Origin of the sequence: Candidatus Accumulibacter phosphatis, assembly GCF_000024165.1 — a bacterium.
Classification (GTDB): domain Bacteria; phylum Pseudomonadota; class Gammaproteobacteria; order Burkholderiales; family Rhodocyclaceae; genus Accumulibacter; species Accumulibacter phosphatis.
Window position 1 is genome coordinate 1 of the sequence record NC_013193.1, and the last position, 57,671, is coordinate 57,671.

The following is a 57,671-nucleotide window of genomic DNA, read 5'->3' on the forward strand; positions in this document are numbered from 1 at the left end:
CCCTTCCAGCCATTCCTTCCCGCCCTCTCCCAGATGAACCAAAAGCCACGAAAGAAAGCATACAAGGGTTGTCATGCTTTGGCGGTTATGGTTTTCGGCGATTCACTTGATCTGGAATTGTCCACCAGGCTGCTGCACTGTTGCGCGACGGTAGCTCGTTGGGCGGTACGCTCAGCCTTTCGGTGACTCATGCGGAAATCCCTACACCCCCAAAAGTCTGATGCTGACGACGATCGGATATGTATTCGGAATTGTACAGCGGGAAGATTCTCTGCAGACGATTTGTGGCTCGCCAGATCAAGCGCGTTTGCGGAGTCAAGCGTCAATCGACCCGGCACGCCTCCCAGGGTCGGCCCGCCGGCATGGAACGAAGCGCGAAGAACGGCTTCGCCATACATCGCGCCGAACCCACCGCTAGGGAATAGATGGGCCATCCTGGCCAGATCGGAGGCCGTGTCTACCAGACCAGAGAGGATTCGGCACCGGCAACGCCAGTGCTGCGCACTCTTGTCCAACCTGCGCAAATCTGCAATCGACCATGGAGCAAGAAAGGGCAGTAACGTGAGCAGGTTTCACGCGATCATCCTCAGGTCAGCGATGGCACGTTGCAGGCCTCGAACCACGTCAACCCACGCCTTGTCGTGGCTACTCCAAATGTTTCAAGAAAATGTATCTGATGACATTCCCACCTGACGGGTTCGCCCAAACCACCAAAGACTCCCTCAACTCGCACGATGCGCAATCGCTTCAAGAATTCTTAAAGCAGTCTGACGCCAGCCCGGTGTCGCGGGTACCACCGTCTCCGCCAGCCTGATCGCTTCCAGATCGTCAGGCACGTTCCATTCTCGGTTGTCCATTCGCAGAAGGATGCTCCGGGCGAGGCAGTCCACCAGAGAGTCTTGATTCAGTCAATTGGACCTCAATTTCAGATTCCGACTCAATTTCTTCCTGCGATCGTCCGTTAATCAATGCAAGACCTTCTGCTCTCTGGAGGAATAACGTGATCTACGCGTGCACCAACGATACTGATCTCGATGAACTCATCGGGACTCAATGCTGGGAAGGCCAGCGGCTGTCGTTCCATTACGGCCCGCTCGTTCAGGCCATGAAAGCGGGCGAAGAGTTGGTCCTGGAGAACAGTGCCGCGTTGTCGGCTTTCATGCTCGCGAAGGTTCGCCTGATGCTCGGCGCCATGACTATTGAGGACACCTCAGAAGAGATCTACCCGCACGATGGTTTTCGGCTGACGCTCGGGTAAGGTCGGCTGGATCTGCTGTTCGAGCAAGCCACCGGTCTCGAGAAGCGCTACTTGCAGGCGCTGGATGCCCGCGAGGATCCAGACGCCGAAAGAAGCCGGGAGCCTGCTCTCCGGTTACGGGTTTGCCGGTGCGGCGATGCAATTGTCCGCGATTGGTATGGTATCGACGGCACCGGCAACGGGTTAAACAGCGAGGAGTCGCCCCCACGGCAAGGATCCAGCGGTCGTGCCGACGCCGACGAGCTTGAATTGTCATGCTCCGTGGAAGACTTGCTCCAACACGCATCGGGACGGGACGACGCACTGGCAACCGAGGTTGAGAGCGAGATCAACCAGTATCGTCACCAGGCGCACTGCATCGCGGAGATGCTGGCGACGCTGGGGCGTCTGCAACGCCTTGTACACTCCCCGCGCCGGACAAGCGGTGGAGAGCAGCGTGCTTCCCGTCTCACCGCTTGCGAGGCCATCGGCGTCGCACCCGCTGCCGCGATCGCTTCACTGGAAGCAGCAGGAGCAAGGTCTTGACGTTTGGGTCCGCTTCCGACCCATAACAGCCGGTCAAGTTTTTTGCCCCAATGACAGCAACGCAGCGGTTGCGGTCGTTCAGCCAGGAGTGCGGCGCGCACAAGTGACGTATGAATTAGGTGCGGTGGGCGTAGGTCGTCCGCGCCGCAAGTTCATGAGCGGATGCGTTGCATCGGCGGCCAGACCGCCAAGCTGCGTGAGCAGTTGCGGCGCGAAGGGCGCGCGGCCCTCCCCTTTGCAAACCCCACCGGCAGCACAGCAGCACCGCAGCACACCAGCACATCAGCAGGGTGAGCACCGCAATGCTGCCGCAAGCAATTGATTATGAGCGAATATTTCTAGATTTGTCGCGAAATCTGGCGCAACTCCTAGGATGGAATTCCATGTTTTATGCGCAACCTGAGCCACCGACTGAATCGGATTCAGATACTTGAGTTGCACTGGATTGATGCAAATTGAATTGTTGCAATGGCTCGACGACAGAAGGATACTTCTGCCATCAGAAACGGAGTCCAGCATGGCCAACTCAAAGCAATCCCAGACCCGGCGCCTCAAGATGTCCGAGCGCGCGCAGCAGCAGCTCGCGCTGCATTTCCCGGACGTGCCCGAGACGCTGTTGTGGCGGCGCAAGAGCAACGACGGTTTCACTACGGTGCCGCGCCCCCTGCCCATCGCGATGCAGGCCATCGATGAGACCTCCAAAGGCGCGCCGGCCGGCCACGCCCTGTTCTGCTTGTGGGCGCGCGCCCCTGACAACCCGCTGGTGATCGTGGAGAACCCGGCGACCTTCGCCGCCGAGACCGGCTTCACCGGCGAACGCGCGACCGACACCTGGCGCAAGCGCATGCGTCGCCTGCGGGAACTCGGGTTCATCCGCACCAAGCCCGGCCCGTCGGGCGAGTTCCACTTCATCCTGCTGCTGAACCCTAACATCGCCGTGGAGATGATGCGTCGCAACGGCCAAATCCAAGACAGCCTATACGGGCGATTCATCGAGCGCGTTGCCGACGTGGGCGCGGCCGGGGACTGGGCCGCGCACCGGGAGGCTTTGGAAGCGGCCGAGAAAGCCGCCACCGCTAAGTCGGAAGCTTTGGACAAGGGGGCGAAGTGATACCGCGCGGCCGCAACCCTTATGAGTGCTTCAAAAACGATCGCCACCGCCTCTTCGCGTTGATGTCTCGCGACGTTCGCATCGTGCTGGTCGCGGCCCTCCTCGGCGGCGCCGGCCTCGCTGGAGCGCACCCTGCCCTGCGTTCCTTGATGGCGGGGTGGGTGAACTGACTCCTCTTCAGGAGGGTAGGTGACGAGCAAGGCAATCGTTTAGAGCCTCTTTGGAATTCATCAGGGACGGAAGCCCACATGCCACACGACAAAGGATTGCCGCAGACCGGCGACTCGCAAGAGATCGGACAAGACGCCTACGACTGTCTGCGCGCAAAGCGGCCCAAGGGCTGGCAGCTCACGGAGCTTGGTGGCGTCAACGACTTCGGCTTTGATCTACAAGTGCAAATCAGCGTGAAGCAGCAGGTCGTCCACCCCTTCCGCCTCCAGCTCAAGGGCACGCGCTCGCCGCTGCGCAGTGCAGACGGGAGCTTCCTCTCCATCAACCTTTCTACCACGACGCTTCGCTACTTCGACAACACGGACGAGCCCGTCCTTCTGGTTCTATGCGACCTGAGCGTTGATCCAGAGGAGCCCCGCGAGTGCCCGCTTCACTACGTCTGGATTCGCGAGGAGCTTGACCGTATTCAGATCGCTTCCGTCTCCTTGGAGCAGAAGGAGGCCGCGATTCGCGTGCCGACGGCCAACGTCTTGGATCGCACGACGGATCTGGTCGACGAGGTCCAGAAGCGACATCGCCTTTCTCGAGTGGGGCATGCGCTGGACACCAGCGTAGCCGGGATGGACCCGTCGCTCGGCTCGGAGGATCGAGTCGTCATGGTGGAGGCGATCACCAGAAACATTGGCACCCGCAGCATCGTCTTCGCCCAAGCCCTGGCGGAGCCCGCCACCGACGTTTGGATCAACCCACCGCGCGGCAGCTTGGCCTGGTTGCTCACGGAAGCGAAGTCCGCCGTGGCCTCAGGCGAGGTGGACAAGTGCGCGGACCTGCTCCGTCAGGCCTCAGAGCGTTTTGAGCCTGCGTCGGCGATGGAGAAAGCGGAATACTGGCACCTGACCGGCCGGCTCCGCCTCGTCCGAGGCGACGACGAAGGCGCGTCCCGCGCGTTCAAAAGTGCCGCCGAGACGCAACCGCAGGCCAAATACTGGGCAGCCTGGGCAGAGAGCGAGATGCGCCGGGGGTTCAGAAACGACCAAGGCCAGGACTATTCGGACGTGCTCGAGGCCCTGCCAGCGGACGCGGACCCGGCGCTGCTCGGCGTCAAGGCCCGCCTCCTCGCCGCCAGCCGCAAGCACGCCGAAGCCATCGCGCTTCTTGACACTTTCGAAGGCACTGAGAGCCTCGCGGCGCGGGCAGTGGTCGAGACCATGTTCTCGAATCCCGACCAGGCGCTGCAAGCGTGCATCGACGGCATCGACTTGGAAGAAAAACGGGAGTCGACAAGGCTGTTGTTCCTGATCTTGCGGGCGCGAGCGCGGTTCAACATCGCGTTGAGAAGCGCGCGTGTCGAGGAATCGAGCGGCGAGCACTCGGAGGACGAGGTCCTTCCTCCTTCGGGCCCCATCGGGGTCGACGCGGCCGCGCTACGCGAAGCGTGGGCCGACATCGAAGAGGCCGTCTCCGCCATGGAGGAGATCAGATGGGTGTCGAACGCCGAGTTCGTGATCGACCTCTGGATCGCCACCGCGAGCATGCTTGGCAAGCAGGAGCAGATTCTCGCCCGGGTGTTGGCCGCAGCGCGGCAGCGGCCGCAGCAAGCCGAGCTCCAGTCGGCAGCAGAGACCCTCGCGGCCCAGTGCGGCGATTTCCAGGCGGCCTTGGAAGCGAACAGCCGGCTGCCCGACGGCAACATGAAAGTCCTGCGCCGCGTCTCGTTTCTGCATGAGCTCGGCAAGCACCGCGACTGCGTCGAACTGATGGCGGCAAACATCGACACAGTCGGTCGCTCACACCAGCTATTCGGACACGTCTTGGTGCTGGCGGCCCTGTCGGCCGACGTGATGGCTAGGGATCCTCTGGTCGAGGCTTGGCTCGACATCTTGCGCTCTGGAGATGCGGAAAGCCAAGCGCATGCCGCGACCTTGGACCACTTGCTCGCACGGCGCAGGAACCAGCTGCAAAGCCGCGAGGCTTTGACTGATCTCGCCCGCGTCGACGAGCAGCTTGGGCACCCCAAACCGACCACGTTGCTCCTATTCGAAGAGCTGGACCCCGGTTCCGAGACGCAGGCCGAGCAGTTTCTCGCCGTCGCGACGCGCTTGCGCTCGATGATTCGGCTGTCCCCGATGATCGCTGTGAGGATTGGGGTCGCCTTGGCCACCGGGAAGCGGTGGAGCGATCTGCTCGCCTTGTGCGAGGAGGCCAGCCGAGAGTTTGACGTCACGGGTCGGATCAAAGCGTTCCAAGCGCTAGCGCTCGACCAGTTGGGCCGGTCCGACGAGGCGAGGTCCATCCTGGAGAGCATGCTCGAAGGCGGCATTGAGGACGGGCTCGCTTTGAACACGTACGTGAACATCATGGTTCGCTGGGGGTTCACTGAGAAGGCCAAAGCGGCAGCTGAGTTGATCTTGGAGCGCGCACAGTCGAAGGAACGGCGCGTCGAGTGCGTCCGGATGCTGTTCAACCTTGAGCAGCATGCGAACCCCACCAGCCCCCGGCTCGTCGACCTAGCTTTTCGCATGGGAGCGCTCGCGTCCAGCGACGACGAGGTGGAAGAAGGGGTGTTTCTTTGCATGGTCATCGCCGCAACAAGCTTCGAGACGGCGGTGTTGAGCGATGCGCGCAAGGAGGAGTTCCAAGCCCGCACGAACGCCTTCTTCGAACGGTTCCCCCAATCGAAGATTCTTCGCCGAGTCGAGCTCCCGGCTGAGGCTGGCGCGGAGGAGATGCTGCGCTCAATGAAGTCCGCCATTGGAGTATCGGAAGAGCGCGAGCAACAACGAGCGCGGCTCGAAGCTCAGCTTCAAAGCGGCGAGTTGCCATTGCCCTTCGCGTGGCGTCCACGCTTCGCGCTTGGCAGTGTGCAGGACGTGGCACATCTCTGGGATCTGGCGAAGCGGTCAACGGTCGACGAGAAGAAGTTCCACCTGAACATGATCGGCGAGCAGTGGGAGCAGCGGCCAGCCGATTCCTTTCGTTCGAGGACACCCCTGTTCGATCTGCTCACTCTGTTCGTGCTCGAAGACCTCGAACTGCTCGACAAGGTCTTCGACTTCTTCCCCAAGGTCGCAATCTCCCAGGAGACCTTGGGCGAGCTGATGAAAATGTCGCAGGCGTTCTCTGGAAGCATCTTCCGGCAGCGGTGCATCGATGTGCAGGATCGCCTCAGGCCACGCCTCGCGCAGATCCTGCAGCCCCACGGAGCGCCTTCGGACGACGAACTGCACCTGCCGAGCTCGTCGCGCGAACTTAAAAGCCTTGCCCGCACTGGCAACTACGTCGTCTACTCCGACGACGCCATGCTGCGAATGTGGATATTTGAGGACAAGTTCGCCGCTGACGGAATGTGCACCTTGGACCTGCTCTGCGGGTTGGAGGAGACCGGTCTGCTGACCACGGAAGAAGTGGCGACCAAACTCGCGCAACTCTGCGACTGGCACGTGGGCATACAAATCCAGCTGAGGCATCAGCTGGCTCTCATCCCGGAAACGGTTCGCCTCGCGCCCCGCGTCTTGGAGGCCGCTGCGATGCTTCGCGGTATCGCACCCTTCATGTCGCTCGCCCGAGGCATGTGGGGGCCGGGCACGGACTTCATGGGCGTCCTCAATCACGTCGGAGCTGTCGTCCGACTATTGGTTCAGGACCCCGCCGTGCCGGACATCGCCATCGGCGCCTTTGTCGCGGTATGGATCGACCACGCAACCGCGAGGGCCGACATGCCACTTCCCGCGCTGCAGCTGGCGGCGCACATCGCCGTGTATGCCGTGGCGGCTGGAAAGCTGCCAATCCAGGCGGCCCGCCGGCTTTGGAACGTCTACTTCGGCGTAGTCGAGGCGGTGCACGGTGCGCCGGACTCGAAGGCTTACGGTCTCGCGCTCGCCCGAGTCGCGCAAGAAGCGGGCGCTTTGGACAAGAGGATGACCAAGGAACGCGTCACTCCGCAAACGACCATCGGCGAGCGGCTTATGATGGGTCTCGACTTGATTTCCAATGCGTGGGAGGCCTTCTCCGCCGCTTACATCCCAGCGCGCAAATGAATGAAGACTCCGGCCCACTGCGGGAAGCGGCCGCCTGATCAGGCCTTTATTGGCATAGCGCGATAGCGCCGAATAGAGGATTGAACAGTCGCTGGCGACGCCCGTCGTTGAATGACCGGCGATGGCGGGTCTGCTGACGTTTGCTCCGCTGGTGCGAGTGACTGCCTCCAGTCTGGAGCGGCCCGACAGCTTCAGTGGTCGAATGACTCCTTCTGGCCGGGTGCTGCCTTCACGAAACTATACCCCGACGACCGCTCCAACCACAAAGCCGCCGTTGAGGTGGCGACGTCACCGACGCTACGCCAATGACGGCTTTCTGGAAATCGTTTCTGACGACCGATCGCTTTGGAGAAGAGGTAGCGACAGTCGGCTCCTGGCCGTGAGCGGACCAGAGATTTCCACTTGGCATCCAATACCGCCGCGGGGCTGTGGCACGGTCTTACCACGGCAGGATGTCGCCATTCTGGTGGAGGAATCGTCCGGTGGTCTCGATCTTCAGTTCGTCGATGCGCTGCAAGAGCCCGCGAACAGACTCGTCCGGATCGATCTGGCCGTGGCCGCGGGTCATCGCGGTGCGCACAAACCCTGGATGCAAGATGACCACAGCGACCCCTCGCGGCTTAAGGTCGTGGGCGAGGGAGACACCGGCCGCATTGAGCGCGGCCTTGCTCATTCGGTAGCCGTAGTAGCCCCCGGAGGTATTGTCGCCCATGGAGCCCATGCGACTGGTGATGAGCGCGACCTTCGAGCCCGGATGCAGGCGCGAGGCGAGGGCCCTCGTGAGAAAAAGTGGCGCTACGGCGTTCACTTCGAACTGCGCGCGCACCTCGTCAGGATCGACCTCTTCGAGAGAGTCGGCCATGAGCACGCCGGCGTTGTGGATCAGGAGGTCAATCTCGTCGTGCGCGAGCCGTTCGGCGATCTTGGACCATGCCAGACGCTCTGTCAGGTTGATCTGGCTTTCGACACGCACCCCGAGCGCGTCAAGCTCCGGCGAACCCTTGCGACATACCGCAACCACGCTCGCTCCACGTGCCTTGAGCTGTTGCGCGAGCTCAAGGCCGATTCCACGATTGGCACCTGTGACGACTGAAACACCCATACCGTCCCTCCTCTTCGATCCGGCTTGGATAGGCGTAAGGATTCCTTCGTAAGCCTGTCAGTCGCCGAACAGCGCGATGATGGTTTTCATCGACAGGTACAGGCGCGCGGGCCGCTGTTGCAGCGGCAGGAAGCTGAAATGGCGGTAGAAGGCTTCGGCTGCTTCGTCCTTGGCATCCACCAGGACAGCCATGGCCGCGATGTTCGCGGCAGCTTCCACGCTGCGGCGCAAGGCGTCCATGAGCAGGAATTCCCCCATGCCCATGCCCTTCATGCTTTGATCGACGGCCAGCCGACCAAGCAGCGTCACCGGGAGTTGCGGGTAGCGCGGCAGCTTTTTGGTCAAGGCATCGGGCAATTCGCTGGCGTCCACCGTCGAGGCGGACAGCGTGTAGTACCCGAGCACCTGCGCGGCGGGCGGCTCAATCAGAACGAAGGGCGCGGCGACGCGCTTGTCGGCGTCCTGGCGGGCTTGCTGGCGCAGGTAGCGATCCAGCGGCGCACTGCCGCAGCAAAAGCTGTCGCGGTCATGGCCCTTACCGAGGGGCTCGATGCGATGCGGGGTCGCCGGGGCCGACAATCACCGCCCCATTTGCTGGCGGTAGGCCGCTGCGGCCTGGCGCAGACGCTCATTCGGCGCGGGCGGGTCGAGCAAAGCGGTCACGAACGCGATCTGCTCGGCCCGGCTCAGGCGGATCGTTTCGTGTTCCCGAAGGATGCGCGCGGCAGCCTCCTGGGCGCTGGCGACGACGAATTCGCTCAGGGTGCGCCCGGATAGCGTGGCAGCCTGTTGTAGCACCGCTTTTTGTTCGACCGACAGGCGGGCTTCCAGGCGCGCCGCGCGCGTCTTGTCGTCGGTGACTGGATCGCTGGTCTGCATGGCCCTTCTCCCGTGTTTTTGCTTGCCGTCGCCCGTGCAAGCGAAAGCTCTCTTAATGTACGGCAAACGTACGGAACAAACAAGGCCTTTCTTGGGCGTCCCCGCTCGCGCTACGCGCCAGCGGGCCGGGCCTGAAGTCCCGGCCATCCGGTAACGATCCCTGACGCAAAAGCCAGTGAGCGGCGTCAGCTTCGCTCACGCCGGGTGACGGGGCACGGCTGCGCCCTGCCCCGCATCGACGACCGCCCAGCTTCATGGCTGCGCCATCAAGCGTGGCCCTTCTTTTGGACGCTGCTCCAGGCGCGGTGCAAGAGTAAAGCTCCGCCGGCCGGCGGGGTATCCCCGAGCTTCCGCCCCCCGCGGGGGTTGTGCAGGCCGGTTGATTCCCCTCCCCACCGGTCGCCCTTACGCCTACCCGTCCTTGACTTGGTCGAGAAGAATGCAGTTGTGGAACCAAGTTATTTGTGCAGCAGCTTGCTGCACAAATCCTTCTTCAGGCCAGGCCTCGGCGAACGCCCGCATGTACTTCATGTTGCGAGGGGAAAGCCCGCGCATGTCGGGGAACTCGACACGGAGGTCGCGAGCCAGCTGGTCAATGACCTTCGCCCCCCAGCCCTGGGCGGATTGCCGTTCGAGAATCTCCTTGCCGATGCGCCAATAGAGGAGGACCAGTTCCCGGTTAACGGCCAGACCAGCCTTGAGTCTCGCCGTGCGGATGGTGGTCTTCAACTCCGCAAGCCATGCGGCGTAGTCGGGAGGGATGAGCAACTGTGTTCCAAGTCAAGCGTTTTTAGGGGCGTTTGGGTGTTCTGGATTCCAGGGGATACCCGATTTGACGATCGCGTTCATAATCGTCAGCATCTTATGCATGCAAGCGACCAAGGCGACCTTTTTGAGCTTGCCTTTGGCGAGCAACCGTTCGTAGAAGATCTTGATCACCGGGTTGTACCGTATGGCGCTCAGGGCCGCCATGTATAAAGTGGTACGCACTGTCGCGCGACCCCCCCAGGTGATGCGCTTGCCCTTGTGGCGACCGCTGTCCGCGTTCAAGGGAGCCACGCCGACCAGCTTGCCAATTTGCGCATGGGTGAGTTGCCCCAACTCAGGCAAGGCGCCCATCAGAGCCGCTTGCATGCAGGGCCCGACTCCTTTGAAATCCTTGAACAACGCGAGCTTCTGAGCAAAATGTCCCTTCAACATGCCATCGATGTTCTTGTCAATCAGCGCAATCTGCCGATCGAGCATCTTGAGTACCAGCTTGATGCTTTTGTGCTGCGACGGATGGCTCGTGGCCAAGCGGTTTGCCTCCGCCACGCGCATGGCGACCAACTGGTTGTGGCGCACCAGCAAGGCTTCCAGTGCCTCCTGGTTGGCGTCGGGCAGTTTCATCAACAGCCGCTCCCGCTGCGCGGACTGGTGCAGCGTTCTCCCAAAGTGCGAGAGCACTCGCGCATCAATGGCGTCCGTCTTGGCGAGGTATCCCATTGATTTCGCGAAATCCCTCGCCTGCCGTGGATTCACCACCATCACCGGCAGACCGGCCGCACAGAGCGCCGCTGCCACTGGGCGCTCATAGCCACCCGTGGCCTCCAACAGGATCACGCCAATTCGCTCCGCAAGCAGCTTCAGCCGGTTCACCAAGGCTCCGATCTCCTTCCCGCTGTTGGCGATGCATTCGGTCTTGGACTGGTCGTCCAGAGCAAGTTCGAGCGTGTCTTTCGCAACATCAATGCCGGGGAAAATCAATTCCGGAACGTTCATCTATAGCCATCCTTGCAAATACGAGGTCACGCTCTTGCGACACGCGCCAACAAGCAACTGTTCGGTATCCAGACAAACGGCTGACCAAGCATGCCAAGTGCTCATCCACGGGCTTGAGGTCCCAGAGGGACATCGGGCTATGCCTGGCCTTCCGAACTCTCCTCGACAACATTCATGCGGCTCTCCGTCACCCACACCTTGGGGCTCTGCCCCAAACCCCGCACTCGCCGTGAGGCAGGGCTGGGGATGATACACCCCTCCCCAGCCCCTGCCTCCAGCGTACTTGGCTTACAGGGCGTCAAGAGACTTTCGCGGCATAAACGCGAGAGAAAAAACCTCTCTCGCATTTATTCCACGGTTCTCTTGACCCCCTTCCAGCCATTCCTTCCCGCCCTCTCCCAGATGAGCCAAAAGCCACGAAAGAAAGCATACAAGGGTTGTCATGCTTTGGCGGTTATGGTTTTCGGCAAGTCACTTGATCTGCAATTGTCCACCGGGCTGCTGCACTGTTGCGCGGCGGTAGCTCCGTCGGGCGGCGCATTCCGGGTTTCCGGCAGAGCCCTGGAAAATTCCCACGCCCCCAAAAGTCTGATGGCAAAGCCGGTTGAGTGTGGTTGGGGAGTGCTCGAAAACCGTTCTCGCTCGAAGCGGTGCAGAACGGCGAGTTTAGCGAAGGTCAGGCGGCTTCGAGTACCCGCATCTCGATGTGAAGTCCGGCAGCCGTCGCCATATTCACCAGTGCATCAAGGCCGAACAGGTTGATCTTGCCGCGCATCAGGTCAGAAACACGCGGTTGAGTCACGCCCAAGAGCTTGGCGGCTTGCGCCTGGCTCATTTCGGTGCGGGTAAGGTGGTTCTTCAGCGCCGTCATCAGAACGGAACGTAGCTTCATGTTTTCCGCTTCTTCCGGGGTGTCCTCGATGGCATCCCAGACGCTAGCAAATCGTTGGTTGCTCATTAGCCTAGCTCCTTCAACAAGTCGCGGTAACGTTTCGAGGCCAAATCCAAATCGGCTTTGCTGGTCTTCTCTGTCTTCTTCTGGAAGCAGTGAAGCACATAGACGGCATCAGCGAACTTGGCAACGTAGATGACCCGGAACGTCCCGGCTGCGTCACGAATCCGAATTTCCTTCGCACCTTGGCCGACGGTGTTCATGGGCTTCCAGTCGTCAGGCTCCTGGCCGTTCTGAACCTGATCGAGCTGATGACCAGCCTCGCGCCTGGCCGGAAGCGGAAAAGCGCGAAGCTCATCAAGGGAACTGCCCCGGAACTCGACAGGTCTGGGATCGGTCGTGCTCATACTATACAAAGTTTTGTATACCGCGGCAAGCGGGTATCAGGTCCAATGGAGCAGGCAACCGGCTTATCGTGCTTTACTTTCCGTTTTCTGAAGCGACCCCCAATAGGGCAGGACCAGTTCCAGGTTAACGGCGAGACCGGCCTTGAGCCTCTCCGTGCGGATGGTGGCCTTCAACTCCGCAAGCCATGCGACGTAGTCGGTAGGGATGAGGTTTGTCTTGCTTGGGGGGTCATGGTTTGCGGCGAGTCACTTGATCTGGAATTGTCCACCAGGCGGCCGCTCGGTTGAGCGACGGTAGCGCCGTCGGGCTGCGCATTCCGGGTTTACGGCAGCGCCCGGGGGAATTTTCCATACCCCAAAGATCGACCCGGCACGCCTCCCAAGGTCGGCCAGCCGGCATGGCACGAAGCGCGAAGAACGGCTTCGCCATACATCGCGCAGAGGCTGCTGCCGAGGATGGAGATCGGCGATCCGTGCGAAATAGAGTAAGGCAGAACAACAAGGCGCGCGCATCCGTTACGACCGTCCACCTCAAGACGGTTCTGACTTCCCACAAACGCAGAACCGACGCCGAGCTCGATCAGGAAGTCTCGCAGGCGCAGCACGAGTGCCTTTTCGATGGTGCGCTCGTTTGACGCGTCCGTGATCCCGAGGAAGTCGAAGGTGTACGAGTCCTTGAGGATGTCGCGTGCCAAGTCGGACTGTGGCGACGGCAGCGCACGATCGAAGTTGGTTTGCGCGGCGCCAACGCGCCGGTGCGCTGCAGTCTCGATCTGGAGTTCGAGCACCGACCGGCTCCAGCCGTTTTCGGTGGTCTTGCGGATGTACCACTCGCTTTCCGGCCAGGCCTCGGCGAACGCCGGCATGTACTTCATGTTGCGAGGGGAAAGCCCGCGCATATCGGGATCGACCCGGCACGCCTCCCCAAGGTCGGCCAGCCGGCATGATACGACGCGCGAAGAACGACTGCGCCGTACATCGCGCCAGTCTGCCGATGGAGACGGAGATCGGCTGTCCGGGTGAACTATAGATGCTTGGCCCCTGGCATCAGCGACCCGCCACACCGATCACCGGGCTTTCGCGTGCGGCTCGCTCCCAACCACTGGAACCTTGGATATTGTCCAATCGTGCTTGACACGACTAAGCAAGATCGATAGTTTAGGGCCATGCGAACGACCAAAACTCTCTCGATCACTCTGCCGCCGGAAATGCTCGCCCGAGCCGCGGAGATCGCCCGGCGCGAACACCGCACGATGAGCGAGCTGGTGCGCGAAGCCCTGCGTGACTATGAGCGCAAGAATTGGTGGTCTGAAATGAATGCCTTCGGCCAGGCGAAAGCTGCCGAACTTGGCCTGACCGAGGCCGATGTTGACCAGGCTGTGCACGAAGTGCGTCGCGAGCGCGCTGGCCGCGGTCCCGAGACCAAGGTGTGACGGTCGTCGTTGCCGATACGAGCGTCTATGTTTCGGCGCTCGTGTTCGGTGGTGTGCCGCAGGCCGCCCTCATTAAAGCGATCACCACCCCCTTCCGCGTCGCGATCTCCCACGCGCTGAAGGCCGAACTTGTCGAAACGCTTGAGCGCAAATTTGCCTGGCCTTCTTCTCGGGTGGCACATGCCTGCGCACACTTGTGGGGAGGGGCTATCTGGTGCGAGCCGGTTGCCGTTCAAGCCTCGCGCGACCCCGATGACGATCACGTGCTTGGCTGTGCGATCGCCGCTTCAGCCAACGTGTTGGTTACGGGCGACAAGGACCTCCTGTCGTTGCATCCGTTCAGGGGCATTGCCATCGTGACGCCGGCGACATTTCTGGCGATGCCGTGGACGGTCCACGGTGACGACCGAGCACCATTCGTTTGAGCTTGGCCAAGGCGGCGTATCGAACCCATGCAAAAGCTCTTTACTGAAAGGCATGGCTCGACCAAACCGTGCGTCGCCGAGAAGCGGGCGGCCATGAACACCGCGACGTTTTTCGCTGAGCGCCGGGGGGCGGATGACCAGATTTTTTGAAATGCGTGAGCGGCCGCTCCATGAATACCGTCTTGCGTGTGATGCTCAGGACATCAAATGGGAGCGATCGAAATCGCCCCCCTGAAACCGATCAGCGGCTGCTGTTCGGGGTCACTTTCACGGGTGCCCAGCCATGACCTGGCTTGGTTGTGGGCGGCAACGGGCGGTTGTCCGCTACCGTTGTGTAGTTCGGCTGTTTGCCGCCCTTGGGCCCAACCTCTTGGTAAATCCCACCCTGATTGCCGGTGCTCTGACCGGGCTTCTTCGCTGCTGCCATATCAATCTCCTTTCGAGAAAAAGGCAGTGGTACAACCCGGTACATCGAAAACCGCTATTGGCCAACCCGCACCAAAGTTGTATCGTGCGAGCGTCTACGTCCAACGTTAGGCGACAGGTTTCTCCGGGATCGGTGGCCTGTCTCAGCCGCTCTCAGGAAGTCCAGTCCTAAGAGCGGCTTTTCATTTTGATCTACAGCGCCATCTTCGGCGCGAACTCCTGCCGGCGCGCATCACGCCTTGCCCTGCACGCGCGCGCGCGCCCTGATCGTTAGATTCTGGGCCTGGAACCTGTTTCGGACGATCTGCGCTACCTCGTCGTAGACCGACGCCTTTTTCTCTGGGTCGGCGATCGTGATGATCAGCGAAAACGGTTGCGGCTTGAACGCAGCTTCATCCTTCTCGATCCCGTGTCGTGTCAGCAGTTTCAACATCAAACGCCAGCGGTTGCCTCGCTCGCCATTTTCGTTTAGACGCCCGTGATAGGTGCGCACCGGCGCCCACTTCCGCATCTTTTCGACTTGGTATGCCTCATAGAGCAGGCCGGGGTTGCGGTGTTCAGGAGGCACAAGCCCCGCGAACATCCGTTTAATCTCGCCGGTGGTGCGCGATACACGGTCACGGTAGACGCCGAGGTGAGCGTCGATATGGGTCTCGCAATACTCGGAACCCCAGCGCGCGCCCCGTGTTGGCACGAAAGCGAGCGTCATCCAAACTTCCCCGAAATACTTGTCGTTCCGCTTCAGCGATGGCGGATAAGGGAAATCATCCCACTCCAGGAAATAGCCGGGCCGAAGCGTGTCTTCGAACACCAGCGTCGCTGTGTGCGGCGTGCATTCAAGGCAATACGGCACTGCCGCCGGCAGACCAAATCCAAGGAAATTTTCCTCGCCGTCCGGGACGCGAGTGCCCGAACGGGGGTCGCGCGCATGGTGGGTCAGCAATGCCCGAGCCAACACCGGTGACGGGGTCGGCGTGATCTGGTGATAAATCTGCGCCAGCGTCCGCGAAACCAAGGGCGTGGCGAAGCTCGTGCCAAGGTCTTCCGCCAGGCCGGAATCCGTGACGGACCGAATACCATGCACATGCGCGGCGTCGGTCGAACACGATCCGCCGTAGTGCACCAGGTCGGGCTTGATGATGTAATTGGGGCCAGCACCATGACGCGAGAAGGCCGAAGGGTGATGCTGTCTTGGCCCGTTGGTTTTGTAATCGACATGGGATACTGATCCGACCGTGATGCCCAATACGCTGTCGGCCGGCGATGTAATGCGGCCGACCTCGATCTGCCCCGGAGTGCGAGGAAAGTCCAGGAGCGGCAGCGTGGCGTAGTTGCCGGCGCTGATGACAAAAGAAACCTGGTACTTCTCCTGCAGATTGTCCAGCTCCTCAGCCAACTCAGAAAATTCATCCAGCGAGCAAATGGCGTCGGTTCCCAAAGAGAGGTTCCAGACCCTGTACTTGTTGGCATGCTCCTGGAGCGCCGACTCCAGCGAGGACAGCAGCTCCGATTCAAGCAACGCAGATGTCTCGCCCCGCGATGGATCGTCGTTCGGAATTACCTGCAGATCGAACACGGCGCAGGCACCCGAATCAAGGCCACCAACTGTCGGATTTAGCTCGCGGCCCCAGCAGACAAGGCCGGCAACGAAGGTTCCGTGATCCGTGTTTTGATCATAGGGGGGCGACACGTCCCGAACACGGCCAACCACCCATGAGTTGAGCGCCGGAATCTGATCCGAAATGCCGCCGTCCACTACGACAACGACCGGAACATCCGCATCGGCGGCATCCCGTGTTGGCAATGCCGGAAGGGCCTGCTGGTTCATCATGCGCGGCCGGATCGTGCGTACCAACGGCATGTGGGAGATGGAGCGCACGCCGATGATACGCGACAGCGCTTCGACATCGGCGACGGTTTGGCACTCCGCCGCGTAGATGAAGCTACGTTCTGAATATCCGCGCTGATCGAGCTTGATACCGCGTTCCCTACACACGGACTCGAAATTGGCGACCAGCGCCGGGTGATCATCATCGGCGCCGAAACTGAACAAGCGGACGCGGGTGATGAACCCGTTGCGACGGCGCGGGCTGCGACAGAGGATGTCCTCGGCACCCAGGCCATGGCGACGCGACGCCGGCGTCACCGCTTCAATGCTTTCGATACAGGAGAGTTCCTTGGTGATCTGATCCGATGTGTTGTTCTGGATGATTTGAGTTAGCTGTTCCAGTCCCGTCGGCGTTGCCTTGATGAACAGCTCGCCAAGGCGGCCCGCGCCGATGATGGGACACGACTTGTCGGAGAACAGCTTTTCCGGTCGGTGGCTCTTCGCCGCCGCCTTCGACATGATCTTGACGCGTACCGGCGCCGCCCGCGTCATCTTGAGTTGCGGCAAGAGGGCTTCTTGAATGGCGCCGATCTGGTTGGAAAGCCGATTGCGGTACTGCAGGTCAACATCACGAAACGGCGCCGGCGGCGTGCCACCCCCCAGCACGCGACGCTCGGTTCCCTGCTTGGGCATGATCAGTTTGATCGGCAGGCGATCGTTGCGCGCATTCCGTTGGGTCTCGTCAGCCACGCTCTTCGCCCTCAAGCTTCGACACTCTGTGTACAGTTGCCTTCGACAGCCCCAGCAGCTCTCCAAGCATGGCGAAGCTGTACAAGCGTTGATCCCGTTCCCTTAGCGCTTCCACAATGTCCGGCGCCTCTTTGTTGGCGAGCCGCGCAATGAACCGCGCGCCGTCTTCCGCCCCAATCGCCAGGTTCTGCAAGACCGGGAATGCGTCTTTGAGATAGATCGGTTTGCCCGTAGAGAAGTGCCGACGCTTCAGGCGAGCGCAGACTTCGCGGATATCCGAACCCGAAAAACCTTCGGACAGATCTGCCAGGACCGTAAGGTCCCGCGGCGAGAAGTGGATGGGCTCGATGAAATCGGCCCACATGTGTTCCCGCTGTTCCGATGAAGGGAGCTGCAACGCCAAACGGTAGGTGAAGCGGCGCCACACGGCGGTGTCCAGCAGCGTTTCATGATTGGTTGCAGCCAGGACGATTGATTGCCGACCAAGCGTGTCAAGGTTCTGTAGGAAGCTGTTGACCACCCGCTTCAGCTCACCCAATTCTTGACTGTCGCCACGCAGCTTGGCAATCGCATCGAACTCATCCAGAAATAGCACGCAGGGCGTTTTCGCGGCGAAGTCGAACAGTGCGCGGATGTTTTTCGACGTGCTGCCGAGGTAGGACGAGATCAGGCCGTCCAGGCGGGCGACGTAGAGTTCTAGTCCGATCTCCTTGGCGATATGGCGCGCCACGCGGCTTTTTCCCGTGCCCGGAGGGCCATACATGAGAAAGCTCAGCGCGCCGGACAGCTCGGTCGTATCAAGCAAGGCGTAGCTTTTCGCTACGCTGACGAATTCATTGACCACATCCCACTGTGACTGCAAGAGTTGAACGGGCGGCTCCTGCAGCGTCTTCAGCTTGATGTGCTCGATGAGGGGAAACCGGCTTTCCGCATCGACGGGCAGTGTTGTGGAGAAGCGGACATCGGCTGGGCGTAACTGATTGTCGGTCTCTTCGAGCAGCTTTCGCAGCCGATCGGCCGAGCTTTTCTCGCCGGCGGTTTCAAGCTTTTCGGCGAGGAACGCAGTGTAATTGCGAACCTTGTCCACGTCAAGACGAAGTGCGCCGTTGACGATACGAACAAGCTCATTAATGAAACGGATATCGGTATTCATGAAACGATTGTGCCTATTCATGATTCGATTGTCAAGCTTTCCGATACGTTGACGCCTTTCCATTCCAGGAAATAGCCGGGCCGCCTCACCAATTTCTTGTCAAGCTTTGCTGTGCCATGACAACTATGCTACGGTCAAAAATCATTACGACAGACAAGGGGTTGCTAGACAATGAACGTCAATCTCACCCCTCAGATTGAGGAAATGGTCCGACGGAAGGTGGCATCCGGCCTCTACACCTCCGCGAGCGAGGTTGTCCGCGAGGCGCTGCGCGTCATGGACGAACAGGGCCGCGTGCGGGCAGCCAAGCTCGAACAGTTGCGGCAGGATCTCCGCGACGGCCTCGATAGCGGCGAGCCAACGCCATGGGACCCCGAGGAAATCAAACGCGAAGGCCGCAAGAGAAGAACCGCGCGCGTTCCTGCCGGCCAAGATACGTAAATGCCGGTCATCCTCAAACGCCCACGCGCCAGAATCGAACTTGGCGAAATATGGGAGTACATCGCCGAAGACAGCGAGGGCAACGCGGACGCCTTCATCGGAACCATTGACCGGAAATTGGTGTTTGGGGTGCAGTGGAACGGAAGAAGCAGCTAGGCGTTTGTCCTAATCGCCATTGAAGGGGTCACGCAGGGGACGCAACTCGCCTTTGGCCACTGCCTCCGACACGGATACGAGTACCGCCCCAACCGAAAGCTGGACGCCGCGTTTCCGACGTTAGCGCCTCAGCTAGCCAGCGGTCCGGGGGATAGCCCGAAGAACCGGGCTTGCCGCCCACGAGTTTCATTGACTTTTTTGAGTTTCCTCAGAGTACCGCATTGACCGATTGCAGCGCACACTCTGTCGTACGGTTGCTCAAGCGACTTGAAAGATCCCGTGTCGCGCGAATCAGGGTAGCCAGTGTCTCCCCATCAGCCGATTGAACCCCCGATCCACTGTCTTCCGGAAACGCCGGGCTGCCCGGCGTCCAGAACTCGACCGATTCCGGATGTTCCTCGAAAAAGTCCGGGTCGGTGGTGACGCTGATACGCGGCGCTCCGGGCTGCGTCCAGAAGACCTCCTTCGTGCCGACCCGTTGGGCTTCGACGCCGGGTGGCAGAAGCTTCGGGTGGTCGAGCAGATGGCCGAGTTCTTCGAGCCCGTACGGGGCTGGCGCACGTTCCGGCTCTTCAAGCGCCGCTTCGATGGCTTCGTCGATGTTGAAGGAGTCTGCCGGGGTCTGGCTGGCCGCCTGCTGAAGCTCACTGACAAGATTCGCCCTGGCCTGTTGCTGGTTCTCAGGTCTCATCAGGGCGACTTCGGCGATCCGGGCAGGCATCGCCGAGAGAATCGGTTGCAACGGGCCGACGACCGAGGTGAAGAGACTGATGCGCGATCTCAGCGCACGGTAGACGTCGGTCTCGACGGTGTCCTCGTACATCAGGTTCACGATCGCGATGCGCGGGAACTGCTGGCCAAGGCGGTCGACGCGTCCGATGCGTTGCTCGATGCGCATCGGGTTCCAGGGCGAATCGAAATTGACGAGCGCGCCGCAGAACTGGAAGTTCAGACCCTCTGCGGCAGCATCGGTGCACACCAGGACCTGCGCATCCTGTCGCTTGAAGCGCCGTTTCGTCTCCTCGCGGGTCAGCCTTTTCCAACTGCCGTCGGGTTGTAGCCATTCGCCGCCACGCCCCGAGTAGCAGAGAACCGAGAATCCCTGTGTCTTGAGAAAATCGCGCAGGTAATCGAGCGTGTCGGTGTATTGGGTGAACACGATCGCCTGCGGAAAGGCGGGCAGCAGCGAATCGTCCATGGCGTGATAGCTGCCTCTTTGCAGGGCCTGGAGCACCTCGGCGAGCCGCACGGCTTTCGTGTCCACCGGTAGTCTGCGCGCCTGCTCAAGCAAAGTCTCGATGTCGCCCTGTTCTTCGAGTTGCAACGCAGCCTGTTTCTGCCGGTCGACGGCCTCCTCGTCGGCCGCGTCGCCGGACTCGTCGATGTCGTCTTCGGCGTCCTCGCTTGAACGTAGTTCGTCGAAGGGCAGGCCGGCCTGTCCTCGCACCACCGCAAGACGCTCTTCAAGAGTCATCTTCAGGGCATGAAAGCTGGAGGAGAGGCGTTTGCGATACGTCGTCATGACGAAGCCGACCGCCGTGCGCCGCTCCTCCTGGGCATTGTTGTAGGTCGTCGAGATGTAGGCTTCCAGCGCATCGTAGACCGCAGCCTCGGCCGGCGCCATGTCGAGGAACTCGTCGACGACCTCGCGCGTGGCGATCGGGGTGCTGAGCAGGCCGCGCCGGTGATACTCGCGCAGAAGGCCGCGCGTGTGCCGTGATACCAGACCAGCCACCGGCGTGTGTGCGCGCATGATGGCCACCGCACTGCGGCGCTCTTCTGCGGAAAGCTGCCGCCTGGGTGTCGCGGCGGCGTCGCGCAGCGAGCGCAGGATGCGTTTCGCCTTGAGCAGACTGCGCTCAGGCGCTCGGCGCACGGCTGACTCGATCGACACCTCGCCAAAAGCGGCTTCGGCCGCGCGAAAGAGGGCAGCGAGAAACTCGAAATCCTCGTGCGACGGATTGCCGCTGCCCGACTTCCGGAAAAATTCGAGGAAGCCCTGCCGGGACCAGGCCGGCGGCATGGCCAGCAACGAAAGCAGGTCCCAGACCTCGACCGGATGCACCTGCATCGGTGTCGCGGTCAGCAGGAGCAAGCCGTCGGTGCGCTCCTTGAGACGCTGCATCAGCTTCAGCAGAAGATTGGGCGGGCCTTCCTGCGCGGCGCCCGGGCTCTTGCGGCGCGCATGATGCGACTCGTCGAGAACGATGAGATCCCACGGGTCGGCCACTTCGAGCAGTTCGTTCTGGCGGTCGCGCCGGCGCATCAGGTGGCTGGAGACAATGACGAAAGGCTCGCGATGCCACTCGTCGCGCGCGACTTCCTTTTCCGATTTCCCCCGCAGCAGCGGCGAGGGATACCAGCTCAGGCGCTTGCCGTCATAGATCGGCCAGTTGAGGTTGAACTTCTCGCGCAACTCGGCTTGCCACTGCGTCATCACCGCCTTGGGTGCCATGATCAGGATGCGCTGCGCGCGCCCGGAAAGCCACGCGTAGCGCAACACGAGTCCGGCCTCGATGGTCTTGCCCAGCCCCACTTCATCGGCAATCAGCAGACGGGGCGGCCAGTGGTCGAGCATGCGCTGAAAGGTCAGAATCTGATGCGGCCAGGGGGTCACGGCGCTGGTTGCTTCGGCAATACGCTCGCCACCGGGCTGCCGCGGTGCAGACCAGATCAGTTGCCACACCGCCTTCCGTCGCTCGTCGACGGAAGTGGCCTGCGGCGTGCTTCTCCGTTGGTCCGTTTCGTCATCGGCGGTTGAATCTCGAACAGCGTCGCCATTTCGAGCGCGCTTGACCCGTTCCGGTTCATCGGCTTCGCGCGGGAGAAAGCGTAGCAACTCTTCGCGCACCGCGGCGGGTACATCGAGTACCCGTGCGCGCCTGGCCCGGTCTGCCCAGAGCAGGGCAAAACTCTTCTCTTCCGCGTCCACGTGCCCGGCGCCGCCGTCCCAGTCGCAGAAGACATGGAAACTCTCCCAGTTGTGCAGCCAGCCGTAGGCGGTTTCGTTCACGCTGCCGGCGAAAGCCAGCCTGGCGCCGGTCTTGTCTTCGAGGATGCCGGCCTTCTCGTGGAAAATGGCCTGCGTGGCTACCGGGTTGCGATCGTCGTCGCAGGGAACGGCGACCTTGATTTCGAGGTAGCCCCTGGCCACCATCCACGCCAACAGTTCCAGCGCCTGTTGTTCCCTTGGCGAACTGCCGGCGAGCGGCATCTTCAATAACCGGCCTTCGACGGTGTCCTTCAGTGACTGGCCGTGCTCGATGGCCGCCACCTCGGGCTCATCGAGCGTGCAACCGACCACCAGGCGCATCCGGCCGTTGTTCAGCACCAGGCCTTCCAGGCCGCGCGCCGCTATCGCCAGCGCGGTCGCCGTGAAATAGCCGGTGGTCCGATCGTAGCGCTGAGCGCAGGCGAGTGCGCGCAGATAGAACTGCTCGATCAGCGAGCCATGGTCGTGGTCGTATTTGCTTTGCCAGTCGAAGTCGGTCAGCAAGGGCATGGTCGTCTTCGCTCAGACCGTCAATTCTTCCTGCTGCCAGATCTTCAACTGCTCGGGTTCGGCCACCTTCTCGGCAAGCGCCAGGCGGCGCAGGTTTTCCAGGGCATCGAAGTCGGCCCCGGCCCCCTTGGCAGCGTCGGGAAGATCGAAGCCGCTCCAGATCGACCCCACCGGGAGGACTTCTAGCACCGCTTCGAGCGCGGTGAGGAAGGCCGGTTCCACGGCGAGTCCGTGTTTCGCGAGCAGTTCGTTGGCAGATTCGAGCGATGCCGTGCGGGCGGTCCTGGCCAACTGGTGCAGGGCGTCCATCATCGAGTCGCGACCATCGGGCAGGCCGAGCGAACCCTTGGCGGCACGGGTGACGCTGTCCCAGAGCACGAGGTCGGCCCCCTTTTTCTCGGCCAGTCGGCCGACCACGTCACGGTCGAGGTCCACGCCGCACACCTTGGCGAGTTTGTTGGCCTCATCGAACGGGAAGATCGGTGCTTCGAAAGCGTCCCAGGCGAGCACGAACCAGCTCGTCAGGTTGTCCAGTTCGACATTGCGGCGAACGTGCGCAAGCTGCGAGAGCCGCCATTGCTTCACCTCGGTGCGTGCAGCGACGAGTGCGTCTTCCGGCGTGACGGCGAAGGGGTCGTAGGCCTCGTCGAACATCTCCGCCTGCCGGCGCTTGCGGCGCGACTGCTCGATGTCCTGCCGAGGGGTGCCGCGAACCAGCGGCCAGGCCTGCGAGAACACTTCGAGCGCCGGACCGAAGCAGGAGAGATAAAGATCGACGCCGCGAATCCCGGCGGTCTGAAAAACGCCGATGCGTTCGCGTACGGCGGCACGGACCTTGGGCTCCACGTCTTCCCAGTAGCGGGTGTCGGCACCCGGCTGCGCCAGTGGGCGGCAGACCAGGAACACGGTCGAATTGGCAGCCGATTTGTCCTTGATGTGCAGGCTGCCTTCGGCCTCGGTATTGATCGGCCACGAGGCAGTGATCGCGAAACCCGCTTCCATCAGTCCCTTGGTCAGGGCATCCCAGGCGCCCGTCGCCTTGTGGGTGAACATCAGCGTCATGATGCCGTCCGGCTTCAGTACCCGGCGCATCTCGGTGAAGATGGCCGCCATGCGCTGCTGGTAGTCGCGTCCGGCCAAAGCCTTGGCGCCCTTTTCGCCCTTGAACTTGGCCGGGTTGGCGACCGCTTCGTTTTCCTTGTCGGTCAGCGCGCGGCGGAACAATTCCGGGTAGATGTAACCGGCGGTGCGTTTGAGCCAGACGTAGAAGAAATCCGACAGCTCGGCATACATCACGTTGTCGTAGTACGGCGGGTCCATCACCACCGCGTCGATGCTGGCATCGGCGATATGGTCGAGACTGTCGCCGGATTTGCAGGTGAGGGTGACGGGAGGAGGGGTGAAAGCCGGTGCGCCGTCAAAGTTGAACTTGCTTTGAGGACTCGCCGTGGCGCCGGCATCGGGACGAGTGAGCGCGACCAGCTCACCGATGCATTTTGCCGTTTGCTCGATCGCCCAGTCATAGCCGAGGCCTTCAATTAGGGGGGGCATCTCCGCATAGGACCATTTGAAAGCAAAGTCGTGACGATCGAAAGTGTTGACCATCACCTCGCGATTGACGTGCCAACGGGACATGCGCGAGTTGTAGTCGCGAAGCTTGTCGAGTGAGAAAGAGAGATAGCAGAACGCCGCCGCCGTGCATTCGTTCCACCGACCAAATGACTTTTCCTCAACAATCAGTTCCCGGAACACTTCGACGGCAGTGCAGTGGCCAAGGAGTTGCCGCGGCGAGAACAGGTCACGCCACAGTGGCATACCGTACTGTATCGGACGGTCATCGTTAATGTCTTCCGGCACTCTTTCGGTAGGAACCATGTCCAGAGCCTCCCAGTCGGGGAGCTTCTCTGTCAAGGCATCGGCTACTGCCTCCGAGACATCGTCTTCCGGACGAGGCGCACGGTAACCCCGTACCCACTTTTCCTTGGGCTTGCCAGCTTTCGTGTGGCCGGTGATCAGCTTTTTCTTGAAGACCACGGTGTAAAGCTGTTGACCCATTCGCCCCGCCTGAGCTTCGGCTTTGATATGGTCGCCAGCGATCAATCGCCCGCAGTCGTCAAAAGGGCAGGTGGCGTCACCACCGGAGACTGTGCTTGTCGAATGCTCCTTGGCGGTGCTGACGATTTCGAAGTGCAGATGTCTGGTCTTGTCTCCAGGTCCCTTGCCCTTGTCCGGCAGCAGGCGGACCCCCGTACCATCCGGGGCGAGTCGCCAGTTGGGCGAGAGCGGGACAAGACCCTCGCAATGAGGACAGCGGATCGTTCGCGCCCAGATGAAATTGGTCGGGATCGCGTTTTCCGCAGGTTCGGGCGGGAAAAACGGCAACAAGCGCTTCTCCCGCCTCTCGATGTACTCAGATGCAATACGCTCGAACTGGCGCAGCACTGCAAGCCCGTGCTTGAGCGGCAACTCAATTGTGGCGCGTTCAATCAGGGCTGCGACCGGATTGAGGTCGTTACCGAAAGTGTCAAACCCAAGACGCGCTGACTCAAAAGGGATCGCCCCGCCTCCCGCGGTTGGATCAAGGACTGCAATCTGGTCGAGTCCCAATCGACCGTATCCCGTTCGAGCCCAACTCCTGTCTGCGTCGCTCGGAGCATAGGTAAATGCACGGGAGTAGCTGTAGGCCTGGCCTTCGAATCGCTCACCTTTGCGGCGGGCAGCATCAATACGACGGCGTGAAGCTGCCGCGTCGCCATGTATTCCCAACATATGCAGGAACTTGCCATGGTCCGCATCCACCGGCAGCAGTGATGCGAGGACGGCCGCCCGAGAAGCCACCAAGGGTCGACGTGCCCACCACACGTGCAGACGGTTGGGTGCGGGAAATGGCGTCATCGGCGTCCGCTCGCGCAGACTTTCGATGCCAAGCGCGGCAATTGGTAACCAGGTTTCAATCAGACGGCGGGTCATCGCACACCCGCTTCGGAAATCAGCGCACCAAGCCCTCGCTGTGCCTCGCAAACCAGCTCAAACCGCCTGTCGAGTGCTGTCATTTGCTCATCCCTGTTCATTATGTGTCCGACCAATGTAGGTGTAGCACGAGCCACGGCCATGGCCCTGCATCCTGACGCCTTCGGCTTCGAGTTCGTGAATCAGACGGTTGACCTGCTGCCGGTCGTAGGCGGTGACTTCGCGGATACCGGCGTTCGTCAGTCCGGGTTCGCCGCGGCGAGCGCGCTGCTTGAGCATGTTGAGCACCCGCGTCTTGGCGACATCCCAGTCGATGCGCTGGTCTCGCTCGGCGTGACCGAGCCCTTCGAGCCGGCGATGCAGGGCGGGCTTCATGCGCCACCAGCTACCGCGGCCGGCACCGCCTCGTTCGAGGTAGTCGAAGATCTGCACCATCTCGTCGAGGATGTCGCGCATTTCCGCATCACGGCGCTGGCACAGCTCGGCAGCGGTTGACGTGTCGATCTCGGGATGCGAGAGCAGGTAGCGCAGCACCAGCAAGTGGTCGACGTCGAGGGTGCGGCCGGTCTTGCCTTCCTCGGCAATGAATTCGCGAAATGGGCGGGCGGTTTCCTGCCGTTTGAAAACCACGCGAACCGCACTTTCCTCGTCGATGATCAGCGGCGGTTCCTTGCCCTCGACCAGCATCGCCTCGAACATCCGCCCGATGCCGAGGTTGCTGCGATTGACCAGGCGCAGCCGGGCGAGCGCCTGCACGAGCTGCAGGTTCCGGGCCAGCGGCGGGTGGTGCAGGATGTTGGCTGAGGTGATGCCGCCGACCAGTCCGCCAGGGTTGGTGATTTCGAGCCGGCGGGGGTATTGCTTGACCAGCACCGGGCTCGCCAGACGCAGGTCAAGGTGGGTCAATGCGTTGAGCAGCGCTTCGCGCAGCGCGATGGTCGGATAGGCGCGGTATTCGAAGTGATAAAGCCCGTGTTCGATGGTGCTGATCGGGTTGTCGGCGTTGATGCGCGCTTCGATCGCCGCCAGCGCGAGCGGCAGCGCCAGGGCATTTTCGTCGCGACCGTCGGCGCGGTTGTCGTAGGCGGTGGCGCTCTTCATGCGCTCGTGCGTCCAGCCAAAGTTCGGCAGGTGACGGCCAATGGCTTCGGCCTGACCGGCAATCAGCAAGCCCGCCCGCGTGAGCTGGCCATCGCGCAGCACGCCAATGGCACCCAGCAGGTCGAGGTCACTTTTGCGCAGCAGGTCGGTCGGCGCCTGCTCCTGTCGCGCCTGGTCACGCAGGCGCTCCATCGCGGCGGCCGAAATCAGCGACTGGGCCGGCTCGGGGACGATCGCCGCGGTGAAGTCGGCGTCGCCCCGTTCGACCATCAGCTTTTCGCGCAGGTCGCCGGTCAGCGGTACGCAGGCGTTGCCTTTGCGTACCGTCCCCGCGCCAGCCGTGTTGGTGTAGGGCGACAGGCCGCCGTGCACCTGCATGACCAGCAAACGCCCGCTGCCTTCCAGCACGTGCAGTTCGTGAATATCGGGCGTCAGCTTCGGCGCGGTGCGCTCGTAGATGTCGCGTTTCAGTTGGTGAATCTCTGTCTCTGGCGGCACGCCGAGGATCGCTTTGGCCCGCCCGACGACACGGTCGCGCACCCCGAGCACGACGCTTCCGCCACCGCCGTTGGCCATGCAGATCGCGATATCGACAGCCAGCTTGATCGCCTGCCTGGGTTCGGCCGGCCACTCCTTGAAGTCAAGGTCCTGGGTTTCCAGGGCATCGGCTTCGACTTCGTCCAGGCGATCGAGCAGGCTGCGGATCTCGGTCAGTTCGCGCATCCGTCAGGGCTTCGGCTCGATGAGCAGGAAGCGCAGCGCCATCAGTACACGCCGCGGGTGCTTGCGGTGCATGGCCATGCCGAGCCAGTAGCCAGCTTCTTCCTTGCTCATCGCTTCGATGCCTTCGGCGACCGCAGCGATATGCTCGCGGTTGCGCATCGGCGCCAGGGCGCGAAACAGCAGCCCGAGACTGATCGCCATTTCTTCATCGACCGCTAGCCTGAGCGCATCGAAGGCGGGCAGGTTGCTCAGGTCGATGCGCAACTGTTTCAGGCGCCGCAACAGACGGTGCTCGATCAGCGACAGGTTGCGACCGCGCAGCCCGGCAATGTAGGTCGGCTGCCGAATGTGCGGCGTCGCGCCGGCAGGGAGTTGCCAGATTTCGACCTCGATATCCGAGCCAGCGAGCCGGCGCGCGCGCATCTCGTACTGGGGCAAGGCAGAAGCGTGCTTTGCGGCACTCAGGTGGGTCACTTTGCTCATTGGCGATCCTGGTTGATCCTTCTCAATCCTGCTCTGCGGCCGTGGCCAGCACGTGTGCCGAGGGCGAAACCAGTCGTGTCAGCCGCTGAATCAGGCCTTCGGCCGAAGGCCCCTGAACGGCCAGCGGCGGCTCGAAGCGGAGCGAAAAGGAAACAGCGGCGTCGCTGTCGCTGGCTGCGCGGAACTGCGGTTCGAGGTAGTCCTTGAGAGCAATCGCATCTTCGATGTCGCCCTTGAAGCTGAGTTCAGCGCTGGAACCGCTGGCGGTTTCGAAAGAAGCGGTCATCTCGACCCGCTTGCTGGCGTTCGGAATCGACTTGACCAGCGGCATCAGTTTCAACGCGTCCGATTTGTCGAATGGTCGAATGGTCAGCGTCGCCAGGCTGCGGATGCCATTGAGCCGCGCTTGTTCCAGAAGACGGGTGAGCGCTGCCTTGAGAACGTCCTCTGCCTCAAGTAGCGGGGGGGACTTCGCCTTGGGCATCGTTCGGTCGCTGGTCGCAGCGTAATCTACCGGGCGCTGATCCGCCTGGTCATTCGTCGGGCGAGCGCCTGAGTCGGTCTTGCTGGTTTCGCTCTTTGGCTCCTGTCGCGGCCAGATGCCGTGCTCCTGGGCATACGAAGTCGTATAAATGAACGACTGCTCGTCGACCTTGATTTCGGCATGCGGGTCCCCCTTGCCACGCAGGAGGTCGCCTGACTGGTAGACGTAGTCATCCTGCTCAATACCCAGACGAATGCCTTTGATGAACACCTCGTCACCGACGAGCATCGGCAGGGACGGGTCCTGGCGGAATTCGGTGCGCAGAGCGGCGGTGGTGATCTGGCCTTTCTTGAGGGGAGTGCGGTCACGCACGTAGACCGGCGAGTCTGGTTTGTCGGTCGGCAGGCGCAGTTTGCCGGCGTTCTGGAGCTGGGTGACGACCTGGCGTTGGCCATCACCCGGCCGATCCGAGGCGGTTTGAATGTCAACCACGGTGTGCGCGAGGTCGCAGTTGGCCCCGTCGAGTCGATTGCGGGATGGGTAGAAGATGTGTCGGAAACACTGCTGCACGGCGAGTGCGAGTTCCTGCTTGGAGCGTTCGTGCAGTTCCTGCAGCTTGGCCACCTGATAGTCCGCCAGGTCCTTGAGCTTGCCGGGTTGCCGCAGCGACTCCAGCGCGATGTTGCGCAGCATCTTGGCCTTCATGTTGGGCACCCCGGCAGCGTCTGCCAGCAGGAAGACGATATTGTTCCGGTTGTGGCGCCAGTCGCTTCCACCCCCCTTGTGCAGAAAGACTTTCTCGACCAGGTTGTCGACGGTGACCGCGTCGCTGAAGACCTGGGTGGCTTCGTAGCCGAGCATCACCAGGTAGGGGCGTCCGCTGCCATCGTCATCGGGAACGTCGTGAGGGCCGGAAGCGAAGGGGATGAGATTGAGATTGGGACCGGCGAAGAGATCGCGGATGAAGCTGTTCAGGCGGGTGCGCGCCTCGTCGCGGTCGGTGTTGGTTTCTTCGCGCCGAATGATCTGGGTGAGATTGGCCTCGGCCAGAAAACGTAGCGGCGCACCGGGTTTGTCGTCGAGATACGCCGAGTCGGTCGCGAAGCGTTTGCGTGCGTCGTCAATGAATGCGACATCCGTTCCCGGGCTCAGGATGGCGTAGCGCAGTTCCTCGGCGTTGAGTCCGCGCAAGGTCTCGTTGAACGCCAGGGTGTGCATGAAGGCGCAGCGGGCGACGTACGATCCATACTTCGGAAGGCCCCTGAACGGCCCTGCGTCGAGTTGTTCAGCCAAGGCCGGCGTGGTTTCGACGGCGGCAATCTCGGTCTTGATGGCCGGCACGTAGATGTCCTGCTTGAGGCGGGTGACGAGTTCGAGGCGTATCGGCTCGAACCCGAGGTCGATGTGATGCGTGTGAATCGCGTAGGCGTCGGCGGGGTGCGTCTGCCAGACGCGTGCAACCGTACGCGCGAGCAGACGCAGCATGCCGCGCACGCGCTGGAAGTTGCCCAGGGTGCCGGTTTTCTGCGTCAGCACATTCACCAGTTCAGGGTGCAGCGGATAGCCGGCAGCAAACTCGTCCAGGCGCCGGTCCTCGGCCGGGGCCGGCGGAAGCAGCTCCCGGTTGGCGTCCCACAGTGACTTGTACGCGGAGATGACCAACCGTGCCTTGTCGCGGTCGATGCGGGTGAACAGCCGTCGGCAGATGACCTTGACGGTCTCGTCGTCCTCGGTGGGGTCGATCACCGTCGCCTTGCGGGCGGCGACGCTTTCGGCCTCGGCGAAGAAGGCAGCGATGTCCTGGGTTTCGCGGCTGTAGGCGTCCGAGGCTTTGCCGTCACGGCCGACCGCGAGCGTGAAAACCAGCGCTGCATAGGGCGAGCTTTCCACCGCCTTCATCAGCGAAGTCATGAACGCCAGGAGCTGTTCGCCTGCTCGCTGAGCATTCCGACCGGCCACCTTGCGCAAGTAAGGGGCGATTTCGTCGATGAGGATCACCGCCGGCTCGCTGCCGATCAGTTCGCGCAAGGTGTCGGCACCCGGCGCGATTCCTTCGCGGTCGCTCGCTTCGACGAGGCGATAACCGGCCTCACCACGCAGCGCATACGCCAGTTCGCCCCAGGGTGTGTAGGCGCGCAGGGTGTCGCCAATTCGGTGCCCGTTGGCCGGATCGGCATTTTCGCCATCAAAGGCGGCAATGCGCACCGGTGCCGAGGGGCGCAGGGAGGCATCGAGAAACTCGTCGGCGTTCGCCACCTCGGAGAGGCTGCGCATGGCGTGGGCGAGCGCAATCAGGGCATGCGTCTTGCCGCCGCCAAACTGGGTGTCAAGACGAAAGATGGCGCCAATCTGGTCGGAATGGCCACTGACCCGCAGCGCAACCAGCTTGAGGACGTTCTTGATGCCTTTGGTCGGGTAGGTGTTGGCAAAGAACAGCTCCGGGCGCTTGTATTCGTCGGGAGCGTCTCCCCGCAACACCTGCGAGAGGTCCGCAGCAAAGTCGCTTTCACGCAACGCACCTTGCAGAACATCAGGTCGCGGCTCACAGATGGAGAACAGATTGTCGGTCATGGCGTGCCTGATTGTCTGTAGGTGCGTAAATGTATCAAGAAAATGTATTTGATGACATTCCCACCTGACGGGTTCGCCCAAACCACCAAAGACTCCCTCAACTCGCACGATGCGCAATCGCTTCAAGAATTCTTAAAGCAGTCCGACGCCAGCCCGGTGTCGCTGGTAGGGTGGTGGTGGTCGCGGCGGCTGAAGTCATACGGGATCACCCGCGTATCCTGGCCGTAAGGAAAGCAGGTTATGGGCAGATTAGGCGAGTAACATACAAGAAGTTGCCCCGCGGAATTCTCGGCGACTGGGGCGTCCCTTGAAGGACTCGCCGCGGAGGCTTCTGTACACAGCGATAACGCGAGCTTTCGGGGCATCTGACTGCGGTAAGCTGGAGGGAGTACTGTGGGCCGCGGATTTGTTTAGCGCACAGGCTGACAAACCGGTTGATGAGCAAACTCGAGAATCAAAGAAGTTCAATCTGATGGCAACGCTTACGTGGCTCGACCTCACCTCCCGCGACCGCGACAAGATGCGCGGCGTGCTCGACCTGTTCAGTGAGCAGGGGACGGTCGACGAAATGGGGCTCGGGAGCCTACGCGATGCGCTGTCGGACGCGCTGTTTCCGGGCACCTCATCAATCCAGACGCGGCTTCGATACGCGCTGTTCGTCCCGTGGCTCTACCAGCGGCTGGAAGCCAGACCCGTAGACGATGTCCGCACGGCGGCACATGAGGCCGAGACCGGATTGATCGAGCCTCTCGCGACCAGCGACGACACCTTCGGCGTGATCGGGATCTCCGCACGCAAGACGCTTTCCCGCCTGCCCAGCTCGGTCTATTGGGCAAGTTTGAATCGCTGGGGTATCTTCGTGCCTGGACAGAGCCAGTCCTGGTACCACACCCACTTTGCCGGGCTCGCCCGTCGCAAGAGCGAGGTGCTTCGCGCTGACGATCCCGGTGTGGTGTGGACGCGGGAGCCGACGTGGCATCCGCGGCTACCCACGGCGCCCGCTGACTTTCCGGGATGTGCCTCATTTCGACTGACGAAGGAAGAAGCGACATTTCTACAGGGACGATTCGAGGAGCGATGTACGGGCACGTTGTTGGCCTGGCTCGCACGCGCAGGGTCGTCCACGCCCGCAGCACAGTTCTGGGACGACCCCGGCACCTGTTCGGCGCCTTCGGCGGTACGCCGCATCGTCGAGTTGGCGCGACGCTTCTCGCTACACGTGGAAGGGGCGCCGCTCCTGTACAACCTGCTACTGGCCGAGCGGCGCAACGGCGGTGGCGACGATGCCCGGGTCGACGCGTATCGGTCCGAGTTGGCCCGATGGGCAGCCGAGGAATCCGCCGAGGCAGCGTACGAATCGCCCCCGCTCTGGGCCTTCCTCGCTGAACGAGGGGCCAGTCTTTCCGACCCCCAGCGCCGTTTCGTCGAGGCTTGGTCGGACCGGATCAGCTCCAGTGGTGCATCTGCTGTCCCCGACGACCCGTTCCTTCGCAACCTCATCGAGCAGCGCGAGCTCAAGCTCAAAGGACGACGCGCCCGCTTGGCCAACGCCAACCGGTTGCTCGACTGGAGCGGCAGCGTGGGCGTCGGTCGAATGGGCTTTCGCTGGTTTCGTGTCCGCCAACTTCTCACGGACCTTCATGGCGGCCTGAAGTCCTGATGCTCGCACCGGATGCTCGTACCGTCGCGGTCGACCTCCTCCGGCCACCCCCCGAGCACACTCTCGATCGCGTGGTGCTGACCACCTACAGCCTCGACCTCGAAACCTTGCTCGCGCTTCCGTTCGCCGTGCTCACGCATAGCGACGGCGGTTTGGAGGAAATGCTCGCCGACCCCCTCACCCTGCTCACGGCACTTCGACAATCCGGAGAGAAGGTTCAAGTATTCGTGGACGAAGGCGCCATCGCCATCCCGGCGGGTGCCCGGCCGCTCTACGCCATGCTGGAGGCGAGCGTCCATCCCGTTCGCGCACCGCACGGCGGCGCGTTTCATCCGAAGGTGTGGGTCGCCCGGTTTCTGGGCCCGGCCGGGGCTCCCGTCCTCCGTGTCGCCGTGCTGTCGAGGAACCTTACATTTGACCGATGTTGGGACATCGCCCTCGCGACGGACGGATCGCCCCGCGGAAAGCAGATGTCTGCCGCGAGTCGTGGCCTCGGCGAGTTGCTCCGCTCGCTGCCGCGCGTTTCGACCCAGGGCGTATCTGAACAGTTGACCGCCGACCTTCTGGCGCTGGCGGACGAAGCAGAACGAACCAATTTTGCGAGTCCGGCCGGTTTCAACGGCGCAGTTCACTTTCACCCGCTAGGACTCGGGCCCCATCGTCGCAAGCCATGGCAGCCACGCGACGATGGCGGCAGACTCCTCGCCATCGCTCCGTTTGCCAACAAAACCGCTCTCGACGTCCTCACTGCTATCACCGCTGCGGATCGGACGCTGGTCAGTCGTCAGGAGACTCTTGACGACCTGCCGAACGGCGCGTTGGATGCGTGGCAGTCTGTCCTCGTCCTCGCAGACGCTGCTGCGGAAGAGCCCGAAGATGGAACGGGTCCCCGGCCCTCTGGCCTGCACGCCAAGGCGATCGCGATTGAGCATGGCTGGGACGTGACGTGGTTCGTTGGTTCGGCGAACCTCACCTCCGCCGCGTTCACCGGGACAAACGTGGAGATGATGGTCTCGCTGACCGGCAAAAAGAGCCGCCGAGAAGCTGGCGGTATCGACAGGTTCATGGAAGATGGCTTTATGGCTATTTGCAAGCCGTACGTGCCCGGCAAGCCGTTGCTCGACGAACTGGCGAAGGACGCTCATGCGTCACTGGAGGTAACGCGAAAGGCCCTGGCTGCAGCACCTCTTCGCGTGGTGTGTGCCGCCGGCAGTCAGGACAGCTGGACGTGGACGGTGGTGGGCGACTTCGTGCCACCGCCCGGCATCGAAGTCGAGACCTGGCCCATCACCTTAGGCGAAGATCAAGCCCGCCAGCTTGTTTCTCCGTCGATATGGATTGTCCCGCTCCCAAGGTTGACCGCGTTTGTCGCATTCAAGATTTCCTGCACGGTAGCGGCGGTGGACGACGTTCGAATCACGCTCAAGCTGCCGACTGAGGGCATGCCGGACGGTCGCGTAGCGCACGTCCTGCGCAGTCTGATCGACAGCCCGGAGCGCTTCCTGCGTTTCCTGCGCGCGTTGCTCGGTGGCTTGGAAGGTCTGACCGAACTGCCGGCGGGCAATGGAAGCGGAACTGGAGGCAGTTGGTGGGCGGAGGGGCTTGGCGGCGAGACCTTGCTCGAAGATCTCGTACGCGCAGCCTCGCGCGATCCGTCACGCCTGACCCCTATCCGAAACCTGATTGCGGACCTCCGCGCCACCGAAGAAGGACGCCTCATCGTGCCCGACGCGCTCTACGAGATCTGGACAGTCGTCGACCAGGCCTTAATCACACAGGAGACCGCATGAACCGCTCCGACATTGAGGTTGTCCTCGCATCGCTCAAGCCTTTTCAGCGCCGAACAGTCGACCATGCATTCGATCGACTGTTCCTGGCCAAGGACAGCACGAGTCGGTTTCTGGTCGCCGACGAGGTTGGACTGGGTAAAACACTTGTTGCCCGGGGACTCATTGCTCGGACGATCGAGCATCTATGGGACACGGCTAAGCGCATTGACATCGTGTATATCTGCAGCAACGGGAGCATCGCGCGGGCGAACCTCCCGAAGCTTCACGTCGGCGCAACGAGTGACCGCTCCTTCGCCCTCGCAACGCGTCTTACGATGCTCGCCACCGAGCTCGCGCCGCGAGCAGGCAAGCCTGGGCTGGCGGCGAGCAAGGTGAACTTCGTCAGCTTCACCCCAGGGACCTCCTTCGACATGGGTAAGGCAACCGGGCAGTCGGAGGAGCGAGTCGTGCTGTTCCGGCTGCTCGAGCCGGTGGTCAAAGCGCGCACCGGCCTGATGAATCTGCTGCAAGCTGGAATCTCAAACCGAGACAACTGGCGCTGGCGGTTAAAAAACTCGGATATCGCGCTCGACCCATCGATCGCCACCAACTTTCGAACGGCTCTGAATGCCGACACTGCGCTGCTGACATCGATCAACGACGTCATCGAACAGTGGTATCACTACCATCGGGACCGCTGGCCACTCGAGGCCCGACAGCCCCGAAACTACGTCATCAGCCAGCTCCGGCAGATGCTGGCGAAGGTCTGTGTGCTCGCGCTGGAGCCCGACCTCGTCATCCTCGACGAATTCCAGCGCTTCAAGAATCTTCTCGAAACACGAGAGGATGTACGTGATGAAGCCGCCATCCTCGCCCAAACGCTGTTCGGCGCTCAAACGCCGGAAGGCCAACCCGTTCGAACGCTCTTGCTGTCGGCCACTCCCTACAAGCTCTACACGGCCGATGCCGAAATCCAGGACGAGGATCACTATGAAGACTTCCTGGCCACAAGCCGATTCCTCATGGGGAATGACGAGGAGCGGGTCACCAGCCTGCAGCGATGCTTGTCAGAGTTCGGGCTTGCGCTGAAGCATGCAGCCTCGGGAAACACCGTAGCCGTCGTGCCGGCGAAGAAGGCGGTCGAGAAGGTGCTTCGCTCGATCATGGCGCGCACTGAGCGTATTTCGGCCAGCGAGGACCGCGACGCGATGGTGGAGGAGCCGTGCGTCAAGATCACAGTGAAAGGCGCAGACGTCAAACAGTACATGGCTGCTGATGCCTTGTTCAAAGCTGTCGGCGATAGGGATCCGATGGTGTTCTGGAAGTCAGCCCCGTATCTGATGCACTTCATGCGAGGCTACACGGTGCATACCCGCATCCAGGAGACGCTCGAGCAATCACCTGAGAGGCTCGCAAAGGTCCTGCGGGAACACGCGGCGGCGTTCCTCGAAGCCGACAAGGTAACGGCATGGCAGGCGATCGACCCGGCGAACGGAAAGCTCCGCGAGATGGTGGAAGACTTTCTCGACGGCGGCCTGTGGCGACTGCTGTGGATGCCTCCTACCTTTCCGTATTGGCCGCTCGCAGGCCCATTCGCCGGGCAGGAGGGCAAGACCAAGGCGCTAGTCTTCTCCTCGTGGAACGTTGTTCCCGACGTGGTCAGTGCGATCCTTAGCTACGAGGCAGAACGGCGAATGGTCGGTTCGCACCTTGCCTCCTACTCGGATCCCGCCAAGCAGCAGGTTCCGCTTCTCCGGCTGACCGCATCGGCGAACGGCGCTCGTTCCCGGCACCGTCTGCTGCTGCTCCTCCTTCCATGCCTTTCATTGGCCGACCAGGCGCATCCGCTCACCGCGCCAGCGGGGATCAACCGGCGGGATTGGGTTCGCTCGCGGGTAGAAAGTCTGCTGGCAATCCAACCAAATGCGACGACCGGTGACGTCGACGAGCGCTGGGAGTGGGCGGCGCCGATGCTACTCGATCCCGGCCTCCGCTCGTTCATAGAGGAATTACGCGCTGAGAACAGTCCCGATCGACCGAACCCGGAGCAGTTTCCCTCGTACCTCGACGACTTGTTGCAACTCGACCTCACGACACTGGGCCGCCGGCCCGAGGGGCTTGTCGATCTGCTCTCCGATCTGGCCCTGGCATCCCCGGCTGTGGTGGTTGCGCGCACACTGGCTGGTGCCGGAGTGGACGACGACGTTCGCCGGCGCCTCAGCCTTCGGCTCGGCGAGTCGTTCTGGCGGATGTTCAACCGGCCCACCGTGATCTCGCTCCTACTCCAGCTTGCGCAAGAAGCGCCGGACCTCACACACAACGAGGGCGTGTATTGGCGTCTGGTGCTGCGGTATTGCCGCGACGGGAACCTCCAGGCAGTGGTTGACGAAGCGTGGCATCTGGAGCGTGAACAGCACACATGGGCAGTCGACCAGACAGCCGAAACTACTGCAGAGAAGGTCATCGCGCAGCTCATCAAGGTCGTTGAGCCAACCCCCTCGCGTGTTCACACTTCGTTCTGGTCCGTGGATGCGGACACTGGCAACATTCTCTCCACCGAAATTCGAGTGAGAACAGACTTCGCCCTGCGCTTCGGCGATGTGAGGACAGAGGAAGGCAAGGTCACGCAGGATACCGTCCGCGCGGAGTTCAACAGCCCCTTCCGACCATTCGTGCTAGCGAGCACCTCGGTCGGGCAGGAGGGGCTCGACTTCCACCCCTGGTGCCATCGCTTGGTTCACTGGAACCTCCCAGGAAATCCAGTGGATCTCGAACAGCGGGAAGGGCGGGTGCACCGATACAAGGGCCATGCTGTACGAAAAAACGTGGCGCTTTCACACGCTACGGAGACGCTTGCCGTCTGGAAACCTGGTGAGGACCTGTGGCAAATTGCCTTCCAATTCGCGAACGACAAAGCGCGCGCAACAGGGGAAAGTGACCTAGTACCGAACTGGATCGCCCCAGGGCCGGTGAGGGTGCAACGGCACGTACCCATGCTTCCGTACACGCAAGAAGTCGAAGCCTTCAAGCGTCTGAAGCGACAACTTGCAGCCTACCGTGTGGTGTTCGGGCAACCGCGGCAGGACGAGCTGCTCACGCTGCTGGACCAAGCGCAGTTGGATGTCAAGCAGCTACGTGAGTGGGCGGTGGATCTGTCGCCATGAAAAGAGTCTGGCCGATGCCAGCGAGTCCAGGGCGAAGATCAACCGGGAGGTGTTGTGAGAAATACAGATGATCAGCAATATTGTTCAGAAAAATGATCTTTCTCCAGTGCGGGTTTGGTAGGAAAAGAAGTCTGTTCAGGAACCAGGGCCCAGTCTGTTCAATGGGTCTTTTCCTCATGTCAGTGGCGGTTGTGGGTCTGCGCGAAGTGCAGACGGTGGGTGGGATGGTTGCTCATGTTTCTGGTTCCTTTCCAGTTCGCGCGCAGGCCGGGGAGTCAGCCGTTCGTGCTTGATCGGTACCGCCAGGGGGCTTAGGACACCGAAAGCCCGTGGGGGCTCCTTCCCGGCCCGAAAAGGAAGCACTGGGCAAGCCATTGCCGCACCCGGTCAGCTCGTCAAAGCGGAGCGTTTAGCGCGGCCAGTCGCGCCCGGCCCGCAGTCCGGCACGGGCTGCGGGTTTACCGCAGACTGTTGGGTAAGAATAGAAAAATGTATATGGAAAGAACCTGAAGCAACCAAAATATAAATTAGCGTATACAAAGAGCCAAATAAGATACAAGTTAAACGGATTGTGTAAGATATGAAATTAGCTAACTATGTCGCGCATAGTGTTTGAATTTTTTGTACATAGAATTAAATTCTGTGAAAAACTATGCGGTGCGCAGCATTTGCGCGACGCGGCGGATGTGCTGTAAAATGCGATGCAAAGGGGCCAATGATGAGCAACGACGTTCTTGACAAGGTTGGAAAACGGCTTGGCGACCTGAGCGACCTGCCGGAAGCACTGCGCAAGCAGATAAACACTGGCAAGATGGGCGACATTGAGGAAAAAATCCTCAAGACGATGAGACAACGCTACGACGGAATCGCGACGATTGACGAAATATTGGTCGGTCTGTTCAGGGACTTCCAGTACGTGACGGAAGACAGACGGACATTGGCAGGCAAGCTGTACCGGATGACCAGAGCTGGGCATCTTGAAGGCGTACCGAAACGCAAAGGCGTTTGGAAAGTGAAGGAATAGAGCGAATTCGCGCCACCAAGGCGCAAAAAACAAAAAGCCAGTCGCGGGAACGACTGACTTCTTGTAGGGGCCGGAACCCCGCTTGGACTGCTTCTTAGCGTGGATAGTCTACGCGGTCTCCCCTTCTTTCGTCAATGGCCAGTAGCCGGGCTGGCCTTCGTGTAGAAAGAAATCGACTATGACATCCCGTCATGAAGTGAAGTGCATCAACAAGACTGACCGTTACAACGCCCATGAGCGCATCCGCGCAATAGGCGGCGTCAATCCCAACGGGACGAACTGGAAGCTCACGCAGGAGGAAGCCATTCGAGGCATTGAGGCCGGGAAGTGGAGCTTCTACGTGGCTGTTCGGGGACATATCGTCAATGTCATCGTAGCGGTCAGCCGGTTCGGAAACAAGTATCTGAAGACGGAAGCGGACGGTGAACAGCCGAACAATCTGCTTTCGCTGTACGAGTGCGTTTCCTGATTTCCGGGAAGCTGGTGAAGAAGGGGCTGCCTTCGGGTAGCCCCTTTTTTTGAACTTGATAGCAACGGGCAGGGACGAGCAAGCCCACGCCGGTTCCACCGGCGCGGGCGCTGCCTGGCCAGTGTTCACCGGGCAGAAGGCAGGTAGTCACGCTACCCAGATGGTCTTGTCGCCTTATGCGTATTCCACGGCAAACTGAACACCGATTCCAGGGCAAACTGGACAGTCATAATAGTCGCCGCTCAGTTCGCCGGCTTTTCCGTCGGAGACTCCTCTGGTGCTCGTTGGGCGAGTTCGTGCTCCAGGATCCGTATGCGCCCCTGCAAGCCATCGATTTTCCCGGCCGCTTCCTCTGACGCCCGCTGCCAGCGGCCGGACTCTTCCGCCGCCGCTTCGGCCTTGCCGCGCCAGAACGCCGCTTCGCTTTCTGCCCGGCCGGCTCGCGCCTGGAAACTCTCGGCGAAGGATTTGGCCTCCTGCAGTTGTTCCTTGAGCACGGCTTCATTCGCCTTTGCGGCTTGCCGGATCTCATCGGTCTGGCGCATCAGGTACTGACGTTCGCCGGCGGCAATTTCCCGCTCGCGCTCGACCGATTCGTGCGCCCGCTGCCGTTCGGCGTTCACCGCTTGCTCGTGTCGGTCACGTTCGGCGAGAAGTTCCGCCTCGTGATTACGTCGCTCACTCTCCAGGGTGTTGGCAAGCCGGGCGCCATCTTCGCGCATCTGGCCGATCTGCTCGTCACGGGCCCGAAGGAGGGTGGTGGTATCGGACAGGCGTTGCCGCAAGTCTTCGATCTCGGCCTGGCTTCCCTGGAGTCTCGCCTGAAGGGCTTGCCGCTCTCCCTGCAAGGAAAGGGCTTCGCGCTCGAACTCGGCAGCGCGTTCCTGGGCTTGCGTCACCGCTGCAGCCATGTCGACGCGAGCCTGGCCGAGTCTGCTTCGTTCATCGGCGTACGCGGCATCGGACTTTTCCAGCGCCAGGTGCCAGACGACGGTGAGGACCTTGTCGCTCTCAGTGATCAACTCTTCCGGGAGATCGGGGTTGGTACGGCCGGCCATGAAACGGTTGGCCATCTCCTTGCGCCAGTCGGCGATCATCCCCTGGACGACCTTGGCGCCACCCTTGCGGCCAATCAGCTCGTAGACCGATTCGAACGAGGGACTCTTGCCTTCGAGAAAGAGACTGGAGCAGGCCTCGGCGACCCGCTCGTACTCGACTGCGCTAGTGCGTGCCACTGGGGATCTCGGCAAACTGCCGGGCGTTGGCCTGTAGCGCCCCGGCGATCTCGCCAGCACGCTCCGGGGCATTCTCGGCAACGCGACGGTACAGATCGCACAGCAAGCCACTGAGGTCGTGAATTTCCTGCTCGATGATCTGTGCTTGCGGCGTATCCATATCCCGTCTCCTTGAATAGCAGTGCCCAACGCTCGGGCAGCGGTACTTGCCCGGTTCCTCACCGAGGATAGTCTGACGGAAGTATAGCGTCAAATAAAAGACGTATAGCGGTTTAAACAGGACGTTTTATTCCTTGGTGGCGATCTGCCCCAACTCATCTCCTGTTGCCGAATCCCGCGCGGCGCGCCGAATGTGCAGTACTTCGACATCGACACGCACGCGGTAGAACACCAGGAACGCGCCTTTCGCGACAACCAAGCGGCGAATGCCTGGCGCGAGTTCATACGATGGAGCAATGTCTGGATTGTCCTTGAGCGACAGCACTGGCGTCTTGATCCGTGCCACCATCTTGCGCGCCAGCACATCACCGCCAACGTCCCGATAGTATTGCCCAAGCGCCACCAAGTCGTTCTTGGCCTGGTCGAGCAACCTAACCCGCATGAGCCGCTACCAATTCGTCAAAGACGTCCTCAGCTTCATGCCAGATGGCCCCTTGCGCGTCGGCCATCGCTATCCGTTCGTCGAGGACGCGCTTGAGCTCAGCAGCTTCGTGCGCGGCTTTCAGCTTCACCGACTTGTCTGGCCGGGGCGGATGCAAGGAATCGGCCTGCTCTGGTCGCCAAGCTTCGGTATCGACAGCCGCCTTTTTGATGCCCATCTCGCTCAGCAGGGCCAGCGCCTTGCGCGGATCACCGAACAGGCGCGGCAATTTCCTGCGCGTATCGACCAGCACCGCATCGCCGCGCTGAGTTTCTGCCTGGATGGCGAAGGCCGCGCCCTGTGCCTTGAGGACAACTGACAGGATTCCGCCGGATTCAACCGTGGCGCGGAACTGCTCTAGTGTCATATTTTGCATAAGTGATCTCATCGTATAACAGCCTGATTGTAGTATGCGCTCTAACGCTTCACAAACAATAATTGTTTGTATCGCTCGGTTCGACAAATACCTGATAGGCGTGGTCGCTTTCTTGCCCTTCGTGCGTTGGCACCTGTTCGCTGCCGCGGCACGCTTGCGGAGGCAACCCGGCGATGTTGAAGATACCATTGGGTAACGGACGTTCACCGTTGCACACCGGACGTAATATTGCTATGTTTAGTCATTATTTCTATAATGACTACGTCAGACGGCATCCACCAGCGGTTGGCCAAAATCGCCTGCAGCGAGGCCGGCGGCGCCGTGGAACAACTTCCAGGAACTGTCTGGAACCGTCTATAAAACAGATAGATAGGTGTGGCGCTGAATTTCGGTCAAATGTTCCACGGGCCGGTTTGTTTCACGAAGAGGAGGTTGTGCGTGCAGGAGTCTGCAAAGCCCTGGGTACTGGCACTCGATCAGCCCTTTATGGAGGGCATTGCCAACTGGCCCGATGGGCGCTTCGAATACCGCTACTTCGGGGGCCACCACATGCTGCAACTGTGCCTGGGCAAACTGAGCGAGCGGGACATCGCTGCTTTCGTCCGGGGTCAGGTGCATGTCGGCTTCTACCTCCGACAGGCGGTGTTGTTCATCCTGTTCAAGATCGAGCATCTGATGGACTGGTCCGACCAGGCTTTCACCCTCCATCTGGTGACACCGGAAGACCGTGAACTCCTGCCGCACGTCCCGGGTACCCACCAGGCTCTGTCGCTGGTCCTCGTCGAAGCCGAAAGCGGACTGGTGAAGGGCATGCGCCTCGTGACCTACTCGAAACACGCTAGCGCCTTGCTGCACCGGATCCTGCAGCAACAACTGGAATCACCGTTCGACGCCGATCGCCATGCCGCTCTGGTCGCTGAGGTTTACCGGCAATATCCACACTCCCGGCTGCTGGCCAAAGCGGCGATCCTGATTGAGAAGGGAGGGGGACAACAGTGACCTTGCCGACCCCCCTGCCCTTCCCCGTCGAGCCTGCCCGGAACCAAGCACTTTCCGGGCCGCGGCTGACGGCAGCCAGTACCGATCATGAAGCGGTCGCCACCTGGCTGGCAAAGTACACGGATAACCGCCACACGCTTGACAGCTATCGCCGGGAGGCCGAGCGGTTGATGCTCTGGGCCACTTGGCACGGCAAGGATCTGCCCGGGCTGATGGTCGAGGACGTGCTGGCCTACAAGGCTTTCCTGAGCGACCCGCAGCCGGTGGATTTGTGGTGCCAGCAGACCGAGCCGCGGACGCTGCCTGACGGTTCGCCGAACCCCTTGTGTCGGCAAGTGCGACGGGTGACGCGCCGGCTGCCCGATGGTTCGGCAAATCCCACCTGGCGTCCTTTCGTCTCGGGATTGTCAGCGTCGGCCGTAAAGCAGACCACGACGATTCTCTTTGGTCTCTTCGAGCACCTGGCAGCCATCGGCTATGTCCACGCCAATCTGTTGCGGGCGGCAGCAAAGCGTACCCGGAAAGGCCAGCGGCAAGGACAGGAACGTTACTTCGACGCGGCAGCCTGGGCGGCGCTGACGGAGTGCATCGAGGCGATGCCCAAGGAGACTGCGCGGGAGGCGGCACACTACCACCGCACCCGGTTCCTTTTTTCCTTCCTCTATCTGACCGGCCTGCGGCGCTTCGAAATGGCCAGGGCACGCACGTCTGATCTTCGTTTCAAACGCGGCCAATGGTGGCTTGAGGTGCTCGGCAAGGGAAGCGTCGAGGGCGTAGTCCCGCTGCCCGCGGACGCTCTGGAAGCGATCAAGTCGTATCGGGAGAGTACCGGCCGCCCTGCCCTGCCCCCCAGCGGCACGGATGAACCGCTGCTGATGGACCTAACCGGCGCTGGCCGTCCGCTCTCCGATCGGGCGATCTACGCGATCGTCAAAGAGGTGTGTCGCCAGGCGGCCAGCAGCGTCGCGGCCGCTCAGCCAGACTTGGCCAGGCAAATTGATTCTGGGTCGACGCACTGGCTGCGGCATACCTCGGCGAGCCACCAGATCGACCGGGGTGTGGATCCCTTCATCGTCCAGCGCAACCTGCGCCACGCGAGCTTCTCAACGACTGAAGGTTACATCCACAAGGACCGCGACCAACAGCATCGGGAAACCGAAAAACACACGATGATCGATGCGCCATCGTGACCACGCTCTCGTGCAGCCTCGGGACATCCGCGTCGTCTCGACCTTATACCCGTTTTCGCTCTCGATAGTCAATTAGAGTTGACTAGTGACAAGTGTAAGTGACTTTATTACACTCTACTTCATGCGCCCTTCAGCATCCCAGAGCCAGCTTCGATTTCCACTCACCCGTTTGCTTGGGAACGGTGGGTCTGTTCGAGTTTTGCGTGCTTTGATTGCCTATGGCGGCCCGCTCAGCGTATCGCAATTGGCGCATGAGTGCTGCTTGTCGCGCCAAGGAACCTACCAGACACTCAATTCTCTGGTAAGCCAGCGACTCGTGCGCGTACTCGGGCAGGCACGTTCCCAACTATTCACGATGGATACCAATCATCCCCTGTCACCCGGATTGAAGGAGCTGTTCGGCCATGAGCAATGCCGATGGGACGAACTTCTTCAGGTGCTGCGCGATACGTTCCAGACCAACAAAGACATTCATGCCGCCTGGTACTACGGCAGTGTGGCACGGGGCGAGGACGAGCCCCATAGCGATCTGGATATCGCGGTTATCGCGCCGGATGGCCGGGTAGACGAGACGGTGGAATCCGTGCGGCAAGCGTTGCGCGAAGTCGAGGACCGGCTGTACATCAGTTGTTCGATTGTAGGCTTGTCGCCATCCGACGTCATGAGGCTGTCCAGCGGCGACGACTGGTGGCAGAACATGGCTCGCGATGCCAAGGTTCTCAAAGGCGTCGGTCCGGAGCCGTATGCCGCGACACTCATCCGCCAGCGTATGAAGGCGTGATGGCGCGCATCAGTACAAGAAAGTCCGTCGATGTCGACTATTGGCGTGGGCGACTTGAAGCGGCTCGCGCCTTTCACAAAGCAGCCGAGGACGCCATCACCCTGGCTGAACCGGGATCCAATGCCAATCCGGCGATCAGTCAAATGGTCCTGGCAGCCATTGCCTACGGCGACTGTTTGACGGCAAGACGAGCCAACGTCATCAACCAGCAAAGCCACGCAGCCGCACCCAAACTGCTGCGCGACGTGCTTGGGGCGACCTTACCGACCGCGCAGGAAAACCGCTATCGCCGCATACTGGGTCACAAGGATGAATCCCAGTACGGCGCACGCAGCGCGTCGGTCATCCACGCCCAGCGTCTCCTGGATGAACTTCAGGAATTTGCGCTCTGGGTCGAAGACCAGTTTTAAGGTAGCAAACCGGCCCACAACTCAGCAAGCCTGAGGCCCCTACCCGCGGACGCACTGGAAGCGATCAAGTCCTATCGGGACAGTACCGGCAGCCCTGCCCTACCCCCCAGCGGCACGGATGAACCGCTGCTGATGGACCTCACCGGCGTCGGCCGTCCGCTCTCTGATCGGGCGATCTACGCGATCGTCAAGAGAGGTATGTCGTCAGGCGGCGAACAGTGTCGCGGCCGATCAACCCTATCTGGCCAGGCAGATTGATTCCGGATCGACGCACTGGCTGAGGCACACCTCGGCGAGCCACCAGATCGACCGCGGCGTCGATCCCTTCATCGTCGAGCGCAACCTGCGGCACGCGAGCTTCTCAACAACCGAAGGCTACATCCACAAGGATCGCGATCAGCAGCATCAGGAAACCGAGAAACACACGCTGACCGATACGTCCTCGTGACCACGCTCTGGTGCAGCCCCGGGACATCTGCGAAACTGCGGCGGTATCACCGATAAGACGTCGTTCAGTGCTTGGTGCACTTGCCTTCGATCACGTCGGTCACTGCGATCCGGCGCGGAGCGCGGACGACGTTCAGGATGTCGGTACGGGAGTCGATGTCGTACGAGACAATGAATCCGACCTCGACGAGCAGAGCGAGGGCCTCACGAAGTTTGTAGCGAAACTTCGCCAGAACGCCAATGCGAGACCCGCACAGCGTCTTGATCGTCTCGACTTTATATCCGATCGGCTTCTCATGCGTGAAGTAGAACTGGTGCAGCCACTTGGCAAGCGGTGGCAACTGCAGACGCTGAGCCCAGTCGATCCTGGTATAGGTATCACGGCCGAAGAGGACAACGATCTCAGGTTCCAGCCAGATGCGCCAGCACTGGGACGTACCCCGTTCCGCGTCGGCATTCCATTCGAACTTGCGCACGAGCGATCCGCCGAATCCCTTCTCCGGATGGCCTGCTGAACCATCGGTCTTGACAAGTACGGTTGTAGAGGAAAGTCGGTTGATGCTGTCTCGAAGACGTTCGTACGAGCCTTTTGACGTTGTCCATTCAAGATCTTTGAGCAGGGCGTAGCCCGAGAACTCGACGACATCCCCCAACGGCTGCTGGCGCGCGAGATGGACGATCTGCAGGAACACATCGCCGTCGTCCTGGCGTAACTCTTCGCCGGTGTAGAAAATCTCGGCCCCGCGAAGGGTCGCTATCTTGCGGCGCTTGAAATTCTCGCGCTCGACACTCCGATTGGCCGACGTAAAGAGCGCGGAGCGGGCAAACGAATTCGGCAGCCCGCGAACGCGCTCCTCCCAAAGCGGAAGCTGGACCACCTCCTGGAAAACGGAAGACACATCCCGGCCGGCGTTCTTTGCCCTGGCGCTTTCCCTCAACCTCTCGGCGACCTTGATCACTTCGGGTACGGGCGACATGCCATCTTCCACGGTTTCATCAACCACGGGAGAGGCCCTGGATTTTGCGGAGCGCCATACCGTCCTCCTCATCGAAAAACTTTACGAAGTTTAACTGTCTTGCAAGCGCCAAACGTCGTCTTATGGGTGGCAAACGTCGGTGTATGAGTGAACACACCCGCAACGCCCTCCCCTGCTCTCACTCGGTAGCGGTGTCTCCCTGCCAAACGACGTTCCAACGGTGATACCGCCGCCTTGCTCCACCGGCAGTCATGTCCTGCCCGCACAACCGGAGGCCATAGCCAAAACCCTTCCAACCCACTATCTCGCGCTTACACCAGGAGAAACGAGCCCAGGCTACGTCGTCCAATGAGTGAACCAAAGCTCGTCTTTTGAGTGTCAGAGCTCGACCTATGGGTGAACAAACGTCGTCGCAACGGTGAACAAACGTCGTCACAAGAGTGAACAAACCTCGTCCGAACGGTGAACAGCTAACCCGCTGCAACCGTTGCCAGTACTGCGATAGCGCATCTTATCCACAGCCAGGTAATCTTCTTTAATCGTCTTTAATACAGCACCCACTGTCACCCAAAACACGACGTTTCCCCGTTCACGCACCAGCCAACCACGCCTCGGTCGTCGAATGGCAGAAAACCCCTGCTTCACTCTTCGAAGAACACGCCATCGGTTCAACAAAGCACACAACACAAACCTTCGTCCTTACCGTGAACCTCAGCAGCAAGCAACACGTTCCAAAAAGCGTCTATAGCAGAACCCTTGCAAACCCTAGCGCCGTAGGCAGATCACGCGCAATAGACGAACGAAGCGTTTTTCACAACCAACACAACCCAAAGCGCTATCACCGATAAGACGAGCTTTCCCACTCAAAGCAACCGCGACAGGAAGACCAATCCTCAGCAAGAAACTTGCTCAAGCATCACCAATCGAGAATCGCTTTTTCAGCTCGTTGATCAGTGCAACGCGATCGGCAGCCGACGACACCACGACGTCCAGCGACACCCGTCCAGAATCCCACTCTTTCAACGCCCCAATCTGTGTTCCGTCCGAAACGTGAATTTTGTATTGTCGGGAAATTTCCTTCCTCTTGCGGCTTTTCGGCGTTTCGATTCTCATCCTGGCTTCGATGATTTCCTTTCGTCCGATCTCGCCCTGTCCAACCTTTTCCGCAAAAACAAGAGCTGTTTTCGTTCCGGCAACTGCTTCAAGCAGAACCAATTCCGACAGACATGACATCGGGAACGTCTCCGGATTCTGTCCGACCAAATCGAGGACTGTTCCCGAGAGCTTCAGGATCGAGAGCGTCCGGTTTACGTTTGCCAGCGATTTTCTGACCACACCGGCGAGGGCAGTTTCATTGGGATACACGTTCCGGTCCAGCATCTCTCGCCAGGCCATCGCATCATCGAGGGCCGACTGGCTATCACGCTCCGAGTTCTCCCGATAGCTGTACTCAAAGAGATCCCGATCCGAGAGGCCATCGTGCACCATCACATCCATCGTTGGCAGGCCGGCTTGCCGAATCGCGGCCAGGCGGTAGTGACCGGCCACCAGCACGTATCTTCCACCATCCCGCATCGTAGCTATTCCAGGCTGCATCTGGCCATTGGCAACGATGCTCTCCGACAGCTCGCCTATTCGCTGCGGTCGATAAATCCTCCGGGCGTTGTACGGGTTGGCGTCGATCAGATCAACCGGGATACGCTCGAAACGCCCGCTCCTCTTGTCCCCTGCCGCAGCGACCTTCGACGACACGACCATCGCCGGATCCCGCGACGGCTGGTGGAACGCCGTGGGCCGTTGATCCAGAACAGCTTCAGCCCGGGAGAACCGGTCGCCAGCCTCTGCAGCCTTACGCGCCTGCCCAGCCATATCAATTTTTCTCATCGCTTACCCTTTCGTTTACCTTCCACCGACTTCGATAAGCCGAGCAGGCCGAGGACTTCGTCAGAAAGCGCCGACATTTCCTTCGCCGCGGTCGACGAACTCGACAGCTGTCCCACACACAAACCAAGCATCTGCGAGTCCAGGTAGGCATTGAGAAGGCTGACGGTCGAACTGAGCAGGGCGACCTCCGGGTCACTTCGAAACTGATCGAGCACGCCAGCGATCGTGTTTCCCCGCCGGACCATCGACGGCAGATGATGGACTCCGCGGATATCCGGGTTCTGCTCCATAGCCTTCCTGGCGAGTACACGGGCTTCCTTCGCCCACATGTCCGCAGCCGTTGGAACGAACGGGATCAGTGCCAAATCGGAAATCTGTAGAGCGGCCCATGGTGCCTCCGAAGCCACCGCCGGGGGCGTATCAATGATGATGAGATCGTAGAGGGGTGCCAAGTCAGCCACCGGGCGAACCATTCCACGCCCAAGCGGCGCGAACGATTCCACCTTTGCCGGAAACCCTGTCGCCTTGAGCCTCAATTGCGGATCGGGCTTAACGGTCGACCACACCAATGCCGTTCCCTGGGAATCCATGTCAACCACCAGCGTCGAATACCCGCGCATGGCGCACGTGCCAGCAAGCTGCATCGCAGTCATTGTCTTGCCACAACCACCCTTCTGATTGAACACCGTAAGAATCTTTGCCATCCACAGCCTCCCGCATTTGCACGCGTGCAAGTTGAACCGACAACACCACGAGCCGAACGCCATCGCACCAACACATCACCTCGTTACGTTGTTGCACCATCATTCCCGCGACTTCCGCCTTGGGCTCAAGATCTACGGGTCCCGCTGGAACTTCCCAGAAATTGTCACCTCACAACGAACTGTAGTTTAACGTACTGTACAAATTGACGGACGAAATATTTGTGAAACGACTAATAAACGCAGAGCGTCCATCTAATCTTTGATAAAACTCCGTAACCCTCCACGGTTAGTCAATGTGCTTGCACGCGTGCAAATGCCACTTTCCGGATTCCGTTTTTCGCTTAAAGCCTACCGCCTCTTGCCTCAGCCTGCGGACATCGGGAAGCGTTGCACGAGCGCGCCGTTCCTTAACACCCATCCCCCTTACACTCCGCAGATACCACAACCCAGCCGCTTTCAAAAGCAGCAGCGCCCCAACCCCTTGTGCCAACACCGAATCTCCTAAACTTGGCGGCCTTTGTCCACCGAAACTGGGGATAACCCCTCGGGGCCGTTGGCAGGTACCGGAGATCATCGAAACAGCTATTTCTGGCCATCCGAAGGCCTAGGGAGCTTGCGCTCATTACCCAACGCAGACGCCTTCCGCTTTTTCCCCCGACGCGCTCGGCCGTTGCTACGTCTGATCTCTCGTTACTGACCAAATTCCTGCTCAATCTCATAACGTGAAGAACCATTCAAATGCCTCGTTACGCCAGGAACAGAAAAGAAGCGAAGTTTTGCCAAAAACTATTCCAACTTTATCTAAACTGTATTGAACGATCTCCCGCTAAGGTACGATCACATCGGAACCCGGTTTTGCCCGCGAACTTTCCCAACAAGTTAACGCGCCGCCGGCCAACTAGCGCCTGCCGGTAGAAAGAACTGGAAGGCGGATAAGCGGCAGCACCGCGGAGTGATGTGCTCGCGTTCGGCTAGAGTAGGCTTTCGGACAAGATCGAAGCTGCAACGAAAACCAGGAGGAAAAGATGACGAACATCATTCAGTTTCCCAAGAGCGATTCTTCTGCTCACGATCTGGCTCCCCTGAAGCTCCAAGCCAGACCGATAGATGGCCCTGGAGGAGGGCGGATTCTCTCCAACCTCGTCAAAGTCGTTTGGGTTGCCACCGTGCTGATGTGGCCAGTGATGAAGTGGGTCTTGTCTTTCGACGTCTTGTTCCAGTTTTTCCGCATGCTTTACCACTGGAGCACGCCAGGGGTGTACGCCACCTGGACGTTCTTCCTCCACTTCTCCGCGTTGGTTCTACTCACCTGTTTCGTATCGCTATACAAGCCAAGAGGGATTTAGCCAGCTCGACCTCTCGCGCACCAATCGCCCCGTGGCTAGGACTCTCCCACTCGCCTCCAACGACTACGTTTTGCGCAACGCAACCGAAAGAGACCTTTAGCCGCTAAAGCGCTTGCTTGCTCATGACGTTTAGCTGAACTACTATTGTTGTCTGGCGGCTGTCGGCGCCTCTTTGCGATATGGGTGCGGACTACGAAATGGACGCATACGTTCCATGAAGAAACGGCTAACCGAACGCCAATTCCAGGAAGCCATCAAAGGGCTGGATGTGGGAGCGCAAACCCTGGAGATCGCGCGCGGTGTCCTGATCGATGGCAAGCCGCAAAAGGAGTTTGCCACGGCGCTCGGCTTGTCCCGCGGCGCGATTTCGCAGGCGGTCAATCGGGTCTGGGCGGCACACGACGAAAGGAATCTCCCGGCGGGCTACGTGCGGGTCTCGGCAATCCTGCCGGAACATCGGGCATTCATCGTAAAAAAATGGGCTGAGGACGCCACGAAAAAGCGGCAACACAAGAAATGAAACAATGAAAACACTGGTTGTCGCGAACCAGAAGGGCGGGGTTGGCAAGACTTCGACCCTCGTTCACCTCGCGTTCGACTTCCTGGAGCGAGGTCTGAAGGTGGTCGTCATCGATCTCGACACCCAGGCCAACGCCTCATACACGCTTCAATCCTTCCGATCCAACCTCGTCGCCAGCGAACTGTTTGCCGCCGTACCATCCAGCGCGTGGCCGCAGACTGCAACCGACTTCACCGATCCCAATACCCAGCGCATGACCCTGATCGGGTCCGACATCGGCTTGGCGAACCTGGAGAAGAAGATGTCCCTGGCCGAGGCCGGCGCGAACTTCCGCGAGGCTATCAAGACCGTAGAAGGGCAGGGCTTCGACGTCTGCCTGATCGACACCGCTCCTTCTCTTGGCGTTACGATGGCCGCCGCTCTGCTCGCGGCCGACTACGTTCTCTCGCCGATCGAACTTGAGGCTTACAGTATCCAGGGCATCAAGCAGATGGTCACGACCATTGCCCATCTTCGCAAAGCCAATCACAAGCTCAAGTTCCTTGGCATGGTCCCCAGCAAGGTCGATGCTCGCAACCCGCGTCACGCTCGCCACCTGGAAGAGCTCGAACGTGCCTACCCGCAACTGATGATCCCGACCGGGGTCGGGCTGCGCAGCAGCATTGCCGACGCGCTGGCGTCCCGCGTGCCGGTGTGGAAGATCAGGAAGACCGCCGCCCGCAAGGCCACGCAGGAAATCCGCGCACTGGCCGCCCATGTTTTCGAGAAAATGGAGATGACACAATGACCACCGCCACGCATCCCGCCACCACCGCTAAGAAGAAGCCCGAGGCGGGGCCACCGGCGTCCGGTCTGGATCTGGAGAGCATCGGCGATCTCTCTGACCTTCTCAACCAGCCAGAGACCGTCGCGCGAAGTTTCCGGCCGCTGGAACTGCCCCTGGACCTGATTGACGAAGATCCGCATCAGCCTCGAACAAAGGACAACCCTGGCTTCTTGCCGGAAAGCCTTGAAGAACTGGCTCGAACCATCCGCTTGCGTGGCGTCAAGACCCCCATTTCGGTGCGTGACAACCCGGATGCCGCCGGCCGCTACCTCATCAACCACGGTGCCCGCCGCGCCCGTGCATCCAGGCTCGTCTACAAGACAACCATCCCTGCCTTCGTCGACAACGATTACAACGAGGCCGACCAGGTCATCGAAAATCTGCAACGCAACGAACTGATCCCGCGCGAGATCGCCGACTTCATCGGCCGCGAACTGGCGAAGGGCAAGAAGAAGGGTGACATTGCGAAGGAGCTCGGCAAGTCCCCGGCCTTCGTATCGCAGCACGTCACCTTGCTGGACCTCCCCGATCCGATTGCCGAAGCCTTCAACTCCGGCCGCTGCCGTGACGTGACCGTGATCAACGAGCTCGTCACTGCACACAAAAAAGCGCGCAACGAAGTCGGTCTCTGGTTGGCCGACGATACCCAGGAGATCACGCGCGGATCGGTCAAGCTGCTGCGCGAGTACCTCGACGACAAGCGCCAGCACGAGGACGACGAGCGCAATTCCGGCACGGCCGAGAGTACCGCAAGCGCCCGCGCAGAAGCAGGGGCGGGCGAGCAAGCTACCCACTCCAGGAGGAACCCGAAGGAAGCCGACCCGGACAGGTTGAGAAGGGCCATCGTGCATGTGCAGCATGACGGCCGTCCGGCTCGCCTGATTCTGAATCGCCGGCCACCGGTCGAGGGCCACGCCTGGTTGAAGTACGACGATGACGGCCACGAGCTCGCTGCCGATCTCGCCCAGGTGCAGCTTGTCGCTCTTCTGGAAGGATAACGGGCCGGCCAACCTCGCCAGCGTCACCCCAGAAACCCGCCTTGTGCGGGTTTTTCAGATAGCGCCGGCAAGTAGCCGTCGTCCCGTGATAACGATTGACACGTAATAACACCAATATTACTATTCTTCTTATCTTTTGCCGTAGGAACAGCGAACATGGAATTGAACAAGGACATCCGCGATCGCATTCTCTCTGCGGCCGATGCGCTCTATGAGCAGGCAGGTCGCACCTCCTTTCCGACGGTGGACTCGGTTCGCAAGGTGGCCAAAGTCAACATGAACGATGCCGCCGCTACCATGAAGGAATGGCGACGTGCGCAGACCGCCCAGGCGGCGCCGGTAGCCATCACTGTTCCGGAAGCCGTCCACCAACTCCATAGTCAGGCGCTGGCCGCCTTGTGGCAGTCCGCCCAGAACACCGCAAACGAGTCACTGCGCGCCGCGCAAGCCGGCTGGGAGGCCGAACGCGCCGAGGCCGACACCATCAACAAGCAACTTGGCGACGCCTACGACGCCCAGGGGGTCGAACTGGAGGCCGCCAATCGCCGAATCGACGAACTGACCGCCAAGTGCCAGCACGAGCAGCAGCGAAGCACCGAACTCGTGCAACACATCGAGGAAACGCGGAAGGCCACACTGGTCGCCGAGAACCGGGCGGCCATTGCCGAGCAGCGTGCCGTCGAGATCGAACGCCGCGCCGCCGACTTGCGGGCCGAACTTGACCTCGCGCATCAGGATGCTACCCAGACGCGAACAGAACTGGCTGACCTCCGTCAGGCCCAGCAAGAGCAACGCAAGACCGCCGCCCAGGAGGCTCTCCGCGCCGCCGAACGCCTCACTGCCACGCAGGCCGAGCGCGACGAGTCTCGCAAGGAAGCTGCCAAGGCCCGCGAGGAAACCGCCCATTGGCGTGGTCAGGTCGAGGCGTTGAAGGAGCAGCAGATGGGCTTTCTGGAGGCGATCAAAACCGGCAAGAAGCCGAGCAGGGCAGGGGAGTGACGTCCGAAAAAAACTGATCAACCGAAAAGCCTTGCGATAAACTTCGCTGGCTTTCTACTCCATGCGACAAGGCAATGGACATCCTTGAATACGCTGCTGTGATATTGGAACTGGATGTGACCATGCGCTCGGACAGGAGCAAGGCATGAAACAACGCCTCCTTGTGATGAACGGTCAGAAGATCATTCAACACGAGCACGAAGGCCGCTGGCAGAACGACAAGGTGGAGAAAGCCGGAGTCGTGAAGCCCGGCATCTACAACCTGTATCTAGCCAGCCAGGCCGACAAAACCAAGACCCATGATGGCGTGATCCTGCACGTCGACCGAGACAGTGTTTTTCAGCAGGTGGGCAAGAGTGTCGTCAAACATGACCGGGTGGATTTCGTTAAAGCACCTGCAATCGGCAGCCAATCCAGGATCACTTATGACCAGGGCAAAGCCACGGTTTCCGTCGCCTCGCATGCGTTGAGCCGTGGCGTGTCCCGATGAACCGAATTTAGCCGCTAAACATCCGTTGCCGGAGTGGCCGATTCCTGATCTCTTACCTGCCGTCGGTCGGCAGTCGGCCATAGAACCAAACGGTGAAGATTCTTCTCCAAAGCCGACGTTGACCTGGGCGATCAACCGTAATCAGTCATACGGCTGGGGATATCAATTTCCTCGCTTGGCCGACCGCTACGCGTCGGGAAGCAGTCAGTGGGTGTAGCATGACGTCGGTCGGCTACCGGCCACCACCTGCCGGTCGTGACCGGCAGCTTCCTGTAAGTCAAGCACTCTCTGCTACTATCCCTCCGACACGGCCATTTCGGAGTAGGTCACGGTGACGCCATTGCACGCTAATCCATTAGCCATGCGAGACCATGCTGCTGCTGCACATCTCTGATATTCACTTTCGTGCTCCTGAGTGCACGCAAGAGAACGACCCGAGCCGGGCTTATCGCACGCGCATGATCCAGGACGCAAAGGGTCGGGCTCGCGCGTTAGGCGGCGTTGATGCAATCCTGGTCAGTGGTGATATCGCGTTTCGCGGCGTGCAGAGCGAATACGCGGCTGCCTCGATGTGGCTCGAACAGTTAGCACGCGAGTCAGGTTGCCCACTCGAACGTATCTTCGTCGTACCGGGCAACCACGACATTGACCGGAGCCGTATTGATGGAAGCCGCCAGATACGCAACATCCACAAGGCCATCAAGGACGCGGCCCCCGCGTACCGCTATCGCGAACTGCAAGCGCAATTGACCGATGCCGCGACGGGCCGCGCGCTGTTTGAACCACTTGCTGCATACAACGAGTTCGCGGCCCACTTCAACTGTCAGGTCTTTCACGAGCGGCTCGCGTGGAAGCAGGACCTTGACTTGGCGCCGGGCATGACACTGCGTATCCACGGATTCACCTCCACTTTGCTATCGGGAGCGGTGACCCAGGATGGGCAGGATGACAAGCAGCTTTCGCTCTATCTCAGCCCATGGCAAACCGGCCTGCTTGATCCTGACCCCAATGTCGTGAACTTGGTAATGGGGCATCACCCGCCCGACTGGCTCATGGACCAGGATGAAGTCGAGGATGCCGTCCATGGACGCGCTGCCATTCACTTGTGGGGTCACAAGCATCGGCAGCGGATCAACAAGGACGACCAGTACATTCGCTTGGCTGCTGGCGCGGTTAATCCGGACGCCGGTGAGCCGGGGTGGCACCCAGCCTACAACCTCATCGAACTTTCCGTGCAAGGTTCTGGGCCAGCACGCGCGCTGCATGTGACCGCGCACCTCCTTGAATGGCAGACCAATCCGGAGCGTTACCGGGCTCGCCAAGACTCCCAAGGGCAGGCGATCTTTCAGCATTTGATCCACTGTCCTGGCGACGAGCACCCGACGCCCCCCGCCCCCGCTGCGCCAAGCGCAGGTCCGGCGCTGGAGGGGGTGGCGGCGGTTGCTGCGCAAGCACCTGATGTGGAGGCAGCTATGGGCGAAACATCCACGCGCCATCTTGTCATCCGTTGGTGGGGCTTGCCCATGGCCGCGCGCCGTGAAATCGCACTGCGCCTCGGGCTGATTTCTGAAGATGAAGTCAGCCTGCCTGAGCCCGAGCGCTATGCACGCGCCCTCCTGCGGGCAAAGGAACGCAATCAACTTGAACAAGTAGCTGAGGAGATAAACAAGTGGCCGACGTAGTGATGAAAGAGGACACCGAAGAGGTCAAGCCAAGCTCGTGGTTCTGTTCATGGACGAAGGAGTTTCAGCTCGGTGAGGGCAGCGAAATGCTTAACCAGCGTTGGCAGGCGAGCAGCAACTTTGCGTACAACGCCAATGGTGCAGATGTCGAATCCCTGGTGCGCTTGGCGGTTGGTAGCCGACACGCGCCGTCGCCGGGATGGATCGCTACCCTGGAGGAGTCCTTTCGTGAAGCGTACCCAGCGTTCACAGCGAGCAGCAGCGCACGCGAGTTGAAGGTACTCTCGGCGTGCTGCCTCCTACAGATGTGTCAAGATCCAGACCATGAATCAGCCAGTCTCCCGGCACTGGCCATTACCGCCGCGTCGGTCTCTGGGCAGCGCAAGTTCTCGTTGCCCGGAGACTTACCTCAAGCGGCCAACGAGGCACTGCGATCGCAGTCCTTGGGTGTCGCGCGGCGCCCCAAGCTTGCGGCGGCGAGCCAATACAAGAAGTTGTTTGAAGCGTTTGAAGCGGCTGTTCAAAAGGCCAAAGCGCAGCCAGATGTCGGCATTCTCATTGAGGCGATGGCGCAAGCCGGTACGACCGTGACATCGGTGGTAAATAAGACGCAGCTGACTCTTCAAGCTCTGGCAAAACGTCTTGATCAGCAGGATGAAGAACTGCAGATGCTGTGGTGGTTGATCGGTGAGCGCAGCGAGGATCTTGCTTGCAGCTTCGGTGACGTGCCAGATGCCGCGCGTCCCTTGGTGCTGGCCAAAGAGCTAGCTGACCATACGCTTCTGCCGCCCGGGCCGCCGACGGTGCGCGCCCTCCTGTCGCGGGCGAAACTGGCAGACCGGGGGAAAGTAGCATTGGTCGATGCCTTGGCAGCCGCTCCGTTTGAGTGGTTGAGATCGCACGTAGCTCCGCCAGAGGCATCGCCGGTTACGCAGCCGCTGCACTTCGCGGTTCTGCGTCAGTTAGAAACTGGCCCAGGCAACGCTTGGGTTGCAGGCTGGGCAGCGACGACGGATCTACCCAAGGATCTTTCCCTGTCACCCTTAATACTCGCTGAGCTGTTCTATCGCGAGCGCTTGCTCACTCGCCTGCTTGGGTGAGCATCATGGACGACCCGAGTCAAGTCATTCAATGCAGCAACCCGGACTGCAAGATCGCCGAAACGGGCAAGTGCGTTGAGGGTCTTGATCCCTCGGCATGCGGCAACTATGGCAAGCCGTTGCGGGTCCTGGATATTGCACCGGAGGCGGAAGAGGGTGCAGGTCCACAGATGGTCTCGTTGCCGCACGCGGATCGCCTCGCGCCCGGTGAAGCACGCGACCTACTTCCGGAAGCCCGTGCGCGCGTCATTGCGATTGTGGGGCCGCATGACTCAGGCAAGACAAGCCTGATAGCCAGCCTGTACGATCAATTGCAGGAGGGGCCAATCGTGCCGTTCGCATTTCGTGGTTCGCAAACCCTGCATGCCTTTGAGCAAGCTTGTCATGATGCGCGAGCGGCATCCCAGCGTGGGACTCCGCACAGCGAGCGCACCAGGCGAGGCGAGGTGCGCTTCTTCCATCTTGGATTGCTGCATCAAGAGTCGGGCGAGGCACTGAATCTGCTGCTCGGCGATCGGGCAGGAGAGGAGTATCGCGAGGCCGGCGATGACATGACATTGGCCGCGGAGTTCATCGAAGTCGAGCGGTCGGATGTTCTGACGCTCTTGGTTGACGGCAAGCGCTTGGCTCAAGACGGCCACCGGCATAACGCGCGTGAGGAACTGCTGCTGATTGTGCAAGCGCTCAAGGATGCGGAGATCCTCCCTAATGGTGCACGCCTAGCCATTGTGCTGACCAAGTTTGATGCGGTGATGGCTTCACCGAATGCGAAGCGTGTGGGGGCTGATCTTGCGACAGCAGTTGCCCGCCTTAACGCGTATTTCGCTGATTGCTTTGCGAAGATTGAGGTCTTTCGAGTTGCCGCATCACCAACTGAACACGGGGTGGCGCGAGGTACCGGGGTCGCTGAATTGCTGTGCTTTTGGCTTGCGGACGTGTCGCCGACATCTCTGCCGCATACATTGCAAGTATTGCCGGAGCGAGTCATTGCGCGTCTTGCGGAGGTTGGAGTCTAGCCATGATGCAGCAATCCGTTGTGGTCCTCGGCCTTCCTGGGAGTGGCAAGACCACCTTCTTAGCGGCGTTGTGGCACCTCGTATTCAGTCGTGAAACCGAGACCAAACTGCGCTTTGGCAGCCTGAAGAGCGGCAACGTCAAGCATTTGAACGCCATAGCAGCGCGGTGGCGGAGTGCACAGATGCAAGAGCGAACGCTGCTCGCGGGCAATCAGTTCGTCAGCATCAACTTGGTGACGGATGACAGCCAAGCGGTCACCATCACGTTCCCGGACATCGCAGGGGAGTCATATCGGCAGATGTGGGAAGAGCGCGAGTGCGAGAAAGTGGTTGCCGAGACGCTGACGCAAGGCAGCGTGTTGCTCTTCGTTCACGC

50 protein-coding genes (1 of these 50 running past the window's edge) are annotated in these 57,671 nt (G+C 60.8%); 27 read left to right on the forward strand and 23 right to left on the reverse strand.

Annotated elements, in window-relative coordinates:
* Positions 1–1,000 precede the first annotated feature (1,000 nt).
* The 3 genes from CAP2UW1_RS22215 (at position 1,001) to CAP2UW1_RS22225 (ending at position 7,102) form a co-directional block, all read left to right on the forward strand.
* Positions 1,001–1,258, forward strand: coding sequence for a hypothetical protein (locus CAP2UW1_RS22215; protein ID WP_012806684.1), 258 nt, complete (start codon positions 1,001–1,003; stop codon positions 1,256–1,258).
* Positions 1,259–2,231: 973 nt separating this feature from the next.
* Complete coding sequence (locus CAP2UW1_RS22220; RefSeq protein WP_412566883.1) at positions 2,232–2,894, forward strand: hypothetical protein; 663 nt, start codon at positions 2,232–2,234, stop codon at positions 2,892–2,894.
* Positions 2,895–3,142: 248 nt separating this feature from the next.
* Positions 3,143–7,102, forward strand: coding sequence for a DUF4365 domain-containing protein (locus CAP2UW1_RS22225; RefSeq protein WP_012806689.1), 3,960 nt, complete (start codon positions 3,143–3,145; stop codon positions 7,100–7,102).
* Between the two features lie 439 nt (positions 7,103–7,541).
* Here CAP2UW1_RS22225 and CAP2UW1_RS22230 read toward each other — a convergent pair whose 3' ends face one another.
* The 8 genes from CAP2UW1_RS22230 to CAP2UW1_RS24230 all read right to left on the reverse strand — a co-directional run bounded on the left by CAP2UW1_RS22230 (position 7,542) and on the right by CAP2UW1_RS24230 (position 13,042).
* Positions 7,542–8,204: an SDR family oxidoreductase gene (locus CAP2UW1_RS22230; protein WP_012806690.1), complete on the reverse strand. Its 663-nt coding sequence runs from the start codon at positions 8,202–8,204 to the stop codon at positions 7,542–7,544.
* Between the two features lie 57 nt (positions 8,205–8,261).
* Positions 8,262–8,783, reverse strand: a complete 522-nt coding sequence (locus CAP2UW1_RS22235; protein WP_012806691.1) for a GNAT family N-acetyltransferase — start codon at positions 8,781–8,783, stop codon at positions 8,262–8,264.
* Entirely contained in the window at positions 8,784–9,083 is a 300-nt protein-coding gene (locus CAP2UW1_RS22240; RefSeq protein ID WP_012806692.1) for a type II toxin-antitoxin system TacA family antitoxin, read from the reverse strand.
* Positions 9,084–9,494: 411 nt separating this feature from the next.
* The gene (locus CAP2UW1_RS22245; RefSeq protein WP_412566884.1) at positions 9,495–9,812 is read right to left on the reverse strand and encodes a DUF1016 N-terminal domain-containing protein; all 318 of its coding nucleotides are present in this window, start codon (positions 9,810–9,812) and stop codon (positions 9,495–9,497) included.
* A gap of 51 nt (positions 9,813–9,863) precedes the next feature.
* A complete protein-coding gene (locus tag CAP2UW1_RS22250; RefSeq protein ID WP_012806694.1) occupies positions 9,864–10,844 on the reverse strand; it encodes an IS110 family transposase in 981 nt (326 codons plus the stop codon).
* Positions 10,845–11,520: 676 nt separating this feature from the next.
* Positions 11,521–11,802 (reverse strand): helix-turn-helix domain-containing protein, encoded by a 282-nt coding sequence (locus CAP2UW1_RS22255; RefSeq protein WP_012806695.1) that lies wholly within the window; start codon positions 11,800–11,802, stop codon positions 11,521–11,523.
* On the reverse strand, positions 11,802–12,143 hold the full coding sequence (locus CAP2UW1_RS22260) for a type II toxin-antitoxin system RelE/ParE family toxin (RefSeq protein ID WP_012806696.1): 342 nt from the start codon (positions 12,141–12,143) through the stop codon (positions 11,802–11,804). The genes CAP2UW1_RS22255 and CAP2UW1_RS22260 overlap by 1 nt, the downstream gene beginning before the upstream one ends.
* 323 nt (positions 12,144–12,466) lie before the next feature.
* Positions 12,467–13,042 (reverse strand): PDDEXK nuclease domain-containing protein, encoded by a 576-nt coding sequence (locus tag CAP2UW1_RS24230; protein ID WP_012806697.1) that lies wholly within the window; start codon positions 13,040–13,042, stop codon positions 12,467–12,469.
* A 267-nt stretch (positions 13,043–13,309) separates the two neighbouring features.
* Here CAP2UW1_RS24230 and CAP2UW1_RS22270 point away from each other — a divergent pair, with 267 nt between their 5' ends.
* Positions 13,310–13,576 (forward strand): ribbon-helix-helix protein, CopG family, encoded by a 267-nt coding sequence (locus CAP2UW1_RS22270; protein WP_012806698.1) that lies wholly within the window; start codon positions 13,310–13,312, stop codon positions 13,574–13,576.
* Positions 13,573–14,001 carry a putative toxin-antitoxin system toxin component, PIN family gene (locus CAP2UW1_RS22275; RefSeq protein WP_012806699.1) on the forward strand — a complete coding sequence of 143 codons (429 nt, stop codon included), beginning with the start codon at positions 13,573–13,575 and terminating at the stop codon, positions 13,999–14,001. The genes CAP2UW1_RS22270 and CAP2UW1_RS22275 overlap by 4 nt, the downstream gene beginning before the upstream one ends.
* A gap of 241 nt (positions 14,002–14,242) precedes the next feature.
* On the opposite strand, the gene CAP2UW1_RS26295 is transcribed toward CAP2UW1_RS22275, so the two are convergent.
* From CAP2UW1_RS26295 to CAP2UW1_RS22285, 3 genes are all read right to left on the reverse strand, one after another.
* Positions 14,243–14,428 (reverse strand): hypothetical protein, encoded by a 186-nt coding sequence (locus tag CAP2UW1_RS26295; protein WP_012806701.1) that lies wholly within the window; start codon positions 14,426–14,428, stop codon positions 14,243–14,245.
* 231 nt (positions 14,429–14,659) lie between these two features.
* Positions 14,660–17,005: a S8 family peptidase gene (locus CAP2UW1_RS22280; protein ID WP_012806702.1), complete on the reverse strand. Its 2,346-nt coding sequence runs from the start codon at positions 17,003–17,005 to the stop codon at positions 14,660–14,662.
* Positions 16,998–18,158: an AAA family ATPase gene (locus tag CAP2UW1_RS22285; protein ID WP_012806703.1), complete on the reverse strand. Its 1,161-nt coding sequence runs from the start codon at positions 18,156–18,158 to the stop codon at positions 16,998–17,000. Before CAP2UW1_RS22285 ends, CAP2UW1_RS22280 begins: the two co-directional genes overlap by 8 nt.
* Before the next feature lie 171 nt (positions 18,159–18,329).
* Between CAP2UW1_RS22285 and CAP2UW1_RS22290 the strand changes: the two genes are divergently transcribed.
* Complete coding sequence (locus tag CAP2UW1_RS22290) at positions 18,330–18,599, forward strand: type II toxin-antitoxin system ParD family antitoxin (RefSeq protein WP_012806704.1); 270 nt, start codon at positions 18,330–18,332, stop codon at positions 18,597–18,599.
* On the forward strand, positions 18,600–18,755 hold the full coding sequence (locus tag CAP2UW1_RS25840) for a hypothetical protein (RefSeq protein WP_012806705.1): 156 nt from the start codon (positions 18,600–18,602) through the stop codon (positions 18,753–18,755). It abuts the gene before it with no gap.
* A 208-nt stretch (positions 18,756–18,963) separates the two neighbouring features.
* Here CAP2UW1_RS25840 and CAP2UW1_RS22295 read toward each other — a convergent pair whose 3' ends face one another.
* From CAP2UW1_RS22295 to CAP2UW1_RS22315, 5 genes are all read right to left on the reverse strand, one after another.
* Positions 18,964–22,257, reverse strand: coding sequence for a DEAD/DEAH box helicase (locus CAP2UW1_RS22295; RefSeq protein WP_012806706.1), 3,294 nt, complete (start codon positions 22,255–22,257; stop codon positions 18,964–18,966).
* A 12-nt stretch (positions 22,258–22,269) separates the two neighbouring features.
* Positions 22,270–25,227 carry a DUF1156 domain-containing protein gene (locus CAP2UW1_RS22300; RefSeq protein WP_012806707.1) on the reverse strand — a complete coding sequence of 986 codons (2,958 nt, stop codon included), beginning with the start codon at positions 25,225–25,227 and terminating at the stop codon, positions 22,270–22,272.
* Between the two features lie 87 nt (positions 25,228–25,314).
* On the reverse strand, positions 25,315–27,051 hold the full coding sequence (locus tag CAP2UW1_RS22305) for an ATP-binding protein (protein WP_012806708.1): 1,737 nt from the start codon (positions 27,049–27,051) through the stop codon (positions 25,315–25,317).
* A 3-nt stretch (positions 27,052–27,054) separates the two neighbouring features.
* Positions 27,055–27,534 (reverse strand): DUF7680 family protein, encoded by a 480-nt coding sequence (locus CAP2UW1_RS22310; RefSeq protein WP_012806709.1) that lies wholly within the window; start codon positions 27,532–27,534, stop codon positions 27,055–27,057.
* A gap of 22 nt (positions 27,535–27,556) precedes the next feature.
* Complete coding sequence (locus CAP2UW1_RS22315) at positions 27,557–30,589, reverse strand: ATP-binding protein (RefSeq protein WP_012806710.1); 3,033 nt, start codon at positions 30,587–30,589, stop codon at positions 27,557–27,559.
* A 307-nt stretch (positions 30,590–30,896) separates the two neighbouring features.
* On the opposite strand from CAP2UW1_RS22315, the gene CAP2UW1_RS22320 reads away from it, so the two are divergent.
* The 5 genes from CAP2UW1_RS22320 (at position 30,897) to CAP2UW1_RS22340 (ending at position 38,675) form a co-directional block, all read left to right on the forward strand.
* A complete protein-coding gene (locus CAP2UW1_RS22320) occupies positions 30,897–32,249 on the forward strand; it encodes a DUF6361 family protein (RefSeq protein WP_412566885.1) in 1,353 nt (450 codons plus the stop codon).
* The gene (locus tag CAP2UW1_RS22325) at positions 32,249–34,039 is read left to right on the forward strand and encodes a phospholipase D family protein (RefSeq protein WP_012806712.1); all 1,791 of its coding nucleotides are present in this window, start codon (positions 32,249–32,251) and stop codon (positions 34,037–34,039) included. The genes CAP2UW1_RS22320 and CAP2UW1_RS22325 overlap by 1 nt, the downstream gene beginning before the upstream one ends.
* Positions 34,036–37,182 carry a helicase-related protein gene (locus CAP2UW1_RS22330; RefSeq protein WP_012806713.1) on the forward strand — a complete coding sequence of 1,049 codons (3,147 nt, stop codon included), beginning with the start codon at positions 34,036–34,038 and terminating at the stop codon, positions 37,180–37,182. The genes CAP2UW1_RS22325 and CAP2UW1_RS22330 overlap by 4 nt, the downstream gene beginning before the upstream one ends.
* Positions 37,183–37,897: 715 nt before the next feature.
* Positions 37,898–38,206 carry a hypothetical protein gene (locus tag CAP2UW1_RS22335; protein ID WP_012806714.1) on the forward strand — a complete coding sequence of 103 codons (309 nt, stop codon included), beginning with the start codon at positions 37,898–37,900 and terminating at the stop codon, positions 38,204–38,206.
* Between the two features lie 178 nt (positions 38,207–38,384).
* On the forward strand, positions 38,385–38,675 hold the full coding sequence (locus CAP2UW1_RS22340; RefSeq protein ID WP_012806715.1) for a DUF3892 domain-containing protein: 291 nt from the start codon (positions 38,385–38,387) through the stop codon (positions 38,673–38,675).
* A gap of 242 nt (positions 38,676–38,917) precedes the next feature.
* Here CAP2UW1_RS22340 and CAP2UW1_RS24235 read toward each other — a convergent pair whose 3' ends face one another.
* The 4 genes from CAP2UW1_RS24235 to CAP2UW1_RS22360 all read right to left on the reverse strand — a co-directional run bounded on the left by CAP2UW1_RS24235 (position 38,918) and on the right by CAP2UW1_RS22360 (position 40,926).
* The gene (locus tag CAP2UW1_RS24235) at positions 38,918–39,910 is read right to left on the reverse strand and encodes a DNA-binding protein (protein ID WP_012806716.1); all 993 of its coding nucleotides are present in this window, start codon (positions 39,908–39,910) and stop codon (positions 38,918–38,920) included.
* Complete coding sequence (locus tag CAP2UW1_RS25845) at positions 39,897–40,070, reverse strand: hypothetical protein (protein ID WP_012806717.1); 174 nt, start codon at positions 40,068–40,070, stop codon at positions 39,897–39,899. Before CAP2UW1_RS25845 ends, CAP2UW1_RS24235 begins: the two co-directional genes overlap by 14 nt.
* A gap of 126 nt (positions 40,071–40,196) precedes the next feature.
* Positions 40,197–40,511 carry a type II toxin-antitoxin system RelE/ParE family toxin gene (locus CAP2UW1_RS22355; protein ID WP_012806718.1) on the reverse strand — a complete coding sequence of 105 codons (315 nt, stop codon included), beginning with the start codon at positions 40,509–40,511 and terminating at the stop codon, positions 40,197–40,199.
* Positions 40,501–40,926 (reverse strand): hypothetical protein, encoded by a 426-nt coding sequence (locus CAP2UW1_RS22360; protein WP_012806719.1) that lies wholly within the window; start codon positions 40,924–40,926, stop codon positions 40,501–40,503. Before CAP2UW1_RS22360 ends, CAP2UW1_RS22355 begins: the two co-directional genes overlap by 11 nt.
* A 438-nt stretch (positions 40,927–41,364) precedes the next feature.
* Here CAP2UW1_RS22360 and CAP2UW1_RS22365 point away from each other — a divergent pair, with 438 nt between their 5' ends.
* The 5 genes from CAP2UW1_RS22365 to CAP2UW1_RS26300 all read left to right on the forward strand — a co-directional run bounded on the left by CAP2UW1_RS22365 (position 41,365) and on the right by CAP2UW1_RS26300 (position 44,754).
* Positions 41,365–41,925, forward strand: coding sequence for a hypothetical protein (locus tag CAP2UW1_RS22365; RefSeq protein WP_012806720.1), 561 nt, complete (start codon positions 41,365–41,367; stop codon positions 41,923–41,925).
* Positions 41,922–43,115 (forward strand): tyrosine-type recombinase/integrase, encoded by a 1,194-nt coding sequence (locus tag CAP2UW1_RS22370; RefSeq protein WP_012806721.1) that lies wholly within the window; start codon positions 41,922–41,924, stop codon positions 43,113–43,115. Before CAP2UW1_RS22365 ends, CAP2UW1_RS22370 begins: the two co-directional genes overlap by 4 nt.
* 355 nt (positions 43,116–43,470) lie before the next feature.
* Positions 43,471–43,896 (forward strand): nucleotidyltransferase domain-containing protein, encoded by a 426-nt coding sequence (locus tag CAP2UW1_RS24240; protein WP_199931761.1) that lies wholly within the window; start codon positions 43,471–43,473, stop codon positions 43,894–43,896.
* Entirely contained in the window at positions 43,896–44,306 is a 411-nt protein-coding gene (locus tag CAP2UW1_RS22380; RefSeq protein WP_012806723.1) for a hypothetical protein, read from the forward strand. The genes CAP2UW1_RS24240 and CAP2UW1_RS22380 overlap by 1 nt, the downstream gene beginning before the upstream one ends.
* Positions 44,307–44,610: 304 nt before the next feature.
* Positions 44,611–44,754 (forward strand): hypothetical protein, encoded by a 144-nt coding sequence (locus CAP2UW1_RS26300; RefSeq protein ID WP_412566886.1) that lies wholly within the window; start codon positions 44,611–44,613, stop codon positions 44,752–44,754.
* Positions 44,755–44,818: 64 nt separating this feature from the next.
* Here CAP2UW1_RS26300 and trfA read toward each other — a convergent pair whose 3' ends face one another.
* The 3 genes from trfA to CAP2UW1_RS22395 form a co-directional block, all read right to left on the reverse strand.
* Positions 44,819–45,757: a plasmid replication initiator TrfA gene (gene trfA, locus CAP2UW1_RS22385; protein WP_199931762.1), complete on the reverse strand. Its 939-nt coding sequence runs from the start codon at positions 45,755–45,757 to the stop codon at positions 44,819–44,821.
* Positions 45,758–46,639: 882 nt separating this feature from the next.
* Positions 46,640–47,614 (reverse strand): ParB/RepB/Spo0J family partition protein, encoded by a 975-nt coding sequence (locus tag CAP2UW1_RS22390; RefSeq protein WP_041568868.1) that lies wholly within the window; start codon positions 47,612–47,614, stop codon positions 46,640–46,642.
* Positions 47,611–48,318 carry an AAA family ATPase gene (locus CAP2UW1_RS22395; RefSeq protein WP_012806726.1) on the reverse strand — a complete coding sequence of 236 codons (708 nt, stop codon included), beginning with the start codon at positions 48,316–48,318 and terminating at the stop codon, positions 47,611–47,613. The genes CAP2UW1_RS22390 and CAP2UW1_RS22395 overlap by 4 nt, the downstream gene beginning before the upstream one ends.
* A 1,025-nt stretch (positions 48,319–49,343) precedes the next feature.
* Here CAP2UW1_RS22395 and kleE point away from each other — a divergent pair.
* The 10 genes from kleE to CAP2UW1_RS22445 all read left to right on the forward strand — a co-directional run.
* The gene (gene kleE, locus CAP2UW1_RS22400) at positions 49,344–49,664 is read left to right on the forward strand and encodes a KleE stable inheritance protein (RefSeq protein ID WP_012806727.1); all 321 of its coding nucleotides are present in this window, start codon (positions 49,344–49,346) and stop codon (positions 49,662–49,664) included.
* Positions 49,665–49,878: 214 nt separating this feature from the next.
* On the forward strand, positions 49,879–50,184 hold the full coding sequence (locus CAP2UW1_RS22405; protein ID WP_012806728.1) for a transcriptional regulator KorA: 306 nt from the start codon (positions 49,879–49,881) through the stop codon (positions 50,182–50,184).
* 4 nt (positions 50,185–50,188) lie between these two features.
* A complete protein-coding gene (locus tag CAP2UW1_RS22410; RefSeq protein WP_012806729.1) occupies positions 50,189–50,971 on the forward strand; it encodes a ParA family protein in 783 nt (260 codons plus the stop codon).
* Positions 50,968–52,008 (forward strand): transcriptional repressor gene korB, encoded by a 1,041-nt coding sequence (locus CAP2UW1_RS22415; RefSeq protein ID WP_012806730.1) that lies wholly within the window; start codon positions 50,968–50,970, stop codon positions 52,006–52,008. Before CAP2UW1_RS22410 ends, CAP2UW1_RS22415 begins: the two co-directional genes overlap by 4 nt.
* Before the next feature lie 156 nt (positions 52,009–52,164).
* The gene (locus tag CAP2UW1_RS22420) at positions 52,165–53,007 is read left to right on the forward strand and encodes a DNA-binding protein (RefSeq protein WP_012806731.1); all 843 of its coding nucleotides are present in this window, start codon (positions 52,165–52,167) and stop codon (positions 53,005–53,007) included.
* 145 nt (positions 53,008–53,152) lie between these two features.
* On the forward strand, positions 53,153–53,497 hold the full coding sequence (locus tag CAP2UW1_RS22425; protein ID WP_012806732.1) for a KfrB domain-containing protein: 345 nt from the start codon (positions 53,153–53,155) through the stop codon (positions 53,495–53,497).
* 371 nt (positions 53,498–53,868) lie between these two features.
* Positions 53,869–55,179, forward strand: coding sequence for a metallophosphoesterase (locus CAP2UW1_RS22430; RefSeq protein WP_012806733.1), 1,311 nt, complete (start codon positions 53,869–53,871; stop codon positions 55,177–55,179).
* Positions 55,167–56,279 (forward strand): GTPase-associated system all-helical protein GASH, encoded by a 1,113-nt coding sequence (locus CAP2UW1_RS22435; protein WP_012806734.1) that lies wholly within the window; start codon positions 55,167–55,169, stop codon positions 56,277–56,279. Before CAP2UW1_RS22430 ends, CAP2UW1_RS22435 begins: the two co-directional genes overlap by 13 nt.
* 5 nt (positions 56,280–56,284) lie before the next feature.
* On the forward strand, positions 56,285–57,295 hold the full coding sequence (locus CAP2UW1_RS22440) for a TRAFAC clade GTPase domain-containing protein (RefSeq protein ID WP_012806735.1): 1,011 nt from the start codon (positions 56,285–56,287) through the stop codon (positions 57,293–57,295).
* Positions 57,296–57,297: 2 nt separating this feature from the next.
* A protein-coding gene (locus CAP2UW1_RS22445) for a TRAFAC clade GTPase domain-containing protein (protein ID WP_012806736.1) crosses the window boundary here: on the forward strand, positions 57,298–57,671 show its 5' portion. It continues 343 nt past the right edge of the window; only the first 374 of its 717 coding nucleotides appear in the window; the start codon lies at positions 57,298–57,300; its stop codon lies off the right edge, out of view.

Coding starts and splice junctions, on each gene's coding strand:
- CAP2UW1_RS22395 (WP_012806726.1), bottom strand. CDS start 48,318: ATGGCAAAGATTCTTACGGTGTTCAATCAGAAGGGTGGTTGTGGCAAG.
- CAP2UW1_RS22240 (WP_012806692.1), bottom strand. CDS start 9,083: ATGCAGACCAGCGATCCAGTCACCGACGACAAGACGCGCGCGGCGCGC.
- CAP2UW1_RS22270 (WP_012806698.1), top strand. CDS start 13,310: ATGCGAACGACCAAAACTCTCTCGATCACTCTGCCGCCGGAAATGCTC.
- CAP2UW1_RS22285 (WP_012806703.1), bottom strand. CDS start 18,158: ATGAATACCGATATCCGTTTCATTAATGAGCTTGTTCGTATCGTCAAC.
- CAP2UW1_RS22305 (WP_012806708.1), bottom strand. CDS start 27,051: ATGCGCGAACTGACCGAGATCCGCAGCCTGCTCGATCGCCTGGACGAA.
- CAP2UW1_RS22335 (WP_012806714.1), top strand. CDS start 37,898: ATGATGAGCAACGACGTTCTTGACAAGGTTGGAAAACGGCTTGGCGAC.
- CAP2UW1_RS24240 (WP_199931761.1), top strand. CDS start 43,471: ATGGATACCAATCATCCCCTGTCACCCGGATTGAAGGAGCTGTTCGGC.
- CAP2UW1_RS22415 (WP_012806730.1), top strand. CDS start 50,968: ATGACCACCGCCACGCATCCCGCCACCACCGCTAAGAAGAAGCCCGAG.
- CAP2UW1_RS22405 (WP_012806728.1), top strand. CDS start 49,879: ATGAAGAAACGGCTAACCGAACGCCAATTCCAGGAAGCCATCAAAGGG.
- CAP2UW1_RS22440 (WP_012806735.1), top strand. CDS start 56,285: ATGGACGACCCGAGTCAAGTCATTCAATGCAGCAACCCGGACTGCAAG.
- CAP2UW1_RS22340 (WP_012806715.1), top strand. CDS start 38,385: ATGACATCCCGTCATGAAGTGAAGTGCATCAACAAGACTGACCGTTAC.
- CAP2UW1_RS22315 (WP_012806710.1), bottom strand. CDS start 30,589: ATGACCGACAATCTGTTCTCCATCTGTGAGCCGCGACCTGATGTTCTG.
- CAP2UW1_RS25840 (WP_012806705.1), top strand. CDS start 18,600: ATGCCGGTCATCCTCAAACGCCCACGCGCCAGAATCGAACTTGGCGAA.
- CAP2UW1_RS22300 (WP_012806707.1), bottom strand. CDS start 25,227: ATGACCCGCCGTCTGATTGAAACCTGGTTACCAATTGCCGCGCTTGGC.
- CAP2UW1_RS22420 (WP_012806731.1), top strand. CDS start 52,165: ATGGAATTGAACAAGGACATCCGCGATCGCATTCTCTCTGCGGCCGAT.
- CAP2UW1_RS22380 (WP_012806723.1), top strand. CDS start 43,896: ATGGCGCGCATCAGTACAAGAAAGTCCGTCGATGTCGACTATTGGCGT.
- CAP2UW1_RS22295 (WP_012806706.1), bottom strand. CDS start 22,257: ATGCCCTTGCTGACCGACTTCGACTGGCAAAGCAAATACGACCACGAC.
- CAP2UW1_RS22250 (WP_012806694.1), bottom strand. CDS start 10,844: ATGAACGTTCCGGAATTGATTTTCCCCGGCATTGATGTTGCGAAAGAC.
- CAP2UW1_RS22325 (WP_012806712.1), top strand. CDS start 32,249: ATGCTCGCACCGGATGCTCGTACCGTCGCGGTCGACCTCCTCCGGCCA.
- CAP2UW1_RS25845 (WP_012806717.1), bottom strand. CDS start 40,070: ATGGATACGCCGCAAGCACAGATCATCGAGCAGGAAATTCACGACCTC.
- CAP2UW1_RS22430 (WP_012806733.1), top strand. CDS start 53,869: ATGCTGCTGCTGCACATCTCTGATATTCACTTTCGTGCTCCTGAGTGC.
- CAP2UW1_RS22310 (WP_012806709.1), bottom strand. CDS start 27,534: ATGAGCAAAGTGACCCACCTGAGTGCCGCAAAGCACGCTTCTGCCTTG.
- CAP2UW1_RS22255 (WP_012806695.1), bottom strand. CDS start 11,802: ATGAGCAACCAACGATTTGCTAGCGTCTGGGATGCCATCGAGGACACC.
- CAP2UW1_RS22230 (WP_012806690.1), bottom strand. CDS start 8,204: ATGGGTGTTTCAGTCGTCACAGGTGCCAATCGTGGAATCGGCCTTGAG.
- CAP2UW1_RS22220 (WP_412566883.1), top strand. CDS start 2,232: ATGCAAATTGAATTGTTGCAATGGCTCGACGACAGAAGGATACTTCTG.
- CAP2UW1_RS22330 (WP_012806713.1), top strand. CDS start 34,036: ATGAACCGCTCCGACATTGAGGTTGTCCTCGCATCGCTCAAGCCTTTT.
- CAP2UW1_RS22425 (WP_012806732.1), top strand. CDS start 53,153: ATGAAACAACGCCTCCTTGTGATGAACGGTCAGAAGATCATTCAACAC.
- CAP2UW1_RS22290 (WP_012806704.1), top strand. CDS start 18,330: ATGAACGTCAATCTCACCCCTCAGATTGAGGAAATGGTCCGACGGAAG.
- CAP2UW1_RS22225 (WP_012806689.1), top strand. CDS start 3,143: ATGCCACACGACAAAGGATTGCCGCAGACCGGCGACTCGCAAGAGATC.
- CAP2UW1_RS22410 (WP_012806729.1), top strand. CDS start 50,189: ATGAAAACACTGGTTGTCGCGAACCAGAAGGGCGGGGTTGGCAAGACT.
- CAP2UW1_RS22390 (WP_041568868.1), bottom strand. CDS start 47,614: ATGAGAAAAATTGATATGGCTGGGCAGGCGCGTAAGGCTGCAGAGGCT.
- CAP2UW1_RS22355 (WP_012806718.1), bottom strand. CDS start 40,511: ATGCGGGTTAGGTTGCTCGACCAGGCCAAGAACGACTTGGTGGCGCTT.
- CAP2UW1_RS22260 (WP_012806696.1), bottom strand. CDS start 12,143: ATGAGCACGACCGATCCCAGACCTGTCGAGTTCCGGGGCAGTTCCCTT.
- CAP2UW1_RS26295 (WP_012806701.1), bottom strand. CDS start 14,428: ATGGCAGCAGCGAAGAAGCCCGGTCAGAGCACCGGCAATCAGGGTGGG.
- CAP2UW1_RS24230 (WP_012806697.1), bottom strand. CDS start 13,042: ATGCGCGGGCTTTCCCCTCGCAACATGAAGTACATGCCGGCGTTCGCC.
- CAP2UW1_RS22360 (WP_012806719.1), bottom strand. CDS start 40,926: ATGCAAAATATGACACTAGAGCAGTTCCGCGCCACGGTTGAATCCGGC.
- kleE (WP_012806727.1), top strand. CDS start 49,344: ATGACGAACATCATTCAGTTTCCCAAGAGCGATTCTTCTGCTCACGAT.